Here is a 44828-nt window from a genome sequence, read left to right as displayed (position 1 = left end):
GAAGAGGCCGTCCTGGTCCATTTCGAGGTACACCACAGGGTCAGCGGCGGCGAAGTCCATGAGAACGAAGCTGCCCTTGGCCCCGGCGTGGATGCCCGCGCTGAACGGGACCACCTGAACTGTGATGCCGTCGCCGTTATCCGCCATATCGGCCAGGTGCCCTACTTGTTCACGGCAAACCTCGGGAGTGCCGCGCAGCCGCTCGATGGCGCCCGCGTCGACCACCGCCCACAGGTCCGGCCGGTCCTCACCGGTGAGGATCTCCTGTCGGCGGCGTCGTGCGTCGACTACGCGCAGGATGTCGACCGGGTCTCGGACCAGGTTTCCTGATCGTGCCAAGAGTTCCACGTACCCCGGTGTCTGAAGCAGCCCCGGGATGATCATCGGTTCGTAGGTGCTGATGGCTGTGGCGTCGGATTCCAGGACTGGGAACTCGTCTGGGAAGACATCGCTGTACTTCGTCCACCAACCCTTTTTCCCAGCTTGACGAGTAAGCGCGAACAGGGCCTCTCTGCGCTGAGTGTCGGTCACCTCGTAGACGTCGAGCAAGGCCCGCACCTCGACCACGCTGGGGCGAAGCCGGACTCCGGTCTCGATGTTCGAGACCTTGCCGACGCTCCATTCGGTTGCGGCTGCCGCGTCGTCCAGGGTCATACCCGCTGCGATGCGGTAGCGGCGAAGCTCCTCCGAGAGCCGTCGCCTGCGGACGCTTGGACGTGATGGGTCAGGCATGGGCTCTCTCCCGGGGGTGGTGTCTCTCAGGATGTTACGGCCGGTCGTCGTTTCGGGCATCCGGTTACAGACAGGATGAAATCCTCACTCCCTGTAAATCCTAAATTCTGAATCTGTTGAAACCCTGAGGATTTCATGGTTTTCTGAGCTTACTCACTTCCGTGCTGGGCTTCACCCTCAGCCCTTGAGCTCCAGGAGCCGCGCCATGTCGCGTTACCTGAACCTGTCCGAGCCGGTGCGCGTGCGTCACCGCGCCGCCGAACTGATCGAACTCCGTAGCCCCCGCAAGGCCGGTCGGGTGCGTATCTACGCCTCGTCGCCCCGAACCTCTTCCGGCGGGCACCAGCCGCGTTCCCCTCGGCCGCCGCTGATTCCGGCTCCCCGGCGGCCGCTGGAAGTCGTCCCCCTGGAGCTCCTCCACGCCGTACTCGCCGGGCTCCACCGGCTGGAGGTGGCCCTCTGATGCTCGACGCGCACACCGGAAACCTGCTCGCCACCATCGAAGACGCGTTGCGCCCGCCGGCGCACCTGACCCCCGGTCAGCTCGGGGACTGGTACTCCCACACCCTGCGCAACCGACTCCCGCTCATCGGCGACGCGCTGCGCATCGCCCACCAAGAGGGCGACACCGAGCTGGCCACGCAGCTGATCGACCAGGCCATCGCTGACCATCCCACGCCTGACCGTGCGGATATGGCCAGGCCCAAGATGCTCCTCCCGCCTTCAGCGCAACGGCGCTCGACCGATGAAGAGCTGCCCATCCCCGAACGGGTCCTGTGCGCCCTGCTCTACCGGCACTGGGACATGACCATCGAAGGCCGGCCGCCCCACGAGAAATACGTGGCCCGTCGCCCGTTGGCCTGGGCGGGGGAGGGCGATCGCTTCGAGAGCATCACCGCTCCCACCCGTACCGAACTCCTGCGTCGGCTCGCACGCCGCCACCTGGGCACCACTCGGGTCGACCCCGAGCCGCCGGACGCCGCCTGAGGACCCCATGAAAAAGCTCTGGCGGGTGCACGAACACCCCCAGAGCAGGCCGACAACCAATCCCGGATTCAACGAAAGAGAGTTGCCGACATGGCCATTGTGCCGCACGACCAAGCCCCGCGTCATAGCTTCGCCACATCCCCGGACCCCTTCCGCGAGAGGCCGGGCACACCGCCGGCGGCGGACCACCGGGTCCGCTCCGTACTGGCCGCGCCTCGGGGACAGCGGTTCTCCCGACCGGGCGCCTCCCGTCCGACCACCCCGCGCCTGGGCCCTTTCGAACCGGTGAACACCCCGCCGGAAACGCACCAGGCCCGACGGGAGCGGTTGCTGCGACAGATGCGGGGCAACCCCCGAGTCGCCTACATGCTCGAACACGGCGAGCTTCCGCACTGGATGATCGTGGCGCGTGAACGGCGGGAACAGGCCGAGAGGGAAGCCCGAGAGAACCGGGCGGCGAGGGCCGCCGACGAAGCGTTCCTCGCCGACCTCCCCGGCATGGTCCCCGCCAAGGCCCAGGGCCGGCACCGGGCCCCACGCCGGAAGCGAAACCTGTCCACCCTGGCGTTCGGCGTGGCCCTGCACTCGGGGTTGGCGGTCCTGGCGGTGGTGGGTCAGGTGGTCGCCATCGCGGGCGGGTTCCCGTTCTGACCAGCGGCGCTGGCGCCGGGACCGGGCTGCTCCGCCCGAGCCGTGCACCCTCGCCGGCCTGGCCGCCGATCACATGGAAGGCACGGAAGTCTCGGCGTGATCGGTGAAGCGGTTCCGGTAGGAGGTGGGCGTGGTCGCGTAGCGCGCGATGAAGTTCTGCCGGAAGGTGATGGGACTGGCGAACCCGCACGCGGCGGCGACCTGGGCGATGGGCCGGTCGGTCGTCTCCAAGAGTCGGCGGGCCTCGTCGAGCCGACGGCTGAGAACCCACCGAGCCGGACTCACCCCCGTCGTCTGCCGGAAACGGCGCGAGAAGTTGCGCGGACTCATGCTCGCGCGCCCGGCCAGAGCCTCCACCGTCAAGGACCGGTCCAAGTGCTCCAGCGCCCACGCCATCGTCTCGCCGACGGCCCCGTCCTCGGCGTCGTCCAGGACCGGCCGATCGATGTACTGGGCCTGGTCGCCCTCCCGGTGCGGCGCGATCACCAGGTGTCGGGCGATGGTGGCGGCGACCTCGGACCCGAGTCGGGCGCGGACGATGTGCAGACAGGCGTCCAGCGCGGAAGCGGTACCCGCCGAGGTGAGCACGTCTCCGTGGTCCAGGTACAGCGCGTTCGGACTCACCTGGACGGCGGGATGCCGTACGGCCAGCTCTTCCGCCGCCGTCCAGTGGGTCGCGGCGGTGCGTCCGTCGAGGATCCCACTGGCGACCACCGGAAAGGACCCCAGGCACAGTCCGGCGATCCCCGCTCCCCGCGCGTGCGCGGCGCGGATCAGAGCGGTCGTCTCGGGGTCGGGCTCTGGGAGGTGGATCGGCCAGGAGGGAAAGACGAGCAGGTCGGCGCGTTCGGCGACGGATCGATCGTGCAGGTCGCCCATGGTGACGCCCTCGTCGGTGCGAACGGGGCGCCCGTCCTCGCTCCACACCTGCAAGCTCCAGCCCGAGTCCGGGTAGCGGCGGGACAGCTCACCGAACACGAGCAGTGGCGCGGCGAGGTGGAACGTGGTGATCCCGTCGAAGGCGCGAACGGCGATTCGCATGTGTTGTCCTGATTTCATCGAAGATGTGCATATCTGCCACTCACGCTACCCGGTCATGCTCGGAGAGGATCGGAACCGATGGCGTCGTCCGCCTCGACCCGACCCGAACCCGAAGGAGAGCACCATGTCCGCTCCGCGCCGCGCCCTCGTCCTCGTCGACGTCCAGCAGGAGTACTTCGATGGGCCGCTGAACATCGAGTACCCGCCCCGAGAGGAGTCCCTCGCCCGGATCCTCCAGAGCCTGGACGTCGCCGAGCGGGCCCAGACGCCGGTGGTCGTCGTCCAGCACGAGTACCCCGCCGGTGCGCCGGCTTTCGTCGCCGGGACCCCCGGTTACGAACTCCAGCCCGACGTGAAGGCCCGCACCGGCAACGCGGCCAAGCACGTCACCAAGAGCCTCGCCAGCGTCTTCGCCGGCACCGATCTGACGGACTGGCTGCGCGCGAACGAGATCGACACGGTCACCCTGGTCGGCTACATGACCAACAACTGCGTCCTGGGCAGCGCGGCCGACGCCGAACGTCTCGGGTTCGCGATCGAGGTCCTCTCCGACGCGACCGGCGCCATCCACATGGCCAACGAGGCCGGTAGCGTCAACGCCCGACAGGTGCACGAGACCCTCATGGTCCTGCTGCACTCGAACTGGGCGGCGGTCGCCGACACCGGGGCGTGGGCCGAGGCCGTCTCCGGTGGGCGGGAGCTTCCCAAGAGCGACCTGGTCACCACCGCCGCCAAGGGCCGTGCCGACCACTGATCCACGCCACCACGTACGGGGGCGGGCTCGGCCCGCCCCCTTCGGTTCGGGTCAAGGCGTTTCATCGCGTATGGCGGAGGCCGCCTCGCGAAGTGAGCCGGTGACCAGCTCGTGGAGTTCGGTGGTCTCCCACGGGGTGAGGGCGAACACCGACCGACCCAGCCACGTGGGGTCCTCGACTCGTACGACGCCGACGCCCGCGGGTACCGAGGGCGCGAGCACCTCCGGCAGGAGACAGATCCCGAGCCCGGCGGAGACCAGGCCGAGACGGGCGGTCCAACTGCGGGCCCGGACTCGGACGACGGGGTCCGCGAGTGTCGGCCAGGCGCCGAAGCGCGGTTCGTCGCGAGATCCCCGCCCGACGATCCACGGCTCGTTCGCGATCTCCGCCAGGGGAACGCGGGCCGTGCCGTGGAGGCGGTGCCCGGTCGGTACGCCCACGCACAGTTCGCCGGTTTCCAACGGGGTGGTCCGCAGGCCCGCCAAGGCAGCCTGAGGCAGACCCTGTCCCATGGCGACGACCGCGACGTCGAGGCGTCCGGCGCAGACCTGTTGAACGAGGGCCGGGGACGATGCCTCGGCCAACGTGAAGGCCACCCTCGGATGGTGTTCCGTCAGACGGGCCAAGGCTCGTGGGAGCAGGGCGGCGTTCGCGGCCGGGAAGCCTCCCACCCGTACCCGCAGCTCCTGGTCGGAGGCCGGTTCGTCGATGCTCTGTTCGAGGTGTTCGAGTCGGGTGAGGGTTTCGGTGGCGAACCGTGCGACCACGGTGCCCGCGCGGGTCAGGGACACACCGCGAGGGTGGCGGACGAAGAGCGGTTTGCCCACGGCGGCCTCCGCCGCGGCCACCTGGCGTGAGACCGCCGGTTGGGAGTACCCGAGGACCCGGGCGGCCTCGCTCAGGGACTTGTGCGTGGCCACGGCGCGTACGACGCGCAGTGAGCTCATCGAGATGTCGGGCATCGCCCCAGCCTAGCCATGCGGAAAGGTTATGCCTATCGGACGAGAGTTGCATATTCGTTAGGGACTAGGCCCGTGGCGGGGAGGTGTTGGAACCATCGACGGTAGAAACACCAGGGACAGGAAGGCCCGCCATGAGTGAATTCATCTCGCCCGACGACACCAGGTACGACGACCGCTCTCGGGCGTTGATCCGCATCGGTCGCGAGGCCATCGCGGTGGCCGACGACGACAAACTCGACCGGTACTTCGCCGAGGACTTCGTCTTCCACGGTCCGGACGGCGACATGGGGTACCCGGAGCTCAAGTCGTTCTTCGCGGCGATGCGGGGCGCCTTCGAGGGGTTCGCCTGTGAGCGCAGGGAACTCGTCGCCGAAGGCGCGTTCATCGCCGCACGCACGTCGATGTCGGGCGTGTTCACCGCCCGCTTCGACGCTTCGCCGATCGGACCCATCGAGCCGACCGGGAAGCCGATGCGGCTCGAACTGATCAACTTCTTCCGCTACGACGAGGACGGACTGCTGGCCGAGGAATGGGTCCAGTACGACAACCTCGGCTTCCTGCGCCGGCTCGGTGCCGATCCCTCCTGATCAGTGCTCGCCCACGTCCACGGCCCGGCTCACCGCCGCACTGATCCCCCGTGCCCAGGGAAGGCCGTGGCCGGGCAGGACGAGGGTCGCGTCCGTGGCGACCAGGGCGTCCAGGGACGCCAGCGCCTGGTGGGTGTCCTTGGTGGCCGCGGACGCCACGATCTGGGGTCCCGAACGACCGGTGTAGGGATCGAGCGTGACCAGGGCGTCGCCGCTGATGACGGTGCCGCGATCCGGAAGGTGCAGCGAGCAGTGACCGTCGGTGTGACCGGGGGTGTGGATGGGCACCGGCCGCCCGGGTACCGGCAGGGCGGTGCCGGTCGTCATCGGCTCGACCCGTTCCACCCCTCGCACGTTCAGGGCTCCCGCCAGGCTCATCCGCGCCAACACCGGCAGGGACCGGGGATGGGTGAGGGGGTAGAGAAAGCGATTCCGCTGGGGCGTGTACCGGTACGGGTGGGCGGCCAGACGTTCGTCCCGGGTGTGGACGAACACGGGCACCCGCAACTCTCGGCGCACCCGGTCGGCGAACCCCACGTGGTCGAAGTGGCCGTGGGTGAGGACCAGGGCGCGCACGTCCTTCGGTGTGCGGCCGCACTGTTCCAGGGCCCGCAGGACCATGGGCCACATGGAGGGAAGACCCGCGTCGACGAGGGTGACCCCGTCGTCGTCCTCCACGAGGTAGACGTTGACGTGTGCGTGGGAGACGACGTGGACGCCGTCGGTGACCATACCGATCTTCACGGGTGACCTCCTCAGCTCCGGGCCTGCTCGACTACCCGGTGCCGCACGCGTACAGTCGCGCCCCCGTCGTTTTTCTCGGGGCGCGGTCACCGTGCCCGAACGGGTCAGGCCACCAGGCCCTGACGGTAGGCGTAGACGACCGCCTGCACACGATCACGAAGGTTCAACTTGGTGAGGATGCGCGACACGAAGGTCTTCACCGTCTCCTGGCTCAGGGTGAGCGCCGAGGCGACCTCCCGATTGGACAGACCCTCCGCGATCAGGCGCAGCACCTCCAGCTCGCGGGGGGTCAACGGGGTGTCCTCCTGATCCCGATCGACCGGTCGGACCCGGGCGGCGTACGTGCCCACGAGCCGCCGGGTCACCTCGGGGTCCAGCAGCGCCGCGCCGGTGGACACGGTCCGGATCCCGTGCAGCAGTTGGGCCGGCGGCGCTTCCTTGAGCAGGAACCCGCTGGCCCCCGCGCGCAACGCTTCGTACACGTACTCGTCCAGGTTGAACGTGGTCACCACGAGTACCTTGGTCGGCTCGGCCACCCCGACTCCGGCCAACAGACGCGTGGCCTCGATGCCGTCGAGCACCGGCATGCGCACGTCCATCACGACCACGTCTGGCCGCAGCCGGGCACAGAGGTCGACCGCCTCCTTGCCGTTACCGCACTCGGCGACCACCTCCATGTCCGGCTGTGCGTCGATGACGGTGGTCAACCCGGTGCGGATCAGCATTTGGTCGTCGCAGACCAGGACCCGAATGGTCTCGCTCACGAGCGGCCTCCCACGGGCACGCGAGCCTCCACGGCGAATCCACCGTCGGTGCGTTCGCCCGCGCTGAAGTCGCCGCCCAGCACCTCGACGCGTTCGCGCAGGCCGGTCAGGCCCCGCCCGGCGCCACCCGTGGACGCGATCGGCGTACCGGCCCCGTCGGTGTCGACCCGCACCGTGATCTCCTTCTGTCCGTGGCGCACCCGAACCGAGGTGGGGGTGCCGTGGGCGTACTTGAGCGCGTTGGTCAGGGCTTCCTGAACGACCCTGAAGGCCACGAAGTCGGCGCTGCCCGACGACTCCGCGGGGGTGCCCTCCTCGGTGAACTCCACCGGCTGGCCCGCACCGCGGGTGTGCTCCACGAGTTCCGAGAGCCCGCCGGTGTGCGGCGCGCGGCTCTCGTCGGTGCCGTGGTCGGGGTCGATCAGTTCGAGCAGGCGCCGCAGGTCGGAGGTGGCTCGACGGCCGGTGTCGGTGACCGAGGAGAGAGCCTGGTCGAGACGGTCGGGCGCGGCCGTCAGGTACCGGGCCGCCTCCGTCTGCACCACCATGGCCGTCACGTGGTGGGTGACCACGTCGTGGAGTTCGCGGGCGATGCGGGCCCGCTCGGCGGCCAAGGCGTCCTGGGCGAGCCGGCGGCGGCGCTCGGCCTCGGCGATCCGGGTGGAGCGCACCCACGAACCGATGCCCCAAACCAGGGCCACCGCCAGGTAGAACACCACGAACTCGCTCACCGGCTCTCCGGTGCCGATCCGGTACAGCACGACCGCCAGGGGCACGTACGCCAGGGAGAACAACAACGCGGTGAGGCGCCGCTGTCGCTCCAGGTGCACCCCCGCGCTCAGCACGGCGATGGCCAGGCCGGTGCCGGCGACCGTGTGGTAGCCGAGGAGCTGGTCGACCGCGAAGCCGACCGCGATCAGAGCCAGGCAGAGCGTGGGCCACCGTCGACGAAGGGCGAGGGGGAAGCTCTGTAGGGCGATCACCACGACGGCGATGGCGTCGAAGGGTCGGTCCGGCACCCCGCCGACCTGCGTGCCGTAGTTGAAGAACATCGGCATGAACGAGGGGACGAAGAGCAGGAGGACCAGGGGGAGGTCCCGGAGGGTGACGTCGAGCCGGCGCCACAGCTCGGGGACGCGCAGAAGAGCGCTCATTCGGCGAGTGTAGCGGCGGCCACGCGATCGGAACGACGCATGGGCACCAGGTTCCGGCGCCGACGGGCGACCCACAGGTACACCACCGTCGCGAGCACGAGGAAGACCAGCGAGTACAGGCTCGCCTCCGGCCCGAAGTCGCCGCCGGTGACGAGTAGTGGCCCCGAGGTGGTGGCGTCCAGCAGGCCCGCGGGGGTGCCGTTGCCCGAGACCTCGGTGCTGAAGATCGCCGAGGCCGCGAAGTTCCAGCCGAAGTGGATGCCGATGGGCAGCCAAAGGCTACGGGTGGCCACGTACGCGACGGCGAGCAGGCCACCGGCCCCGACCGTGATGATGGCGATGCCCAGCAGGCTCGCGTTCGGGTTGGGCAGGTGCCACAGGCCGAACAACACCGAGGACGCCACCACCGCGATCCAGGTTCCGGCGCCCCTCTCGATGAACCGGAACAGGACGCCGCGGAACAGCACCTCCTCGGTTACCGCGGCGGCGGCCATGAAACCGAACAAGCCCACCGCGCCGGTCGGCGACCCCATGCCGTCGACCGTGTAGTGGCCCAGGAAGGCGATGTTGACGATGACGCACGCGAACAGCAGGACACCGACCAGTGTGCCCCCGCCGAGGCCCGCGAAGACGCCCTCGCGGGTCAGATCCGTGGCGGGCCGCCGTTCGGTCAAGCGGACCACCCACCGGTAGACGACCAGTGTGATCAGCGCGGTCAGCAGGCCCAGCCCGAGGGTGAACCATGGGTTCCCCTCGACCAGCATGACGACCTGACCACTGACGACACCGACCACCACGACGGCCAGGAGCTGTAGGAACAGCTTCATGATCTTCCCCTTCACCGAGTCCACGGACGGATCACCGCGGCTGTGGGGAAAACGCTACGGATTCGGGCCCTGGGGGTCGTCACCACGTGGTGGACACTCGCGTGTGGCTCTCATGGGGGACAGGGGAACGCCGGGGCGTCGATACCCGCTGATTCTCGACCGAACCTAGGATTCGTGCATGCACGTGACCCGCCCCGACGACCCTGCCCCCGGCGCTCGACCGTCGAGGGTCCTCCTGGTCGAGGACGAACCCAACATCCTGGAGTTGCTCACCTCCTCACTGGAGCTGAGCGGGTTCGCCACACGCGGTGCGCCCGACGCCGAGTCGGCGCTGGTCGGTCTGGCCGACTTCGACCCCGACATCGCCGTGGTGGACGTGTCCCTGCCCGGACGCAGCGGGCTGGAGCTGGTCGAGGACCTCAGGGGGACCTGCCCCGGGCTTGCGGTGCTGTTCCTGACCGCGCGCGACACCGTCGAGGACCGTCTGGCCGGACTGCGCGCCGGCGCCGACGACTACGTCACCAAACCCTTCAGCCTGGAAGAGGTGGTGCTGCGACTGCGGGCGATCCTGCGCCGGTCGGGCGCGGCCGAGAAGACCCACGTCCTGAGCTACGCGGACCTGGAACTGGACGATGAGGCCCACGAGGTTCGACGCGGGGGCGTGCCGGTCCCGCTGTCGCCGACGGAGTACGCGCTGTTGCGCTACCTGCTCCTCAACGCCGGCCGGGTGGTCGGCAAGACACAGATCCTGGACCAGGTCTGGGGTGGTCACACCGACGACACCCGGGTGGTCGAGCTGTACATCAGCTACCTGCGGCGCAAACTCGACGACAACGACGACGCCCGCCTCATCCACACCGTGCGCGGGGTGGGCTACAGCCTGCGGTCGCCGCATCGGGGGCGGACCCGATGACGCGGGGTCGGCTTCGTCCCACCGGTCTGAAGGCGCGTCTGATCCTGACGGTGCTGTGCCTGACCACAGTCGGCCTGATCGCCTTCGGTACGGCGGCGAGCCTGTTGCTGCACCGTTCCCTGGTGGAGGAGGTCGACCACCGGCTCATGGAGCTCTCTCGGGGACCCGTTCCGGGGCCGCCACCTCCGCAGGAGACCGAGCGCACGCCGCCCCTGCCCACCGACCTGCGCCGGATCGTCCTCGACACCGACGGCGAGGTGGTGAGCAGTCTGGGACAGACCGAGAACGACCCGGGCGGCCCCGACCTGGACGACACCGGCGCCCAGACACTCCGGGGACGGGCCGGCGAACCGTTCGACCTCCCCGACAGCGCGGGGGAGGGGAGCTGGCGGGTCCTGGCCACCGAACACCGGGACGGGACGCTGGACGTGCTCGCCCAGTCGCTGGACGCGGTGGACGGAACCCTGAGCAGGCTCGTCCTCATCGAATGCGCCGTGGGGGCCGTGCTCTTGGTGGTGCTCGGGGTCGGTGCCGTGGCGATCGTCCACGGGCAGCTACGGCCACTGCGCCGGATCGAGGGCACGGCCCAGGAGATCGCTGCCGGCGACTTCCAACGGCGGGTCCCCGAGGGCGATACCTCCACCGAGACCGGACGCATGGCGGTCGCCTTGAACACCATGCTGGAGCAGCTCTCCCGGGCGTTGCACGAACGCGACCGTTCGGTCGCGACCACCAAGAGGTTCGTCGCCGACGCCTCCCACGAACTGCGCACTCCGTTGTCCTCCATCCGAGGCTTCGCGGAGCTGTACCGGCAGGGACGGGAACGGGGAGTGGTGGCGCAGGACGCGCGCACCGAACGTTGGATGTCCCGGATAGAGGGGGAGGCGATGCGGATGAGTCGCATGGTCGACGACCTGCTCACTCTGTCCCGGTTCGACGAGGAGCCCGTGCTCGACCGGTCGGACGTGGACCTGACCGAACTGGCCGACCACGTCGTGCGGGCCGCCAGGGTGCGCGACCCGGAGCGGTCGATCGACCTGTGTGCCCCGCCGGCGGTGTCCGTGCCGGGGGATCGGGCCCGGCTCACCCAGGTCGTGGAGAATCTCCTGGACAACGCGCTCACCCATACTCCCGATGGCACGCACGTCCGGGTCGAGGTGACCCGAACGAAGGAGGCGGGCGGGACCGCCGTCCTGAGCGTGAGCGACGAGGGACCGGGCATCCCGGAGGAGGAACTGCCGCACATCTTCGGCCGCTTCTACCAGGTGGGCGGGACGGGTCATCGCCACGGCTCGGGGCTGGGCCTGGCCATCAGCACCTCGTTCGTGGCCGCCCACGGTGGTCGGCTGACGGTGGAATCAGGTCAGGGGCAGGGGACCACCTTCCGTGTCGTCCTGCCCCTGAACTGAGGTAGAGCCGGGTCGCTATTCCTCCTCCGGGGGAGTCCCACCCTCCTCGGGAGCCCCGCCGCCCGGGAAGAGGCCGACGTCCTCCGAAGGTTCGGCGCTGATCGCCTCCACCTGCTCGGCGAGGGTCTCACCGGCGGCGCGGGCGCCCTCGTCCCCGGCGGCCTCGGCCCGACCGACGACCTCCGACAGGATCTGGTCGGCGGTGCCGTCCTCCACCAGGTTCTGGTAGAGATCGGCGTAGGCCCGCTCGTACAGTTCTTGGAAGTCCTCGTTCTCCATGAACCGTTCCTTGAGCGCCCCGCTTCCGCGACCCATTTCGGACATGCCCTCGGGCATCTCGCCATCCTCGAAGTCGGGGAAGCCCTCGGGCGTCTCACCGTCTTCGCCTCCGGGCATCCGCGGCATGCCCTCCGGCATCTCACCGTCCTGACCTGCGCCGGGCATCCGTGGTGCCCCACCGGGCGCCCGACCACCCTCCGGCGCCTGGTCGCCCTCGGCCGACCGGTCGTCGCCGGTGGCCTGGTCGCCTTCGGCGTTCTCGGTGCCCTCGGCGCCCTCCTGACCCGGCATCCCGCCGCCCATGCCGGAGAAGGAGAGGTTCAGGTCCCAGGACAAGACCGTGAATCGTTCCTCGTCGATGTCGTACCAGAGGTAGTAGTTGTTCCCTGGTCCGTCCATGGCGTCCCCGTTGGACATCAGGTTCTGCAGGGCGAGGTAACGGGCGAACGACTCCACGTCCACGTAGTCGTCGAGATCGCGGGCGAACTCCTCGTCGTCGGACTCCTCGACGAACTCCAGCAGGTTCATGATCGGCTCCAGGTCCTGGGAACCCTCCGCGTTGAGCTGGTCGAAGGACTCCTCGTAGTCGGTGGGGTCCCCGCCCAGGTAGTCGAAGGAGCCACTCGCGCGGCCCTTGTACAGCACACCATCGCCGAGGGTGCCGGCCCACGCGGCGTCCGGTGAGTCGAGCAGCAGCCTGGGCACGGCCTCGCCGCCGTTGACGCTGAACGACGTGAACGTGTAGTCCTGCGTGGTCTGACCGTCCGCGGCGGTCAGCTCCAACGCGAGCGCCTCGTTGAGGGCGGTGTCGGTGCCGCCCGCGGCCGGGCGCAGAGTGATCTCGGTGTGGCCCTGGTAGGCGCGGCCCGAGGAGAACTCGTCGAAGCTGATCAGCCACGGGAGATTCTCGGGCTCGTCCTCGGACAGGGTGACCATGCCGAGGCCGTCCCCTCCGCCCCCTCCGGGCCCGCCGCCTTGACCGTCGCCCTCCTGTCGCCCTTCGGTACCTTCCTCGGCCCCGGGCGGGGCGGGGAAGGCGCCCTCCTCGCCCTCCTCCCCGTTCGGCATCCCGGGCATCTCGGGCATCTCGGGCATCCCGCCGTCACCGCTCAGTGAGGACAGGGTGGAGTTGCCCTTCAACCGCAGCCCCACGTCGTTGATCGTGGTGCCGTCGATGGTGATGTCGGCGCTGACGTACTCCTTCTCGCCCTCCTCCCTGAAGGTCCGCATCATGTCGGCGTACTCGTCCTCGTCGAAGGTCACCTCGATCTCGTGGTCGCCTCCGTCGAACAGGTCCCCTTCGCCGGTGACGTCGTTGGTGATCTCGTCGTCCGAGGCGAGCTCGGAGGTGATGAAGGGGCGCACGCGGGCCTCACCGAAGACCAGGACCAAGGCCAGGAGTCCCACCACGATCACGGCCGGCAGCTTCCAGTTCTGACGCAGCCGTACCGGCAAGCGGTGGCGCAGGCGGGTCCCCCCGGTGCGGTGCGTACCGCTTCCGTCGTCGTTGTGTTCGCGCATGGTCACAGGTCCGTCTGGTCGTATCCGGTCAGCACGGTCGCCTTCTGCCCGGCGTTGATCATCCGCAGCCGCTCGATGAGCTCACCGGGCTTGACGCCCTTCTTCAGCCGGGCGGTGTAGGCCGACTCCAACAGCGCGCCACCGCGGACGGTCTCGGTGCTGATCAGCTCGTACTCGTCGGTGTGATGGATGAGCACGTCGTCGATCAGGTGCCCGTAGTCCTCACCGTCGGTGGGGACCTGCACCTTGACGACCTGACGCTGCACGTTGAGCGCGAACCAGTTGAAGCGGTTCATCAGCAGGATCACGGCGCAGATGACCACGGTCGCGATGATCGCCAAGCTGTAGAAGCGGGTACCGCAGGCCATGCCGATGCCCATCACCAGGAAGATGAACCCGACGTCGCGGGTCTCCTTGATGGCGTTACGGAAACGCACCACGGAGAGGGCGCCCACCAGGGCGAAGGCGCGGGCGATGTTGGATCCCACGATCAGCATGATCAGGGAGATGAGCATGCCCAGGATCACGAGGGTGTGGACGTAGCTCTGGCTGTAGCTGATGTTGCGGTGCGTCGTGCGGTAGGTCCAGGCCACCACGAGGCCGGCCAGGAAGGACAGGGTCAGTGCCAGTGCCACGTCCATGACGCTGAACGTGCCGGACAGGTCGGTGAAGCCGAAATCGAGGTTCATCTGGTTCGGGTCTTCCTTGAGGGTGGGTGTGCGGGTCTGTGGACGAAGGACGTCCGGTGCGGGTCGCCGGAAGGCGGTCAGCGCGCCATGGGAGTCGGGTCGTCCACGACACCGTCGAGGACGGGTCGGGTCTCGGCGACCACGTCGTCCACGGGCAGGTGGAAGAGCGAGCGAGGAGCCATCCCGTGGGCCTCGACGCTCTGGCAGTACTTGGAGATGCGCTGGATCTGGAGCCCGTGGCGGGCCGCCATGTCCGTGACCCAGTAAGGGGCGCGCTCGTTGGCCTTGACCTCCATCACAGCGAGGTCGGGGTCGATGATGTAGCGGTTCTCGGTCTCGGCGCGCAGGTCGAAGTCGCGGTCGCGTCCCCTGATCCGGTGGTCCAGGGTCACGCGCAATCCGAGGTCGGCGTCGATTCCCACGTAGGGCTCGCGTCGGTAACCGGTCATGGCGACCGGGCGCAGGTCCAGGCGGATGATGAGGTCGAGGACCTCGTCGACGAACGCCTGGTCGACCCCGGGGTGGTGCACGTGCAGACGCCGGTCGCACAGGTCACGAGCCACGTCGTAGGGGAGGATCACGCGGCGTTTCTGGGTCACCCGGTTCACCCGCTGCTTGATCTCCACCGAGACCGGTGTTTCCTCGGAAGGGTCGACCCCGACCTCGCCGTAACGGCGGATGCGCAGCTTGCGCCGGAACTTCAGCCCCTCGATCTTCTCGTGGTAGAAGCGCAGGCGGTCGGTGTCGTAGTACAGGCTCCACACGCCGTAGCCCCGCGGACCGGCGTTGCCGTCCCTGCCCATGCGCGCCGTGAGCTCGTCCCTGATGTCCGAGGCCTGTCCGGAGGGGACCAGGTACTTGAGCTCATAGCGGTTGAAGGCGTGCAGCCCGCCCGGTGCCCGGAAGCGACTTCCGGGATCGGTGCCGGGGCCCTGGGAATCGTCCTCGTTCACCCGTCGTGCTCGGAACACGTGTCCTCCGTCCCTGTCGTGGTGATGACAGGGAAGACACAACTCGAACACCCTGTGAATTCACGGAGGGTTTCCTGTGAGTTTCCTGTGCGTGGGAGGCGGAATCGCAGGTGGGGCGGGGCTTGTGATCCTTCGTTAGAACAGGGTGTGAAGAGCGGATGTGAAAGGAGACGGTGCCCACCGGGGGATGGTGGGCACCGTGGGATGGGCGAGAGCGACACCGAACGGGGTGATGTCCTCTACGTCCCCGACATGGGGTGTCGTCTAGTGGGAGATGTCGTCCGGGCCGCGGAGGGGACCGTGGTAGAACTCGTGGCTCGGCTCGTCGTCGGGCACCGCCGGGTAGGTGGGGCCGTCCTCACCGGCCGCGCGTGCGGCGGCGATGGGGATGTCGAGAGCGCTCATCGTCTGGGTGACCCGGTTGCGCAGGTCGGGGAGCATCGCGTACAGCACGTCGCCGGGGCAGGCGGTGGCGTTGAAGTCCCGGTGGCCGACGATCGCGCTCGGGTTGAGACCGTAGGCGCCGCACAGCCAGGCCAGGGTCTCCACCAGGGAGTCGGTCAGGGCCTGGGTCGGGCTCGCGCTCGTGTAGGTGCCCTCGTTCTCGATGCCGATGGCCGAGCTGTTGTAGTTGGCCACGTGGGTGCCCACGACGTGCTGACCGGCCGCGATGGCCTCGGGGGTGCGGTCACGGCCCTCCATCACGTACCCACCGCGGCTGATGGTGAGCTGCTGGCCGGCGTCGATCCAGCCGTTGGTGTCCATGTGGTGGTTCTGGATCGACTTGGACAGGTTCAGTCCGTGGTCGAGCGAGTAGTCGGTGCTGTTGGGCGTGGCGGTGTGGTGGACCACGATGTAGGTCGGCGCGTTGGCCAGCACCTGGATGGGCGAGCGAGGTGCGCGGGCGTTCCAGGCGCCGCGCCAGTAGAGCTCCGGGGCGGCCGCCTGGATGGGGTTGCTCGGTTGCGCGGAGGCGGCGGTGGCGCCCAGCGTGCCGAGGGAGCCTCCGAGGAGGGCCACGCCCGAGGTGAGGGCGGCCCCGCGCAGGAGGGAACGCCTGTTCGGACCGGACCGGGGGATGTTGGTCATGGGTGTCCTTCGCGATCGTCGTTAATTACTTACCAGTTCATAAAAGAACATGGAGAAGCTTGACGCGCAAAGGGTCGAGCCGTGAATTCCGGTGACCGGTTCTGGTCAAAGAATTCACCGGTCGCCCCCATGGCCGAATTTCGTCGGGTGTTGTAACGAGGCTCGAAGGATCCGCTGTGGGTCCGAGCCCAGCGGCCCCCGGAGAGGGGCTCCGGCCGGACGTCGGCATCCACCGAACGGTGGATGACACGGGTCCGTCGCATCGGTGCCGAACAGGGGCCACACGGGCGATCCGGGAAGAGCCCGTGCCGACCAGGCTTGTGGGCATGGCAGTCATCGAAGTCGACGAACTCTGCAAGAAGTACGACGATCACGTGGTCCTGGACCGGGTCTCCTTCTCCGTGGAGAAGGGAGAGGTGTTCGGGATCCTCGGCCCCAACGGCGCGGGCAAGACCACCGCCGTGGAGTGTGTGGAAGGCCTGCGCCGCCCCGACTCCGGAACGATCCGGGTGCTCGGATCCGACCCCATCGACCAGAGCCTGGAGCTGCGCGAACGCATCGGTGTGCAACTACAGCACACCCGACTCCCCGAGACCATCAAGGTGTGGGAGGCGCTGGATCTGTACGCCTCCTTCTACTCCCGCCCCAGGGACTGGCGGGAGCTGCTGGAGTGGTGGGGACTCGCCGAGCAGCGCGACACACGCTTCGGCAGGCTCTCCGGCGGGCAGAAGCAGCGCTTGTTCATCGCCTTGGCGTTGGTCGGGGACCCCGAGGTCGCGTTCCTGGACGAACTCACCACCGGACTCGACCCGCAGGCTCGCCGGGCCACCTGGGAGCTGGTCGAACGGGTCCGCGCCGAGGGGGTGACGGTCGTACTCGTCAGCCACTTCATGGACGAGGTGGAGGAACTGTGCGACCGGGTGGCGGTCTTCGATCGTGGCCGTGTCGTCGCCCTCGACACCCTCGCGGGGCTGATCGACCGGGTCGACCCCGAGTACCGGATGGGATTCCGGCTGATGGACGGGGGAGCTTCCCCGGCCTCGGCGCCGGAGGCCCTGCTCGGGAACCTACCGGGGGTGGGCTCGGTCTCCCGCACCGACGACCGGGTCGAACTGGTGGGACGCGGCGACTTCGCCACCGAGGTCACCGCTGCCCTGGCCCGCGAACGCCTCCTCGTCGCCGACCTGCGTATCGACGGTCGCAGCCTCGACGACGCCTTCATCGCCCTGACCGGGCACTCCTTTCGAGCCACGGAGAACGGGGACGGATCATGAAGAGCCTCACCAAGCTCACCACCGTCGAGACCAAGCTGCTGGTCCGCGAACCCGGCGCCGTGTTCAGCCTGCTCATCCCCCTGTTCATCCTGTTGGCGTTCGGCGGTTCCATCACCGAGGGGGACACGGTCCTGCTTCCGATGGCGGTCACCATGGCGATCGCCATGGTGGGCGTGTACCTGCTGCCCACCACCCTGGCCACCTACCGCGAACACGGGATCCTGCGCCGGCTCTCGGTCACCCCGGTGCGCCCGGGGAACCTGCTCACCGTGCAGATCCTGCTCCAGCTCGTCCTCACGGTGCTGGCGGTCGTACTCCTGCTGGTGGTCGGCACGGGGTTCCTGGGTGCGGTCGTCCCCTCGGGCACCGCCTTCGCCGTGGCGTTCGCCCTGGGGGTGGCGTCGACCTTCGCCATCGGCCTGCTCCTCGCGGCGCTCGCCCCGAACGGGCGGTCGGCCAACGGGTTCGGCGTGCTGCTCTTCTTCCCCATGTCCTACCTCGCCGGGCTCATGCAGCCCCCCGAGTACATGCCGGAACCGTTGGCGGTCGCCGGCCGGTTCACCCCGTTGGGCGCGATGCGGGAGAGTTTCCACTCCGCCTGGTCGAATGGGATCCTCGAACCGCTGCCCCTGATCACCATGGCGGCGTACGCGGTGGTCCTCAGCGCCCTCGCGGCCAGGTACTTCCGCTGGGAGTGAGCATGGAGAACACCTCGGAGCACGATCTCGACCTGCGGGAGCGTCGGTTGGGACGGCTCATCGCCGTCGCTCCGTTCGCCCTGTTGGCCGCCTCCACGGTGTTGGCGTTCACCACCGGCGACGTACAGTGGCCGAGCCCGCGGACACTCGCTCTGGTCGCGCTCACCGCCCTGCTGCTGTGGACGGTGAGCGGTCGTCGCCACGTGTGGGTCGACCGGACGGGTGTGGCGATCGCCTTCATCGCCGCGCTGATCGTGATGATCGCGGTCCTCGGTGTGATCAGTGTCTGGTTCGCGGGGTTCTTCGGCTTCATCGGTTACGTGTACTCCTGGTGGCTCCTCACGGGCGCCTGGCGGTACCTGGGGGTGCTCGCCACCGCTCTGGCGACCGTCGACGCGTACATCGGTGGGCCTTTGACCCTCGCTCCCGGCCCGCTTCTCCTACGCCTGTCGTTCGTGGTGACCATCGTCGTGATGGTCGTGGTGTTCAGCCACCTGGGCGAGGTCACCGAGCAGCGCAGCGCCGAACGCGAGCAGATGGTGCGGCGACTGCGCGAGACCATCCGGGAGAACGAGGGACTGCACGCTCAACTCTTGGTCCAGGCGCGCGAAGCCGGTGTGCTCGACGAACGCCGACGCATCGCCCGAGAGATCCACGACACCCTCGCCCAGGGGTTCGTCGGGATCATCACCCAGCTCCAGTCCGCCGAACGGGCGGCGGAGGCGGGGGAGTGGCGGTCCCGCGTCGACAACGCCCTGCGGCTGGCCCGCGAGAACCTGACGGAGGCGCGCAGGTCCGTGGACGCGCTCGGACCGGCGCCCCTGGAATCGGCGGCGTTGCCCGAGGCCCTGTCCGACCTCACCGCCCGCTGGTCGCGTCTGTACGGGGTGCGCGCGGACTTCACCGACACCGGTGAGGCCCGGCCCCTGCGCGACGAGGTGGAGGCCGCCCTGCTCCGCGTGGTGCAGGAGGCCCTGGCCAACGTGACCAAGCACGCCCGTGCCGAACGCGTGGGGGTGACCCTGTCGTACATGGAGGACGTGGTCGCCTTGGACGTGCGCGACGACGGTGTGGGCTTCGATCCCGAGCGGTGCCCTGCACCGCGCCTCGACGGCGCGTCCGACCGAGCGCGCGGCGGCTTCGGTCTGACGTCCATGCGGCAGCGCGTGTCCGGCCTGTCCGGGACCCTGGAGATCGAGTCCGAACCCGGTGCCGGGACGGCGATCTCCGTGGTCGTCCCGGCCGCTTCAGAGGGAGAACACTGGTGACCGACCGGCCCATCCGCCTCCTCATCACCGACGACCACCCCGTCGTCCGCGATGGCATCCGAGGCATGTTCGCCGCGGACCCGGGGTTCGACGTGGTCGGAGAGGCATCCGACGGGGCGCGGGCGGTCGAACTGGCCCGGTCGCTGGAGCCCGACGTGATCCTCATGGACCTGCGCATGCCCGACACGAGCGGTGTCGATGCCATCCGGGAACTGGTCCGACTGGGCGTTCCGTCCCGTGTGCTGGTGCTGACCACCTATGCCACCGACAGCGACGTCGGCCCGGCCATCGAGGCCGGGGCCACCGGCTACCTCCTCAAGGACGCGCTGCCCGAGGAACTGACCCGAGCCGTCCGTTCGGCCGCGCGCGGGGAGACGGTGCTCTCCCCATCGGTGGCGACCCGACTCGTGGGCCGGATGCGCTCACCTTCGGTGTCCCTGAGCGACCGTGAACTGGAGATCCTCCGGCTCATCGCCGACGGGTCCACCAACCGGGGGGCGGCGGCACGCCTGTTCATCAGCGAGGCCACCGTCAAGACGCACGTGCTCCACATCTACGCCAAGCTCGGGGTCAACGACCGCGCGGCCGCGGTGGCCGCGGGCTTCCGCCGAGGCCTGCTCGACGTATCGGACGGCTGATCTCGTCTCGGCCCCGGAGAGGGGACGGAGTGGGCGTGGCCGTGGACGGTGGCGTCCTCGGTGACGCGGACCGTCCGGTTCCGGGCGTCCAGGGAGTTCAGGGCGAACCACTCGTCGGCGTTGGTGCCGGTGGGGCGGCGGCGGGGTCGTGTACGTTCATCGACGTGTGTCGAACCGAGTGAAAAAATACACGTTGAGAATATTTGCGCGTCCTGAAAAAATCAGCAGTGTGCAAGGAGGGCCGATGGGGCTGCGGGAGCGAAAGAAGCAGGCCACGAGGCGTGCCCTCCAGGGTGCCGCGGTCAGGCTCACCCTGGAGCGCGGACTGGAGAAGGTGACGGTCGAGGAGATCGCGGCCGAGGCCGACGTCTCCGCCCGTACCTTCTTCAACTACTTCGCCACCAAAGAGGACGCCCTCATCGGTGACGCCCCCATCAGCCCGGACGAGGCGGATCGGGAGGAGTTCATCGAGGGTGGTCCCACGGGCGACTTCTCCGAGGACCTCGTCCACCTCCTCATCAACTCCCTGGCCGGCCCCGGCGGCCTCGCCGCCCACCGGGCCGAGGCGACCCAGCGCAAGGAACTCCTGGACCGGGAGCCCCAACTGCTGCCCGTCTTCCTCGGTCGCCTCCACAGCGCCGAGCAGGGGCTGGCCACCGCGGTCGCCCAGCGGACCGGGGCGCCCGAGGACGACTTCCGCTCCCAGGTGATCGCCGGCGCGGCCATGTCCGTCATCCGGCACACCGTGAAGCGGGTCCCCTACGGGGACGCCGGGGACATCGAGGCGGCGCGCGATCTGTTCCGGAAGGCGTTCGTGAACCTGGGCGAGGCCTTCGGGGCGACGGATTGATCCCGGTCTCCCCTTTTTGGAGGTTGTGGCTCAAGTCATGGAACGCGCTTGTGTCCCGTTTCGTCCCATTAATAGGGGTTTTGCCTCGGTGAGGGCCCTCCCCCTGAGGGCCCGGGGCGGAAGTCAGGGGACGCCCAGGGCTGTCCCCGATGGGAACTGTCGCAAGGAACGGGCACGCTGGAACCATGAGCGAGAACTTCGGGAGCAAGCGACTCCAACGCAGCGAATCCGACCGTTTCCTGACCGGTGTCTGTGGCGGTATCGCCACCTACACGGGGATCGACTCCACGCTGGTGCGCGTCCTCTTCGCCGTCTTCACCCTGCTCGGCTTCAGCGGTGTGTTCGTCTACATCGTGGCCTGGCTGATCATGCCGTCACAGAGCGAGCAGCGTTCACTGCTGGAGCAGATCGTCCGTAACTTCCAAGGAAAGGAGAGCCGGAACTGATGATGTGGACCTTGAGGGCACACCCGGACTGGCACCGGAGGGACCCCCGGTGCCCGCGCGAGGAGCACGAGACCGAGGAGGTCCGTGACCACGCCTCGGACCACGGTTCGGGGGAACAGTGACCGACACGGCCGGAGACGACGGAGACGGGCGCGCCTCCTAGGGAGAGCGTTCCGACTCCGTCGCCTCCATGCGGGCGATCGTCCGACCGGCCATCCGGGACCACCGGGCCGCCAGGAACGCGGCGCTCAGCACACCGAGCACACCCGCCCAGGCGATGACCGGACCGGTACCGAAGGACTCCACGAAGTAGCTGGCGATCAGGATGCCGATCCCCTGGGCCACCTGAAGTCCGGAGGCGGCGAGCCCGAACGCTTGTGCACGCCCCTCCTGTGGCACGCACAGCACGAACGCGGCGTTGGCAACGAACTGGTAGGAACCCGCCGCTCCGCACGCGATCAGGGCGACCACCATCAGCCACAGTGGCGCCTCGAAGAACCACAGCAGGAGCGGCACCGACGTCAGTACGGCGAGCGGGCCGAGCAGCCGCATCCGCGTCGGTGGTGGCACCAGACGGGTGAGGATCAGACCACCGAACAGGGCGCCGATCGACGCGCCGGCCATGATGAACCCGGTCGCCGTCGCGCCGGCACCCGCCTCGTCGGCCATGGGTGTGGCCAGACCGTAGGGGATTCCGTACAGCCCGGCGAGCCAGGCGAGCAGGACGAGCGTGCGCAGCTTGGCGTCGGTGAAGACCAGCTTCGCACCGTCCCGGAACATCGACAGCAGGCCGGGGCGCTTGGGCGCCTCCGTGTCATCGGCGCCCCCTTCCGGTTCGGGCAGGGGACGGGCCCGGACGCCGAACAGCACGATGAGCGCGGACAGCGCGAACAACAGGCCGGTGCCCATCACGGTGATGTTGGGACCGATGAACGACACGATCACGCCGCCCGCGATGAGGCCGAGGAGCATGCCGAGCTGGGCGGTCAGCTGGATGATCGTGGTACTGGCGACGTAGCGTTCGCCCTGGATGATCTGGGTGAGCAGCGCGGCGCGTGCGGCGGCGAAGGGGATCCCCGGTAGCACTACGAGGAACATCAGTGCCCAGACCGCCCAGACCGGCATCCCCGGCACGCCGATGAGGACGATGACCGCGGCCCTGAGGACGTCACAGGCGATCATCACCCGGCGACGAGGCAGGATGTCGGCGAGTCCGGACAGGAGCGGGCCGCCGATCAGCGGTGGCAGGAAGTTCAGGGCGAGGGTGATCCCCGCGGCGAACGCGGACTCGGTCACGTGGTAGACCAGCAGCGAGGTCGCGATGTTCAGCAGGTTGGTACCGACCACGGACAGGGCGTGGGCGAGCCACATGGAGCGGAACTCACCGATGGCCATGACGTCGCGGTAACTGCGCCGCCACTCGTTCTTCCGGGCCTCCTGAGCCGCCGAGGACCCGTGGTCCTCGTTGTCGGGGGCATCGTCGATGCTCGGATTGCCCACGGGGCACTCCCTACTGTTACAGGGTTGAAATCACGCTGTGTCGTGTCCCAATGACCAACGGTTCCGGATGGTGGGCGACCTGGCAAGTCGTTCGGGGAAATTCGTATCTGATTCGTTGCTCCGGGTAATGCCCCCGAATGGGATTCGGCGATGTGCCGGCGAGTCTACGCGCGGATTGTCTTCCCAGGTCGCTCCTTGTGAAGTGGAGTGGGGAAGGGTGTGCTGGAACGCCGGGTCGAAGGCGAGTGGAGTTTTCCAGGGGGCCTTTCCGTCGACGGTCCGTGGTCCCCCTGGAACGGCGTTCCGACGTCGCGCCGACCGCTCATCCCCAACCGAGCTCGGTCAGACGCGAGTCGTCGATGCCGAAGTGGTGCGCGATCTCGTGGACCACGGTCACCAGTACCTCGTGGACCACCTCGTCCGGTGTCTCGACGATCGCGCAGATGTTGCGTCGGTAGATGAAGATCTGATCCGGTAGCACCCCGAAGTAGGAATCGCCCCGCTCGGTGAGCGGGATCCCCTCGTACAACCCGAGCAGTCCCTCCGGAGACTCGTCCTCGACCGTGATGACCACGTTGTCCATCAGTCGGGAGAGCTCGGGCGGGATCTGGTCCAGGGCGTCGGCCACCAGTTCCTCGAAGTCCCTGCGCGTCAGTTCGACCACACCCGTCATTGTGGTGCCTTCGGGCGGTCGTGAGGAAGAGACATAACACTCTGGTCGGGATGAAGCATTGGGAACGGTCCGCGACGACGGCATGATGGGGGTGTGTTGTCACAGATCCGCGCATTCGACTTCCGTGGTGCCCTCGACCGCTCCCGTGCGAGCCTCGGACGTTCACGCGCCGCCCTCGCGCGATGGCGCACCGGGCGTCTGTGGCGCTGGGGCTGTGTCGTGGTGGCGGGTCTCCTCGGCGGCTGGCTCGGTCTGGCTCTGGGCGGACAGGTGGTCACCCCCATCGGTCCCGCGGACGTCACTTTCTCGCTGAGCCCCCAGTGGCACGGGGAGACGGTGGTCGACGTCGCTCCCCTCGGGCAGTTGGCCTTCGACACCCACACCGCCCCGTTGCGGATCGAAGCGGCCATCACCGAGATCCGCAGCTCCGCGGCCCAGGAGATGTTCACCGACCCGGAGGCCATCGACCGGATGGCCGCGGGCATCGGAGCCGACCTCACCAGCGGCGTGACCGCCCTGGTGTTGCGCTCGCTCCTCGCGGCGACCCTCGGCGCGGCCTTGATGGGGCTGCTGCTGTTCCGTAACGCCTGGCGAGCCCTGGCGAGCGCCGCGACCTCCGTCGTCGTCCTGGCGGGGATCGGTGGTGTGGCGGCTTTGACGTTCAACCCCAGCGCCATCGTCCAACCGCGCTTCACCGGCCTCATCGGGGAGGCCCCGGCGGTGGTCGGCAGCGTCGACGACGTCGTAGGACGGTTCACCGAGTACCAGGAGCAGCTCGCCGGACTCGTCGGCAACGTGGCGATGATCTACCAGGCCACCTCGTCTCTGCCGACCTATGAGGAGGACGAGTCGGTCATCCGGGTACTGCACGTGTCCGACATCCAGCTGAACCCGGCTTCGTGGAGCATCATCGGCACCCTGCGGGAGCAGTACGGGGCGGACGTGATCGTGGACTCCGGCGACCTCACCGAACGCGGCAGCGCGGCGGAGGACGTCTTCGCCGATGAGATCGGCAAGCTCGACGTGCCCTACGTGTGGGTGCGCGGTCAGCACGACTCGGTGGGTACCCAGCGGGCGGTGGAGGCCCAGCCCAACGCGGTGGTCCTGGACGGGGACACCGAGGAGGTCGGCGGGCTCACCTTCTTCGGCGCCGGCGACCCCAGGTTCGTTCCGGACGCCACCCGGCTCAACCCCGACGAGGCCGACGTGAGGGAGCTCGGGGAGAAACAGGCGGCCTCGGTCGAGGGCGGCGACACCGACGTCGACGTCGCGGTCCTGCACACCCAGACCCAAGCGCGGCCGTTCGACGGGGTGGTGCCCCTCGCACTGGCGGGTAACGAGCACACGCGGTCCACCGAGCTCACCCAGGAGGGCACCAGGTTCCTCGTTCAGGGTTCGACGGGCGGCGCCGGCTTGAGCGGGCTCGATCACGGCACGGACCGGCCCACGCCCTACCAGGCGTCAGTGTTGTACTTCGACGCCGAGACCGGCCGCCTCCAGGCGCGCGACGACATCGACCTCGGCGGTGTCGGTCTCACGTCCGCGCAGGTCGAGCGGCACATCGAGGAGGACCCCGACCGGGTCGTCGGCGAGGAGGAGGAAACCGAAGAGGAGGAGGCCACGCCCTGACCCGGAAGCCCCCGGTCGGCGGGGGTGTCGATCGGTCCGGACATTCACTTTGGCGTTGGTGGAATTCTCCCCTATGCTTGGGACGTCTACACGGGCCCCCATCGTCTAGCGGCCCAGGACGCCGCCCTTTCAAGGCGGTAGCGCGGGTTCGAATCCCGTTGGGGGTACGAAGCGGTCAGACCACTGCCGGGCATCTGGCAGAATGGGAACCGCAGCGAAGCACCGGGCCCGATCAGCTCGGTGTGACAACTGAACAAGGTCCTGTGGAGCAGTTAGGAGTGCTCGCCACCCTGTCAAGGTGGAGGCCGCGGGTTCAAATCCCGTCAGGACCGCAAGCGTCGCCGATCGGCGCCGCGGCTAGGTAGCTCAGTTGGTACGAGCGTCCGCCTGAAAAGCGGAAGGTCGGCGGTTCGACCCCGCCCCTAGCCACACATCAGGACCAGCATCAAGGCCCGGAGGCCCTTTGGCTCCGGGCTTTTTGGCGTCGAGCGAGGAATCGCTCGCTTCCCGGGCGTCCTAGGTCGCGAACGTAAGCGTTCTAGTACGCTTGCCGTGTTCGCCATCAAGGAGCCGGCCGTGTCCCCTCAGGTTCAACGCACCGATCCGCCCTACCTACAGGTCGCCGAGCACATCAGGGCCGAGATCGAGTCCGGTGCCCTTCCCGACGGGGAGAAGATCGACTCGGTGCGCACCATCAGTGCCAAGTGGAAGATCTCGCTCGCCACCGCGACCAAGGTCGTCGGGGTGCTCAAGGCCGAAGGCCTGGTTCGGGGCGAACCCGGCCGGGGGACCATCGTCACCCGTGACCAGGCGGCGGCCAGCGCCCGGGACCGGGTGGTGCACAGCCTCCAGGGCAGGATCTACGCGGATCACGAGCGGGCCGAGGTCCACGCGGCCGAGTTGGTGCCGGCCCCTGAGGCGATCGCGGACGCCCTGGGCGTTCCTGTGGGGACCGACGTCATCCGGCGTCGGAGGGTCGCCTTCCGAGACGACGTGCCCTCTTCGGTCAGTACGTCCTGGTTCAAGGGCGAGCTGGCGGCCAAGGCTCCACTGCTGCTGGAGGTGGAACGGCTGCCCCAGGGAACCCCCAAGTACGTGGAGGAGACCGCGGGACTCGCCCCCGCCGCCGGCAAGGACCAACTTCGCGCCGACATCGCCTCGCAAGAGGACTCCGCGGCCTTGAACATCCCGCTGGGTTCCCCGGTGCTGCGCAAACAGAACTGGGTGCTCGACGCCGAGGGCGACGTGATCGAGTTCGGCCGGTCCGTCTCCGTCGCCCGCCGCTGGACCACCTACGACTACGAGATCTCCAGGTAGGAGCGACATGGAACTGCTGCACTCGGGCAAGGTACGCGACGTCTACGCCGACGGTGACGACCTCATCCTGGTGGCCTCGGACCGCGTGAGCGTCTACGACGTCGTGCTGCCCACCCCGGTCCCCGACAAGGGCAAGATCCTCACCCGGCTGTCGCTGTGGTGGTTCGAGCAGCTCGCCGACGTGGTGCCCAACCACGTCGTCTCCGCCACCGACGTGCCCGAGGAATGGGCCGGCCGCGCGGTGCGCTGCCAGAAGCTCACCATGCTGCCGGTGGAGTGGATCGCCCGCGGCTACCTCGCCGGTCTGGGACTGAAGGAGTACGAGAAGCAGGGCACGGTCTCGGGGATCAAGCTTCCTGAAGGCCTGGTGGAGGCGTCCGAACTCCCCGAACCGATCTTCACCCCCACCACCAAGGCGACCGAGGGGCACGACGAGTTCATCACCTTCGCGGACGTGGTCGAGGAGATCGGTCAGGAGACCGCTGACCGCCTGCGTGCGGTGACCCTGGACGTGTACAAGCGCGGTGCGGAGATCGCCGCCGAGCGCGGCGTCATCATCGCCGACACCAAGCTGGAGTTCGGCCGTGCGGCGGACGGCACCCTCGTGCTCGCCGACGAGGTGTTGACCTCCGACTCCTCGCGGTTCTGGCCCGCCGACGACTGGCGGCCGGGCAGGCCCCAGCACGCGTTCGACAAGCAGTTCGTGCGGGACTGGTCGAGCACGGTGACCGACTGGGACCGCACACCGCCCGGCCCCGAGATCCCCGATGAGGTCGTGGCGGCGACCCGGGCCCGGTACATCGAGGTCTACGAGCGGATCACCGGCGAGCGCTGGGAAGCGTGATCTCGGAAGGCCACGTCCGAGAACCGAACGGGTCGAAGTGGGATCTCCTGATCGAAGACCCTTGACCCCGGGAGGTCCCATGGCGAAACGGGAAGGCCCCGACGAACTCCGGAAGCGGCTGGATCGGTTGGAACGACTGACGTGGCGGCTCGACGCGGACGAACGCAGACTCCGTCTGGGCACGGCCGCCATGGTGGTCGGTGCCGTGGCGTTGTTCATGTCGTTCGCGCTGCCGTGGTTGCGCGGACCACGGAGGGACGGGTCCGGGTTCGACGTTTCACCGACCCTGGGCTCTGAGGACTTCCCCTTGCGGCTGGAACCCAGGGGCCTGATGACCGGATGGGAGATGTTCGGGGCCGCCATCACCGACACCAGGGCGATCCTCGCCGTCTTCGTCGCGGTCGTGCTGATCCTGGCGCTGACCCTGTACGCACTGATATCGGACGACCGACGCTTCCACCTCGCCGTGCAGGTCTGCGCGTTCCCCACACCGTTCCTGCTGCCGATGGTCTGGCCGACCGACCCCGAGAGCTCCGTCGTCGTGGGGCCTGGCGCGATCGTGGCCTTTTTGGCCTGTCTGATGGTCGGAACGGGCGCGACCCTGGCAAAACCGGACGACTAGTGCCGTGTCGGGGTGAACCTTGGCTGATGCGTACCTAACCTCTGTGGTCAGTACGACTAGGGCGTTTTCCGTGGATGCTTTCGGTTGATTCGGCGCTTGCGCCGATCGACGCGAGCGGCCTCCATGCAACCTCTCGCAAGACGAGGAGCGAAGGTATGCCCGGGTTCGGCTGTCCGAGCGAAGTCGGCGCAGCGAGAGGCGGCCTGGTGGTCGCGAGCCCGGAATGATCCGCGGAACACGTCCTAGCTCCAGGTGACTCCGTGCCAGCTGACGTGGTGGTCGGTGTGGTCGGAGTCCTTCGTGCACCAGTAGGTGGTGCCCTCGCGCAGCAGGAACCGATCGCACGCGATGCCCACGGCGCGGTCCTCGGCGAGGCGGCGCAGGACGGTTTGGTCGTCGTCGAACCCGTCGACGTGGGCCAGACCGTCCAGCAGTAGCTCCTGCCGGGACAGGTAGGGCGACTCCGGGAGGGGAAGGCGGATGACCATGGCGGTGGCGTTGTCGCCGCTCTCCGCTTCGCGGGCGGCGTCCACCAACACCTGGGCCAGGACGTCCGGGGTGTGCGCGTGGTCGGTGACCAGTTCGGCCAGCAGGAGTTCGTCGACGTGGTCGTGGACCCCGTCGGTGGTGAACAGCACCAGTTCCGCCGGGGGAGCGGTCGCGGTGCCGATGTCGGCGAGGGCAGCGGTGGCGACCGAGGTGGTGAGCGCGTTGTCGCCGGCCCGCGCCAGGTCCTCCGCCACGTACCGGTCCCGCAACCGCTGCCCGAAGGTGTGGTCGTGGGTGTGCCGGCGCAACCCGTCGCCGGGTGACCAGGTCCAGAGCCGGCAGTCGCCGACCCAGGCGACGTCGATGGGGTCGTCGGGGGCGTCCTGGCGCGCGTGCACCATCACGCAGTCGGCTCCCGGGTGGGCGAGGGAGATCGCGCCTGTGGCGGCGAGAACGGCGTCCAAGGCCTCGCCGCCGGCCTCTATGGCGGTGACGGCGGCGAGTACGGCGGCCTCACGGGTGCGAGGGTGTTCGCCGAAGCCGTCGGCCAGGGACGCGCGCCAGCCGCCGGAGGCGTCGGCTACCTGGTGCGCGTACGCGTCCTGTTGGTGTTCCCGAGGCCCCTGGTCGGAGTCGGCGGCGATGACGGGTGTGTGCATTCGCGCTCCTCTCCCGGTGGTGGGGTCCGGGGAGATGCTCCTCAGGGGTGGTTTGGTTCGCGGTCACCGGACACGAGATCGTGGACGGACCACTTCCGACGAGTCGAGGAGACCCTTCCGTGAGGTCCAACGATCAGGAACAGCCGAGCGAGACCGAGCGCCTGCGCGTTCGGGTCAACCGCTTGGAGATGCGTTTGCAGAGGCTGAACGGCGACGCTCCGTCGGACCGGACGACGGCCGCCGCGTTCCTCGGTGGCACCGTCGCCCTGTTCCTGTCGCCGGCCCTGCCCTGGATCCGTGAAGGTGGGGGTTTTCGCGTCTTCGATGATGCTGTGGACGCGCTGGAGCCGACCGGCTACTCGACGGGCTGGGACGTGTTGTGGGGAGCGCTCGCCGAGGGGCATGGGCTCTTCTTCCTGAGCCTGGCCCTCCTCCTGATCCAGGTCGGCTTCGCGGTGGGCTGTCACTTCGGGCAGAGCGGCTTTCGGCTCGTGACGTTGATGGTGCTGTGCGGTCTGGTCCCGTTCCTGTCCTTCGTGGCCTGGTTCTGGGCGGGGGTCCCGGACGAGGACGTGGCGCCGGGGTCCGGAGTGTTCGTCATGCTGGTGGCCAGTGCCGTGCTCGGCTGGGCGGCCTATCGTTCCTGGCATGAGGACCACGTGGTCTCGCGGTCCTCGCGCCACTCGTGAGGCGTGCTTTGTCGGGTAGTGTCCGTTGGCGTGAACCACGCGACCGCCGCTGACGGAACCCGCATTCGGTACGACGTCCACGGATCGGGTGAGCCGCTGCTGCTCATCCACGGACAATCCCTCGACCACACCATGTGGGAGGGGGTGTACGCCGATCTGGCCGAGCGTCACCGGGTGATCCTGATGGACATGCGCGGCAGTGGCGGCAGCGACGTTCCCCTCGACCGCCCCTACAGCATGGAACTGCTGGCCCACGATGCCTTGGCCGTCCTGGACGCCGAGAGCGTTGAACGCGCCCACGTGTACGGTTTCTCCATGGGCGGAAAGATCGCCCAGACGCTCGCCTCGATCGCGCCCGACCGGGTCGGTGCGCTGGTCCTGGGCGCCACCGCGCCGGGCGGGAGCAACGAGGTCGAGCGCCCGCACCACGCGTCGATCGCCCTGCGCAAAGCCAACACCGAGGAGGGACGCGGCCTCATCGCGCACCTGTTCTACTCACCCTCGTGGGCCGACGCGAACCCCGAGACGGTGTCCCGGATCGTGCCGCGTAACCCGCTGCGTGCCCAGCGCCGCCACTACGAGGCGAGCATGAAGCACGACGGCTGGGACCTGTTGCCGCGCATCCAGGCGCCCACCCTGGTCGTGCACGGTGAGGACGACGAGCTCACCCCCGTGGCCAACGCCGAACTGCTCGCCCAACGCATCCCGAACGCCCGACTGCTGGTCCTGCCCGGCGCCCGTCACGGTTACCTGCACGAGGCGGTCCCCAAGGCGACCGATGCCGTCCGCGACTTCCTCGCCCAACACCCGCTCTCCGGGCTCAACGGAGATACCGGACAAGGGAGCTCCTGAGGGCTCAGGCGGGCGGGGGGAAGTCGGACCGCAACCGGTCCAGCATGCGACGGTCCTTCTTGGTGGGCCGACCGGCGCCGCGATCGCGCCGGATCACCGGCCCTCGGGCCTCCGGCGGTGGGGCCGGAGTGCGGTCCTCATAGCAGCGGACCGCGACGGACGCCCCGACCCTCTTGACGATGACGTGTGTCACGTCCACGATCCGGGTGGTGCCGTGCAGGCGCACCCGCACCTGGTCGCCCGCCTTGACCGTCGTGGCCGGTTTGGCCGGTCGGTCGTTGACGCGAACATGCCCGCCACGGCAGGCCTGCGCCGAATCGGAGCGGGTTTTGGTGAGGCGTACCGCCCACAGCCAACGGTCCACCCGCGTGGAGTCGGGGCCGGTGGGAAGGGGGGCGGACTGCTCGCTCACGCAAGGTCCTCTCGTCGGTCGCGGGTACTTTCGAACCACTTTAGGGCGACGGCGGTACGAAGTACTCCGGAGTCGCGCTAGAGTTGTGAACGCAACGAGGTCCTGTGGAGCAGTTAGGAGTGCTCGCCACCCTGTCAAGGTGGAGGCCGCGGGTTCAAATCCCGTCAGGACCGCATCATCGAAGGCCCGGTGTCCCTCAGACACCGGGCCTTCGGCGTTGTGGGGACGTTGTCGTCTGGACGGGGGACGTTTGTGAGTTACCGGTACGCCACTGAGCGTACGGACCACTCCGCGCTGGCGAGTGGACAGGTTCTGCGGTCTGCGCCGGGTTTCCCCGGCTTCCCCGTCCGATTGGCCAGCGAACTCCTTCAACGTGCGATGGTGCACCTCGGCCACGAGCGGGCCCGCCTGTGGGACCCCTGCTGCGGTAGCGGCTACCTGGTCACGGTCCTGGGTCTGCTCCACCGCGACCTGTTGGTCCACGTACGGGCCTCGGACGTGGACCCCGACGCCGTCGCCATCGCCGCCCGCAACCTCGAACTCCTCACCGCCGAAGGGCTGGCCGAACGTGAGCGCGAGCTACGCCGCTCGGCCCTCGACTTCGGTCGTGTCGCCTACGTGGAACGCGCCGAGGCAGCCCGCGACCTCGCCGCGGGGCTGGCCGTCACCGGGGGCGACCTCCCGCACGAGTCGGCCGTGGCCGACGTGTTCGCCCTCGCCGAGCCGGTGGACGCCGACCTCGTGGTCACCGACGTCCCCTACGGCGAGATGACCCGATGGGAGGGTGACATCCCGCAGGACCCGGTCCACGGGCTGCTCTCCTCGATGGGGCGGGTACTGCCGGAGCGCTCCGTGGTCGTGCTGACCGCGCGCACGCGCCGGGTGCAGCTGCCCGAGGGCGTGCGCGCGCTGGAACGGGTCAAGGTCGGCAACCGTTCGGCGGTCCTGGTCCGCGCCCGCGACCTCACCGGGATCTGATCCCGCCCGCCATCGCCCACAGCCTGTGGACGGCCGATGTCGCGGTGCCCCCTCTTTCCGGCTGCCGTGATTGTCGTTCGAAGCGGTGTGGGAAGTATGACTTTCCCGCCGCAACAGGCATATTTGCTAACGGAATGCAGCCGAGGTCGGAAGTGCTTCCCTGGTCTCTTGTCCCCACTGTGGTAACGGGCCGGCAAATGGGGTGTTTTCCTTATGGCGACGCGGAGTAAAAATGGCGGGGACCGCGATGTGTGCGTCGAATACGGAATCGTTTCTGGGAAAACCCCGGCCACCGACCATTCCTCAGCGGGTTCGGAGCCCCCGACGGACTCTTCCCACCCCGGAAGGACGACGGTACCGACAACGGGCGGGGCTGGAGCCCCGGGCCCGCGTAAGGGGTCGACCATGAGCACCACCACCGACGATACGAACAACGACGACGGAGTACGATCCGGATGGCTGGGCGCCGGACGCGAGGCGCGCCGGACCCACGCCCGTGCGGTGACCCACCAGTCCGCCTCGGTCCTGCTCGGCTATCCGGACGAGGGCTTCTTCGAACGGCTCCCGCTGGTGGCGCGCGCCGTCGCCGAGCTGCCCAAGGGGCCGGCCCGGACCGAACTGCTGGAGTTCTGCGAACACGCCGCCAGCACGCCGGAGTTCGAACTGTGCGCGCACTACGTGGACGTGTTCGACCCGCGCTGTCGCCGGGCCCTGCACATGACCCACTACACCGACGGGGACACCCGGCGTCGCGGTCACGCCCTGGCGGAGATCGAACGGGCGTACGCGGAGTGCGGCTGGCGGGCGCACGCCCGTGAGCTGCCCGACCACCTGGCCGTGATGCTGGAGTTCACGGCCAGGGGCGACGCCGACATCGGATTGGAACTGCTGGTGGACCATCGGACCGGACTCGACCTGCTCTCCGAGGCGTTGCGCGAGCACGGGACGCCCTACGCGCGGGTGGTGGAGGCGGTCCGGCACACGCTCCCCGCGCCCCTCCGTGCCGAGGTGGGGCCGCTCGGGAAGGACGTGGGCATGGAACCCCACGGGACGCGGCCACGCGTCCCGCTCCCGAGGACGGGCGCGAGCGGGAAGGAACCATGAGCGGTCCGGACCCGTCGCCGTGGAGCGTTCCGTGCCCGCCCGCGCCACGAAGTACCGGTGGGTCCTGGGCCGGGTCGGGACATCGACGCGCCGGCCTGTTCCGGTGGGTCGGCTTCCGCCTCACGGCCGAAGCCGGGGGCCTGCGCCGCTGAGAACCGAGCACCGGCCCCCGTCTCGCCGGTCACCGACCCGTTCGGCGACCCGATGTGTGGGCGTGTGGTGGGTATGGGAACGTGTTCTCCTGTGGGACCCATCACGCGCACGACGGGTGCGCGACGAATGCGCGAACTTGGGGTAGTGGCAATGGAACTGACCGTCGTCGACGTGCCGGAGCGCTCGCGGTACGAGGTGAGCGCGGACGGCGAGGTGGTCGGGTTCTCCGCCTACCACCTGATCGCCGAAGGGGTGCTGGCCCTGCCGCACGTGGAGGTGGAGTCCGCGTTCGAGGGGCGGGGCGTGGCCAGCACGCTGATGCGGGAGTCCCTGGACCACATCCGTGGACGTCACCTGAAGGTCGTGCCGATCTGCCCGTTCGCGCAGAACTTCTTCGAGCGCAACCCGGACTACGCGGACCTGGTGCACGAAGGCTGAACCCGGGGTTCCCGAGGTCGGTAACGGAACGGTCACCATCGTGCGTCAGTGCGCGTGGTTGCGGTGTTCTGTCCCATTGTGCGGGCATGGGGTTTCGGTTGTCTGTTCTTTGGAGCAAAGGAGCCCCACCCTCGTGATACTCGCAGACGCAGCGCCCGCCCTGGGCGCTCGGCTCACCGAGATGGTCGGCGTTTTCAACGACGACTTCCTCTGGGCGTGGATCCTCATCCCGCTCCTGATCGTGGTGAGCCTCTACATCACCATCCGGTCCGGCCTCGTGCAGTTCCGTATGTTCCCGGAGATGTTCCGGGTACTGAAGAGCAAGCCCGAGGTCGCACCGGACGGGAAGAAGGCGGTCTCCTCACTCCAGGCCTTCTTCATCTCCGCCGCCGCCCGGATCGGTACGGGCAACATCATCGGCGTCTCCATCGCCATCTCCCTGGGCGGCCCTGGCGCCGTCTTCTGGATGTGGGTGATGGCCGTCGTGGTGTGCGGCGCCAGTTTCGTGGAGTCCACGCTCGCGCAGCTGTACAAGGTCCGTCACCCCGCGGGGTACCGAGGTGGCCCCGCCTACTACATCGAACGCGGACTCGGACAGCGTTGGCTGGCCATCGTGTTCGCGGTCATCCTCATCATCACCTTCCCGATGGTGTTCAACGCGGTGCAGAGCAACACCATCACCAACACGGTCGCCAACTCGGCCGGGGAACTGGGCGTGGCGACCGGTCCGGTCCTCTCCGCCGTCATCGGTGTGCTGCTGGTGTTCCTCACCGGCCTGGTGATCTTCGGTGGCGTCCGCCGTATCGCGAACACCGCACAGGCCCTCATCCCGGTCTTCGCCGCCATCTACATCGTCATCGGTCTGATCATCATGGTGATGAACTGGCGGCTGGTGCCGGGCATGTTCATGTCGATCATCGAGAACGCCTTCGGTCTGGGCGAGTTCGCGGCGGCGGCGCTGGGTGTGGTCATCATCCAGGGCGTGCGGCGAGGAATGTTCTCCAACGAGGCCGGTCTGGGTTCGGCGCCCAACGCCGCAGCCAGCGCCTCGGTCACCCACCCGGTCAAGCAGGGCCTGGTACAGACCCTCGGCGTCTACGTGGACACCCTGGTGGTCTGCTCGGTGACCGCCTTCATCGTCCTGCTGGGTTACCAGGGCACCTTCGACGGTGTGCTGCAGGGTGACATGACCCAGATGGCCCTGATGTCGATGCTGGGCCCGTGGGCGCTGCACCTGATGACGCTCATCATCTTCCTGGTGGCGTTCACCTCGGTGCTCGGCAACTACTACTACGGCGAGTCCAACATCGAGTACCTCAGCGAGAACAGGACCGTCCTGTTCGTGTACAAGGTGGTCTTCCTGGTCGCCACCTTCCTGGGCTGCCTGGGCTCGATCGACCTGATCTGGACCTTGGCGGACACGACCATGGGTCTGATGGCGCTGGTCAACCTGATCGCGATCACCCCGCTGACGGTGATCGCCTGCCGCCTGCTCAAGGACTACAACGAGCAGCGTCGCCAGGGGATCGACCCGGTCTTCACCCGGGACCGGCTGCCGGACGTGCGCGGCGTGCAGTGCTGGGCGCCGGAAGAGGGCGCGGGACGTGGTGAGAAGGAGTCCGTCGACTCCTGAGGTCCTTCGGCCCCTGAAACGCCGGCACGAAGTCCCGTGGGGCGCATCCGAGATGTCTTGGATGCGCCCCACGGCGTTCTGGTTGCCATTCGATTCTGTTGAAAATGCGCACAAACCCCTAACCGTAGGCGTTATCGGGCATCCGTGTCCTTTCGGTCACAGCGGATCACCGCTAGTGTGCTTCATCACATGTGGCGGTCAGAGTTGTGTCTCGCGAGGGAGTCCGATGTCCATCGTCTCAATCGAGCCCGCCACCGCCGAGCGGTGGAACGACCTGGAGAACCTGTTCGGTCCGACGGGAGCCTACGGGCACTGCTGGTGCACGTTCTTTCGGAGGCGGGCCAAGGACCACACGGCGAGCGTCTCCTGTGAGCGATCCCTGCGTGGTCGCGACAACAAGGAAGAGCTGCGGCGGCTCACCTTGGACGGGCGGGTGCCCGGGCTGCTGGCCTACGACGAGGACGGCCCCTGCGGCTGGGTGTCCGTGGCCCCACGGGAGGACTTCATCCGACTGTCCCGCTCCCGGACCCTGCGCCCCGCCGACCCGGAGGAGCCGGGGGTGTGGTCCCTGGTCTGCTTCTGGATGCCGCCGCGCCGCCGTAGACGGGGGCAGGGCAGTCGTCTTCTGGGCGGGGCCATCGAGTACGCGCGCGCCAACGGCGCCCGAGTGCTGGAGGCCTATCCGGTCGACACGGCGGGCGGCCGCGCCCCCAGTGCCGAGGTCTACACCGGCACCGTGGAGATGTTCCGTCGGGCCGGGTTCACCCTGGCCCAGCACCACCTGAGCGAGCGGGTGGTGGCCCGCCTGGAACTGAAGACCGAGTAGCTCCGGCGGCGCGCCTCGGGGAACCGGGGGAGGGTATGCGCCGAGCGAGTACGACGGGCCCCTCGGGTGTCGGATGATGTGTCGTCCGGGCACCCGGGGGGCCCGTCCTCTTCGACGTGGGGTTTTGCCTTTTCTTGGTACCCCCCTGGGGTAGCCTGGCGACCGCGTGCCGGCGGGGACGTCACGGACGTTTGACACTCACATACCCCAGGGGGGTATGTTGGTCTCAGTGGGAGCGACCCACAGGAAAACGGGGGTTACCCGTTCGGGTCCGGAGGGCCTGGGTTTGCTTCAACACAGTGCAAGACGAGTCAGGCCGCGAGCGAGGAACGAGCGGCAGGCGTAGACGACGATGCTGTGTTGCTTGAAACCCGATCCCTCTGCAAAGGCCCCCGAACACGGGCCGAAGCGCTAGCGGAGGTCCCAAAGAACACGAGGAGGCACCGATGGCAGGCACCGCCGTCTACACCGTCGAGGGAATGAGCTGCGGACACTGCGTCGACTCGGTCACCGAGGAGGTCGGCGCCGTCGCCGGCGTCACCGGTGTCGAGGTCGACCTGGAGAGTAAGAAGGTGACCGTCACGGGAGAAGGGACGATCGACGACGCCGCCGTGCGCGCCGCGATCGACGAGGCCGGCTATGAGGTGGCGGGCTGACATGGGCGTGACCACGAAACTCGGTCTCTACGCCGTGGGCCTCGTGGTCGTGTTCGCGGCGGCCTTCGGGGCCGGCTCCATCACCGGCCCCGTGCTGCCAGAGGGCGACGGCTCCCCGAGCGAGAGCGTGGAACAGGCGCCCGACGACGGACGTGACCACGTCGACGGCGACGAGGAACACCAGAGATGACCTGGAGCGGAAAATGAACAAGGGTGGAACGACGTCCACCGGATCCGCGCCGGTCGAACTGGCCATCGGTGGGATGACCTGTGCGGCCTGCGCCAACCGAGTGGAGAAGCGGCTCAACAAGATGGAGGGCGTCACCGCCACCGTCAACTTCGCCACCGAGAAGGCCCGGGTGACCTTCGAGGGTGAGCCGACCCCGCTGGACGACCTGGTCGCCCAGGTCGAGAAGGCCGGCTACACCGCCACGGCGCCCGACCCGGAACCGGAACAGGGCGTGGCCGAACCGGAGGACCCCGCGCGTGCCCTGCGCGATCGCGCGCTGGTCTCCATGCTGCTGTCCGTCCCGGTCATCCTCATGGCGATGATCCCCGCGCTCCAGTTCACGTACTGGCAGTGGGCCTCCCTCACCCTGGCCGCCCCGGTGGTGGTGTGGGGCGCCCTGCCCTTCCACGTGGCCGCCTGGAAGAACCTCAGGCTGGGCACCGCGACCATGGACACCCTGGTCTCCCTGGGTGTGGCCGCCGCCTTCCTGTGGTCCCTGTACGCCCTCTTCCTCGGTACCGCCGGGGTCCCGGGAATGACACACACCTTCGAGTTCACCATCGCCCGTACCGATGGTGCGGCCAACGTCTATCTGGAGGTCGCGGCGGGCGTCACCTCCTTCATCCTCCTCGGGAAGTACTTCGAGGCGCGCTCCAAACGGCGCGCCGGAGCCGCCCTACGCGCCCTGATGGAACTGGGCGCCAAGGAGGTCACCGTGCTGCGCGGGCAGGGCGCCGCGGCACGTGAGGAACTCGTCCCGGTCGACCGGCTCGCCGTCGGTGACCGCTTCGTGGTCCGTCCCGGCGAGAAGATCGCCACCGACGGCGAGGTGGAAGAGGGCACCTCGGCCATCGACATGAGCATGCTCACCGGTGAGTCCGTGCCGGTGGAGGTCTCGCCAGGGTCCGCCGTCGTGGGCGCCACCGTCAACGCCGGTGGCCGACTGGTCGTGCGCGCCTCCCGGGTCGGGTCCCGAACCAGGCTCGCGCAGATGGCGCGCCTGGTCGAGGACGCTCAGAACGGCAAGGCCGAGGTTCAGCGCCTGGCCGACCGGGTTTCCGGGGTGTTCGTTCCGGTGGCCATCATGATCGCGGTCGCCACCCTGGGCTTCTGGCTCGGTACCGGGGGTTCCGTGGGTGCCGCCTTCACCGCCGCCGTCGCCGTGCTCATCATCGCCTGCCCGTGCGCGCTGGGCCTGGCCACTCCGATGGCCCTCATGGTGGGCACCGGTCGCGGCGCCCAGCTGGGCATCCTCATCAAGGGTCCCGAGGTGCTGGAGAGCACCCGACGGGTCGACACCGTGGTACTGGACAAAACCGGTACCGTCACCACAGGGAAGATGGCCCTGACCGACGTCACCGTCGGAGACGGCGAGGACGAGGACGAGGTGCTGAGGCTGGCCGGGTCCCTGGAATCGGCCTCCGAACACCCCATCGCCAGGGCCATCGCCACCGGCGCCACCGTGCGCGTGGGAGACCTGCCCACCCCCGAGGACTTCGTCAACATCGAGGGCCGGGGCGTCCAGGGGATCGTGGACGGCCACGCCGTCCTGGTGGGCAGGGCCGCGCTGTTGGCCGAGTGGTCCCAGGAACTGCCCGACGAGCTGGGACAGGCCTTCAAGGAGGCCGAGTCGCGGGGGCGCACCGCCGTCGCCGTGGGTTGGGACGGCCGGGCGCGAGGGGTCCTGGCCGTGGCCGACACGGTCAAGCCCACCAGCGCCGAGGCGGTCCGACGCTTCCGTGACCTGGGTCTGAACCCGATCCTCCTCACCGGTGACAACGCGGCCGTGGCCCGCACCGTCGCCGCCGAGGTCGGCATCCAGGAGGTCGTCTCCGAGGTGATGCCCGAGGACAAGGTCGCGCAGGTCCGCCGGCTCCAGTCGGAGGGACGCGTCGTGGCGATGGTCGGTGACGGGATCAACGACGCCGCCGCCCTCGCCCAGGCCGACCTGGGACTGTCCATGGGCACCGGCACGGATGTGGCGATCGAGGCCAGTGACCTGACCCTGGTCCGGGGCGACCTTCGGGTCGCCGCCGACGCGGTCCGGTTGTCCCGCCGCACCCTCGGGACCATCAAGGGCAATCTGTTCTGGGCGTTCGCCTACAACACCGCCGCGCTGCCGCTGGCCGCCGCGGGTCTGCTCAACCCGATGCTCGCGGGCGCGGCGATGGCTCTGTCCAGCGTGTTCGTGGTGAGCAACAGCGGAAGACTGCGCCGCTTCCGTCCGCTGAGCGACGACACGCTCGACCCGGTCGAGAGCCGGCCGCGAAACGGCTGACGACGTGGGGTGCGCCCGAGAGGGGCGCACCCACGCCCTCGTCACCCGGGAGGAGAGCCGCCGGGGTAGACCGACCTTCTCCCACGGAAGGAACTACTTCCCGGGTGCGACTCTGACCCGCGTGGAGGTCGACGAGGTCCCACCGCGCCTGTTCGAGCGGTCCCCCGATCTCGACCTCGGGGGTGGACGAAGTGGAACCGACGGCGTCACCGTCCATCATCGACGCCGGAGCCGTGACTCTGCCGGTGTGATCGGGGGCCTACCTCCGACCAGAGCACAGCGTGGAAGAACACGCCCGAAGACGCCCTCCCCGTCGAGATCGATCCACGCGGATCCCGGCGGGGTCTTCGCACGTCAAGGGTGATTTGGTCGGATCTGTCGCCTGATGGGGACACTGTTCGCGCCTTCGAGGAAGCACACGAACGGGCCCTGCGGCTCCTACACTCGTCTTGGTCCCCCACATCTGCGTCCCACCCCCGCTCACGCTCCTGCCCGTCCGCACGGGCCCTCCCGAGGAATGCGAAACATGAACAGTTCGGAAGCCGACCCCGGCCGTGTCCTGGTGAACCGCTACCGTCTGGACGAGGTCATCGGCGAGGGCGGAATGGGACGCGTCTGGCGTGGAACGGACACCCTGCTGGACCGCCCGGTCGCGGTCAAGGAGCTGACCACCCCGCCCGGCCTCCCCGTGCACGAGGTGGAGGTCCTGCGCACCCGTATGCTCCGCGAGGCGCGCAGCGCCGCCCAACTCAGCCACCCGACCATCATCACGGTGTTCGACGTGGCCGAGGAGGACGGCCGCCCATGGATCGTCATGGAACTCGTGGACGGACCGTCCCTGGGCGACGTCATCCGGGACCGGGGGCCGATCTCGATCGAGCGGGCCGCGAGCATCGGCGAGCAGATGGCCGCCGGCCTGGCCGAGGCGCACGGCCACGGCATCGTGCACCGCGACATCAAGCCGGGCAACGTACTCATCGCGGGCAACGACCGGGCCGTCCTGACCGACTTCGGCATCGCGCATTTGGACGGCTCCACCCACCTGACCAGTACGGGTCTGCTCATCGGTTCGCCGAGCTACCTCGCACCGGAGATCGCGCACGGTCGCTCCGCCACCCCCGCCTCGGACATGTGGGCCCTGGGCATCACCCTCTACCAGGCGGTGGAGGGCGCCCTGCCCTTCGACCGACCCACACCGATGGCCACCCTGACGGCCATCGTCACCCAGGACCTCCCGGAGACCCCCAACGCGGGGGCGTTGCGGCCGGTCCTGGAGGCCTTGTGCGAGAAACGCCCCGAGGACCGTCCGTCGGTCACCGAGGTCCGCTCCCTACTGCTCGGCATCCGTGACGGAGAGAGGACCTCCCCCACGCTCGCCGCCACCACCCTGGTCGCGTCCCCGACGGCGGACGACGCTTTCTCCGACCCCGTCGCCGAGGAGGAGCCGGAGTGGAACCCGGTGACGAGCTCGGGCATGGTCGACCGGACGGTCAACGCCGCCGACTCCGCCCCCGAGAAGGAACCCGCGGCCCCGACCGCGTCGGGTGCGGTGACGAACAGGCCCCGTGGCGACGGGAAGAAGCGCTCCCGCCTCGGAGTGCTGGTGGCCGCGGCGCTCGTGTTCGTCGTGCTGGTCGGAGCGGTGATCACCACCGTCTACGTCAGCGCGAGCCGCCCCGGCGACGTCGCCGCGACCACCGGGGGATCGGAGGAAGAGGAGGACCCCGGTTCCGACCAGACCGACGAGGCCGGCGCCGGAGGCACCGACGGGGAGAGCGAACCGGAGGAGGCGCCCTCCGAGGAGGAGGCGCAGGCCTCGGAGGAAGAGGAGACAGAGGACGAGGACGACTGGGACTTCCTCACCCGCCACGAGGACCCCAGCGGGTTCGCAGTCGACGTCCCGGAGGACTGGGACATCGATCGCGACGGGCACATGGTCTACTTCCGCAACCCCGACGGCGGATACCTGCTGGTCGACCAGACCGACAACCCCAACCCGGACGCCGGTGACGACTGGCGCGACTTCGAGCCGACCGGCAGTGGGAACTTCTCCGGTTACTCCCTCATCGGGATCGAGGACCTGGACGCCGATTGGACCGACGACTACGTCAGCGCCGCCGACTGGGAGTTCACCTTCCAGGGCCGGGGCGGGGAGATGCACGCCATCAACCGGGGCTTCCACACCAAGGAGAAGGGCTACGCGCTGTTCCTGGTGAGCCCGGAGGACCCGGCGGTCAACCACGCGCTCCTGGACCGCATGTCCGAGACCTTCGAGCCCGCCGGCTGAACCCGAGCCTCAGTCCCGATCTCGGGCTCCGTCGGAGTCCAGCAACTCCGCGTCGTGCACCAACAACGCGATCTGTACCCGGTTGTTGAGCTCCAACTTGGTGAGGACGCTCGACACGTGGGTCTTGACCGTCGGCACGCTCAGGAACAGGCGCGCGGCGATGTCGGCGTTGGAACGCCCCTCTCCGACCGCGACCGCCACGTCGGTCTCGCGGGCGTTCAGCACGGCCAGGCGACGTCGGGCCCGCTCCGCCCGCTCACTGTGGTCGCCGTGCGCCACCCGGTGCATGAGCCGTCGCGTGACGGCGGGGGAGAGCACCGGAAAACCACGGGCCACCCGACGGACCGACTCCACGATCTCCTCCGGTGGAGTGTCCTTGAGCAGGAACCCGGCAGCGCCCGCGCGCAGAGCCCGCAGCACGTGTTCGTCGGCGTCGAAGGTGGTGAGCACCAGCACCTCCGGCGCGTCCGGCATGGCCCGGAGCCGTTCGGTGGCGGTGAGTCCGTCCACGGTGGGCATCCGGATGTCCATGAGCACCACGTCGGGAGAGTGCTCGCGGACCAGCTCCTCCACCTGACCGCCGTCCTCGGCCTCGGCCAGCACCCGCACGTCGGGGGCCCCGCCCATCATCATCACCAGGCCGACCCGCACCAGGGCGTCGTCGTCGACGATCACCACGCCGATCCGTCGCTGTTCGTCCCGTTCGCTCATGCCGTCCACGGTAGCCAGGCGGTGAGGTTCCAGCCCCCGTTCTCGGTGGTTCCGTACTCCAGACGCCCCAACGCCAACGAGACCCGTTCGGACAGACCGATCAGCCCCTGGCCGGAGCCCGCCACGGTGGACGCTCCGTCCTCGGACGCCGGAGCGGGGGGTCCATTGGTCACCGACACGCTCAGGCCCTCTTCCCGTGCCCCGGAGACCCGCACGGAGGTATCTGCCCCCGGAGCGTGCTTGCGGGCGTTGGTGAGCGCTTCCTGGACGATCCGATAGGCCGTGCGCCCGGTGTGCTCCGGTACCTGGCCGGTGTGCTGGTCGACGAACTCCACCACGACCCCGGCGTCGCGGGCCTCCTCCACCAGTTGCGCCAGGTCCGCCAGAGTGGGCTGGGGCAGTTCGCCCACCGGTGCGCGCAGCACCCCGATCACCTCGCGCAGGTCCTGGAGGGCCTGGTGGGCGCTCTCCCGGATGACCTTGGCCGAACGGGCGACCTCCTCGGCGGGTGCGTCCGGCCGGTACTCCAGGGCGCCGGCGTGCACGCTCAACAGGGACAGCCGGTGTCCGAGCACGTCGTGGATCTCGCGGGCGATGGACTCACGGACCCGGTGCTGGGCGTGCTCGGCACGAAGCTCCGCCTCCGCCTCGGCGTGCACGGCTCGCTCCCGCAGAGATTCGAAGAGTTGACGTCGGTGTTGCACGGAGATCCCCCACCCGGCGACGGCCCCCTGGAAGACCGCGCTGAGCAGGAACATCACCAGGAACGGGGCGTGGGGATCGGGGTGCAGGGACACGTTGACGAAGGAGGCCACGAAGCTCAGGCCCAACACGCACAGGCCCTCCTTGGGTGGCCGATGCACGCACAGGGAGAACAGGGCCGCGAGCATGGCCCCGCCCATCAGGGGGAAGACGGCCGACAACACCACGAGGACCACCGCGAGCCGGATCGGCCACCGGCGTCGCCACCACAGGGCCGCGCAGGAGGCCAGGGCGATGAGTTGGTCGGCGACCCGGAACGGCTCAGGAACCGAAGGCGGTGACGGGTCTTCGGGGAAGGTGATCGCGCCGAGCAGCCCGAACCCCAGAGCGATCAGGAACATCAGGGAGTCGACGATCCAGTCGCGCGCACTGCGCCGGTGCCGCTGCGGGGACGGGGCCGTGTCGTTCATCGACTCCGGAGTCTACGAGCGCGCGAGCGCGGATCGGGCTCCGCCGAGCGGACTCGGTACCGAAGACCGGTCGAGCGATACTTTGGTCGAACGCCTCGGGCCACGGCGAAGACCTTGGTCCATCGGGCCCATGCCTGTGCCCGATCCCCCGGCGGGGACTTCGCGCCTAGATTCGGACCATGCGCAAGTCACTGCAGGGCGTCGGCTTCCTGCTCACCGTCATGGGGATCAGCGGGGTGATCGATCACCTCTGGGCCCAACCGGTCCTGGGTGTCGTACTCAACGCGTTCAATCGGTTCGTCGTGCAACAGGTTCCCGGGCTCCAAGAGAACGCGATCCTGGCGAACCTGGGGCTGTCCGCGGTCGGGATCCTGCTCATCGTGGTGACCGAAGCGCTCTCCCGACCTCGAAGCGCCACCTGAATCCCCTCGCTCACGTCGTTTCACGCCCGTTCCACGCGCGCGACTAGGTAGCGTCAACAGGCGGAGCACCCGCGCGTGAAGCTGGGAGAACACCCGATGAGTACTTTGGTCACCGGAGCCACCGGACAGGTGGGCCGACGTGTCCTGACCGAGCTTCGAAGTCGCGGCCTGCCCGCCGTGGGAGCCTCCAGGGACGGGGAGGTCCGTTTGGACTGGACGGACACCGGTAGCTGGAAGGCGGCGCTGGAGGACGTGGAGAGACTCTTCGTGTCCGTGCCCATGGCCAGTGGGTTGAGCGAGCGAGCGGAGGCCTTCCTGCAACAGGCGTCCGATTCGGGGGTGGGCACCGCGGTCCTGGTCACCGCCATGGGTGCAGAGGACGGTCCACCCGACTCCGAGCAGCGTCGCCTGGAGTCCAAGGTTCGCGAACTGTTCGGCCACTGGACCATCGTGCGCCCCAACTGGCTGGACCAGGACTTCACCGAGGGGGTGTTCGCCCGTCTGGCGCGCGCTCGCAACGGCCGACTGGAACTTCCGGTGCCCAAGCGCGCCGCCGTCAGCTTCGTGGACGCCCAGGACGTCGCCCACACCATCGTGGCCGCTCTCACCGACGAGGCGCACCACGAACGTGAGTACACCCTCACCGGCCCCGTCCCGGTCACCTTCCGCGAGGTGGTCAAGTGGACGAAAGGGACCGAGAGCCCGGTGTGGCGGTACAAGAAGGTCGACGAGGCCGGCTTCTACTTCCGGGCGACGAACATGGGCTGGTCGGAACGCTACGTGGACACCCTCAACGATCGCTTCCGCGCCATCGCCAACGGTCGGGCCGCCAAGGTCACCGAGGACGTGCGCCGCGCTCTGGGCCGCGACCCCGTCCCCATGGCCAAGTTCGTCCGCGAGTCCGTCATCTAGGGGAGTGATTCCAGGGAGCGGAAGTGGCTGGGGGGCTGGTGGTTGGTGGGGCGCCTCGGGCCGGGAGCTTTGGGGGTTGTTGGGCGGGTTGGGG

48 protein-coding genes and 4 tRNA genes are annotated in these 44828 nt (G+C 68.8%); 35 read left to right on the top strand and 17 right to left on the bottom strand.

The annotated features are described in order from the left end of the window. On the bottom strand, positions 1–732 hold a 732-nt coding region (locus NLI01S_RS19725), incomplete at its 3' end, for a helix-turn-helix domain-containing protein (protein WP_084392731.1). A gap of 184 nt (positions 733–916) precedes the next feature. Here NLI01S_RS19725 and NLI01S_RS19720 point away from each other — a divergent pair. From NLI01S_RS19720 to NLI01S_RS26475, 3 genes are all read left to right on the top strand, one after another. Then, positions 917–1195, top strand: coding sequence for a hypothetical protein (locus NLI01S_RS19720; protein ID WP_223809309.1), 279 nt, complete (start codon positions 917–919; stop codon positions 1193–1195). Then, on the top strand, positions 1195–1719 hold the full coding sequence (locus NLI01S_RS19715; protein WP_067606759.1) for a hypothetical protein: 525 nt from the start codon (positions 1195–1197) through the stop codon (positions 1717–1719). The genes NLI01S_RS19720 and NLI01S_RS19715 overlap by 1 nt, the downstream gene beginning before the upstream one ends. A gap of 90 nt (positions 1720–1809) precedes the next feature. Beyond that, the gene (locus NLI01S_RS26475; RefSeq protein ID WP_223809308.1) at positions 1810–2370 is read left to right on the top strand and encodes a hypothetical protein; all 561 of its coding nucleotides are present in this window, start codon (positions 1810–1812) and stop codon (positions 2368–2370) included. Between the two features lie 69 nt (positions 2371–2439). Here NLI01S_RS26475 and NLI01S_RS19705 read toward each other — a convergent pair whose 3' ends face one another. Next, on the bottom strand, positions 2440–3411 hold the full coding sequence (locus tag NLI01S_RS19705) for a GlxA family transcriptional regulator (protein WP_067606758.1): 972 nt from the start codon (positions 3409–3411) through the stop codon (positions 2440–2442). Positions 3412–3535: 124 nt separating this feature from the next. On the opposite strand from NLI01S_RS19705, the gene NLI01S_RS19700 reads away from it, so the two are divergent. Next, positions 3536–4165 carry an isochorismatase family protein gene (locus NLI01S_RS19700; RefSeq protein ID WP_067606756.1) on the top strand — a complete coding sequence of 210 codons (630 nt, stop codon included), beginning with the start codon at positions 3536–3538 and terminating at the stop codon, positions 4163–4165. A 51-nt stretch (positions 4166–4216) separates the two neighbouring features. Here NLI01S_RS19700 and NLI01S_RS19695 read toward each other — a convergent pair whose 3' ends face one another. Then, positions 4217–5128, bottom strand: coding sequence for a LysR family transcriptional regulator (locus NLI01S_RS19695; RefSeq protein ID WP_067606753.1), 912 nt, complete (start codon positions 5126–5128; stop codon positions 4217–4219). 131 nt (positions 5129–5259) lie between these two features. Between NLI01S_RS19695 and NLI01S_RS19690 the strand changes: the two genes are divergently transcribed. Continuing rightward, complete coding sequence (locus NLI01S_RS19690; protein WP_067606752.1) at positions 5260–5715, top strand: ester cyclase; 456 nt, start codon at positions 5260–5262, stop codon at positions 5713–5715. On the opposite strand, the gene NLI01S_RS19685 is transcribed toward NLI01S_RS19690, so the two are convergent. The 4 genes from NLI01S_RS19685 to NLI01S_RS19670 all read right to left on the bottom strand — a co-directional run bounded on the left by NLI01S_RS19685 (position 5716) and on the right by NLI01S_RS19670 (position 9204). Beyond that, entirely contained in the window at positions 5716–6459 is a 744-nt protein-coding gene (locus NLI01S_RS19685) for an MBL fold metallo-hydrolase (protein ID WP_223809307.1), read from the bottom strand. It lies immediately after the preceding gene. A gap of 104 nt (positions 6460–6563) precedes the next feature. After that, entirely contained in the window at positions 6564–7223 is a 660-nt protein-coding gene (locus tag NLI01S_RS19680) for a response regulator (protein ID WP_067606750.1), read from the bottom strand. Then, entirely contained in the window at positions 7220–8377 is a 1158-nt protein-coding gene (locus NLI01S_RS19675) for a sensor histidine kinase (protein WP_067606748.1), read from the bottom strand. Before NLI01S_RS19675 ends, NLI01S_RS19680 begins: the two co-directional genes overlap by 4 nt. Next, the gene (locus tag NLI01S_RS19670; RefSeq protein ID WP_067606768.1) at positions 8374–9204 is read right to left on the bottom strand and encodes a CPBP family intramembrane glutamic endopeptidase; all 831 of its coding nucleotides are present in this window, start codon (positions 9202–9204) and stop codon (positions 8374–8376) included. Before NLI01S_RS19670 ends, NLI01S_RS19675 begins: the two co-directional genes overlap by 4 nt. A 178-nt stretch (positions 9205–9382) precedes the next feature. On the opposite strand from NLI01S_RS19670, the gene NLI01S_RS19665 reads away from it, so the two are divergent. Together NLI01S_RS19665 and NLI01S_RS19660 are read left to right on the top strand one after the other, a co-directional pair. Beyond that, positions 9383–10117 carry a response regulator transcription factor gene (locus NLI01S_RS19665; RefSeq protein WP_067606746.1) on the top strand — a complete coding sequence of 245 codons (735 nt, stop codon included), beginning with the start codon at positions 9383–9385 and terminating at the stop codon, positions 10115–10117. Continuing rightward, the gene (locus NLI01S_RS19660; protein WP_067606745.1) at positions 10114–11526 is read left to right on the top strand and encodes a sensor histidine kinase; all 1413 of its coding nucleotides are present in this window, start codon (positions 10114–10116) and stop codon (positions 11524–11526) included. Before NLI01S_RS19665 ends, NLI01S_RS19660 begins: the two co-directional genes overlap by 4 nt. Before the next feature lie 15 nt (positions 11527–11541). Here NLI01S_RS19660 and NLI01S_RS19655 read toward each other — a convergent pair whose 3' ends face one another. From NLI01S_RS19655 to NLI01S_RS19640, 4 genes are all read right to left on the bottom strand, one after another. Beyond that, positions 11542–13326: a CotH kinase family protein gene (locus NLI01S_RS19655; RefSeq protein ID WP_067606743.1), complete on the bottom strand. Its 1785-nt coding sequence runs from the start codon at positions 13324–13326 to the stop codon at positions 11542–11544. A 2-nt stretch (positions 13327–13328) separates the two neighbouring features. After that, on the bottom strand, positions 13329–14015 hold the full coding sequence (locus tag NLI01S_RS19650; protein WP_067606741.1) for a DUF4956 domain-containing protein: 687 nt from the start codon (positions 14013–14015) through the stop codon (positions 13329–13331). A 77-nt stretch (positions 14016–14092) separates the two neighbouring features. Further along, entirely contained in the window at positions 14093–14986 is an 894-nt protein-coding gene (locus tag NLI01S_RS19645; protein ID WP_067606740.1) for a polyphosphate polymerase domain-containing protein, read from the bottom strand. 264 nt (positions 14987–15250) lie between these two features. Next, a complete protein-coding gene (locus NLI01S_RS19640) occupies positions 15251–16075 on the bottom strand; it encodes a peptidoglycan recognition protein family protein (protein WP_067606739.1) in 825 nt (274 codons plus the stop codon). A gap of 326 nt (positions 16076–16401) precedes the next feature. On the opposite strand from NLI01S_RS19640, the gene NLI01S_RS19635 reads away from it, so the two are divergent. From NLI01S_RS19635 to NLI01S_RS26620, 7 genes are all read left to right on the top strand, one after another. After that, positions 16402–17349, top strand: a complete 948-nt coding sequence (locus NLI01S_RS19635; protein ID WP_067606738.1) for an ABC transporter ATP-binding protein — start codon at positions 16402–16404, stop codon at positions 17347–17349. Next, on the top strand, positions 17346–18047 hold the full coding sequence (locus NLI01S_RS19630; RefSeq protein ID WP_067606737.1) for an ABC transporter permease: 702 nt from the start codon (positions 17346–17348) through the stop codon (positions 18045–18047). The genes NLI01S_RS19635 and NLI01S_RS19630 overlap by 4 nt, the downstream gene beginning before the upstream one ends. Before the next feature lie 2 nt (positions 18048–18049). Further along, positions 18050–19315, top strand: coding sequence for a sensor histidine kinase (locus NLI01S_RS19625; RefSeq protein ID WP_067606735.1), 1266 nt, complete (start codon positions 18050–18052; stop codon positions 19313–19315). Further along, the gene (locus NLI01S_RS19620) at positions 19312–19953 is read left to right on the top strand and encodes a response regulator (RefSeq protein WP_067606733.1); all 642 of its coding nucleotides are present in this window, start codon (positions 19312–19314) and stop codon (positions 19951–19953) included. The genes NLI01S_RS19625 and NLI01S_RS19620 overlap by 4 nt, the downstream gene beginning before the upstream one ends. 244 nt (positions 19954–20197) lie before the next feature. Beyond that, the gene (locus NLI01S_RS19615; RefSeq protein WP_067606731.1) at positions 20198–20803 is read left to right on the top strand and encodes a TetR/AcrR family transcriptional regulator; all 606 of its coding nucleotides are present in this window, start codon (positions 20198–20200) and stop codon (positions 20801–20803) included. Positions 20804–20988: 185 nt separating this feature from the next. Further along, complete coding sequence (locus tag NLI01S_RS19610) at positions 20989–21249, top strand: PspC domain-containing protein (RefSeq protein ID WP_067606729.1); 261 nt, start codon at positions 20989–20991, stop codon at positions 21247–21249. Beyond that, positions 21249–21371 (top strand): hypothetical protein, encoded by a 123-nt coding sequence (locus NLI01S_RS26620; protein WP_263363335.1) that lies wholly within the window; start codon positions 21249–21251, stop codon positions 21369–21371. The genes NLI01S_RS19610 and NLI01S_RS26620 overlap by 1 nt, the downstream gene beginning before the upstream one ends. Before the next feature lie 37 nt (positions 21372–21408). Here NLI01S_RS26620 and NLI01S_RS19605 read toward each other — a convergent pair whose 3' ends face one another. Both NLI01S_RS19605 and NLI01S_RS19600 read right to left on the bottom strand, forming a co-directional pair. Further along, positions 21409–22749 carry an MFS transporter gene (locus NLI01S_RS19605; protein WP_067606728.1) on the bottom strand — a complete coding sequence of 447 codons (1341 nt, stop codon included), beginning with the start codon at positions 22747–22749 and terminating at the stop codon, positions 21409–21411. A gap of 322 nt (positions 22750–23071) precedes the next feature. Further along, positions 23072–23422: a metallopeptidase family protein gene (locus tag NLI01S_RS19600; RefSeq protein ID WP_067606727.1), complete on the bottom strand. Its 351-nt coding sequence runs from the start codon at positions 23420–23422 to the stop codon at positions 23072–23074. Between the two features lie 93 nt (positions 23423–23515). On the opposite strand from NLI01S_RS19600, the gene NLI01S_RS19595 reads away from it, so the two are divergent. The 7 genes from NLI01S_RS19595 (at position 23516) to NLI01S_RS19565 (ending at position 27834) form a co-directional block, all read left to right on the top strand. Next, a complete protein-coding gene (locus tag NLI01S_RS19595) occupies positions 23516–25051 on the top strand; it encodes a metallophosphoesterase family protein (RefSeq protein WP_157091080.1) in 1536 nt (511 codons plus the stop codon). Between the two features lie 94 nt (positions 25052–25145). Then, positions 25146–25218 (top strand) — tRNA-Glu (locus NLI01S_RS19590). A 90-nt stretch (positions 25219–25308) separates the two neighbouring features. Further along, positions 25309–25383 (top strand) — tRNA-Asp (locus NLI01S_RS19585). 23 nt (positions 25384–25406) lie between these two features. Continuing rightward, positions 25407–25480 (top strand) — tRNA-Phe (locus NLI01S_RS19580). Positions 25481–25627: 147 nt separating this feature from the next. Then, on the top strand, positions 25628–26368 hold the full coding sequence (locus tag NLI01S_RS19575) for a GntR family transcriptional regulator (protein WP_067606766.1): 741 nt from the start codon (positions 25628–25630) through the stop codon (positions 26366–26368). A 7-nt stretch (positions 26369–26375) separates the two neighbouring features. Then, positions 26376–27212 (top strand): phosphoribosylaminoimidazolesuccinocarboxamide synthase, encoded by an 837-nt coding sequence (locus NLI01S_RS19570; RefSeq protein WP_067606726.1) that lies wholly within the window; start codon positions 26376–26378, stop codon positions 27210–27212. A gap of 79 nt (positions 27213–27291) precedes the next feature. Continuing rightward, positions 27292–27834 carry a hypothetical protein gene (locus tag NLI01S_RS19565; protein WP_067606725.1) on the top strand — a complete coding sequence of 181 codons (543 nt, stop codon included), beginning with the start codon at positions 27292–27294 and terminating at the stop codon, positions 27832–27834. Positions 27835–28076: 242 nt separating this feature from the next. On the opposite strand, the gene NLI01S_RS19560 is transcribed toward NLI01S_RS19565, so the two are convergent. After that, positions 28077–28982, bottom strand: coding sequence for a PP2C family protein-serine/threonine phosphatase (locus NLI01S_RS19560; RefSeq protein WP_067606722.1), 906 nt, complete (start codon positions 28980–28982; stop codon positions 28077–28079). 119 nt (positions 28983–29101) lie between these two features. On the opposite strand from NLI01S_RS19560, the gene NLI01S_RS19555 reads away from it, so the two are divergent. Both NLI01S_RS19555 and NLI01S_RS19550 read left to right on the top strand, forming a co-directional pair. Then, on the top strand, positions 29102–29671 hold the full coding sequence (locus NLI01S_RS19555) for a hypothetical protein (RefSeq protein ID WP_157091079.1): 570 nt from the start codon (positions 29102–29104) through the stop codon (positions 29669–29671). Between the two features lie 30 nt (positions 29672–29701). Continuing rightward, positions 29702–30523: an alpha/beta fold hydrolase gene (locus NLI01S_RS19550; RefSeq protein ID WP_067606718.1), complete on the top strand. Its 822-nt coding sequence runs from the start codon at positions 29702–29704 to the stop codon at positions 30521–30523. A gap of 4 nt (positions 30524–30527) precedes the next feature. On the opposite strand, the gene NLI01S_RS19545 is transcribed toward NLI01S_RS19550, so the two are convergent. Continuing rightward, complete coding sequence (locus NLI01S_RS19545; RefSeq protein ID WP_067606717.1) at positions 30528–30935, bottom strand: RNA-binding S4 domain-containing protein; 408 nt, start codon at positions 30933–30935, stop codon at positions 30528–30530. 98 nt (positions 30936–31033) lie between these two features. Here NLI01S_RS19545 and NLI01S_RS19540 point away from each other — a divergent pair. The 10 genes from NLI01S_RS19540 to NLI01S_RS19495 all read left to right on the top strand — a co-directional run bounded on the left by NLI01S_RS19540 (position 31034) and on the right by NLI01S_RS19495 (position 41517). Then, positions 31034–31108 (top strand) — tRNA-Asp (locus NLI01S_RS19540). Positions 31109–31187: 79 nt separating this feature from the next. Then, entirely contained in the window at positions 31188–31913 is a 726-nt protein-coding gene (locus NLI01S_RS19535) for an rRNA methyltransferase (RefSeq protein WP_067606716.1), read from the top strand. 405 nt (positions 31914–32318) lie between these two features. Further along, on the top strand, positions 32319–33017 hold the full coding sequence (gene narJ / locus NLI01S_RS19530; protein WP_067606707.1) for a nitrate reductase molybdenum cofactor assembly chaperone: 699 nt from the start codon (positions 32319–32321) through the stop codon (positions 33015–33017). 303 nt (positions 33018–33320) lie between these two features. Further along, entirely contained in the window at positions 33321–33608 is a 288-nt protein-coding gene (locus tag NLI01S_RS19525) for a GNAT family N-acetyltransferase (RefSeq protein ID WP_067606705.1), read from the top strand. Between the two features lie 133 nt (positions 33609–33741). After that, positions 33742–35241, top strand: a complete 1500-nt coding sequence (locus tag NLI01S_RS19520) for an alanine/glycine:cation symporter family protein (protein ID WP_067606703.1) — start codon at positions 33742–33744, stop codon at positions 35239–35241. 226 nt (positions 35242–35467) lie between these two features. Further along, positions 35468–36067, top strand: a complete 600-nt coding sequence (locus NLI01S_RS19515) for a GNAT family N-acetyltransferase (protein WP_067606702.1) — start codon at positions 35468–35470, stop codon at positions 36065–36067. 446 nt (positions 36068–36513) lie between these two features. Then, positions 36514–36723 carry a heavy-metal-associated domain-containing protein gene (locus NLI01S_RS19510; RefSeq protein WP_067606701.1) on the top strand — a complete coding sequence of 70 codons (210 nt, stop codon included), beginning with the start codon at positions 36514–36516 and terminating at the stop codon, positions 36721–36723. 1 nt (position 36724) lies between these two features. Beyond that, positions 36725–36913, top strand: coding sequence for a hypothetical protein (locus tag NLI01S_RS19505; RefSeq protein WP_067606700.1), 189 nt, complete (start codon positions 36725–36727; stop codon positions 36911–36913). A 13-nt stretch (positions 36914–36926) separates the two neighbouring features. After that, positions 36927–39230 (top strand): heavy metal translocating P-type ATPase, encoded by a 2304-nt coding sequence (locus tag NLI01S_RS19500; protein ID WP_067606699.1) that lies wholly within the window; start codon positions 36927–36929, stop codon positions 39228–39230. A gap of 526 nt (positions 39231–39756) precedes the next feature. Beyond that, a complete protein-coding gene (locus NLI01S_RS19495; RefSeq protein ID WP_067606697.1) occupies positions 39757–41517 on the top strand; it encodes a serine/threonine-protein kinase in 1761 nt (586 codons plus the stop codon). 9 nt (positions 41518–41526) lie between these two features. On the opposite strand, the gene NLI01S_RS19490 is transcribed toward NLI01S_RS19495, so the two are convergent. Beyond that, positions 41527–42228, bottom strand: a complete 702-nt coding sequence (locus tag NLI01S_RS19490) for a response regulator transcription factor (protein ID WP_190318532.1) — start codon at positions 42226–42228, stop codon at positions 41527–41529. Next, on the bottom strand, positions 42225–43400 hold the full coding sequence (locus NLI01S_RS19485; RefSeq protein WP_067606689.1) for a sensor histidine kinase: 1176 nt from the start codon (positions 43398–43400) through the stop codon (positions 42225–42227). Before NLI01S_RS19485 ends, NLI01S_RS19490 begins: the two co-directional genes overlap by 4 nt. Before the next feature lie 179 nt (positions 43401–43579). On the opposite strand from NLI01S_RS19485, the gene NLI01S_RS19480 reads away from it, so the two are divergent. Together NLI01S_RS19480 and NLI01S_RS19475 are read left to right on the top strand one after the other, a co-directional pair. Further along, a complete protein-coding gene (locus NLI01S_RS19480; RefSeq protein WP_067606687.1) occupies positions 43580–43822 on the top strand; it encodes a hypothetical protein in 243 nt (80 codons plus the stop codon). A 96-nt stretch (positions 43823–43918) separates the two neighbouring features. Next, entirely contained in the window at positions 43919–44734 is an 816-nt protein-coding gene (locus tag NLI01S_RS19475; RefSeq protein WP_067606763.1) for an SDR family oxidoreductase, read from the top strand. The last annotated feature ends 94 nt before the right edge of the window (positions 44735–44828 follow it).

Source organism: Nocardiopsis listeri NBRC 13360 (assembly GCF_001570765.1).
Lineage (GTDB): Bacteria > Actinomycetota > Actinomycetes > Streptosporangiales > Streptosporangiaceae > Nocardiopsis > Nocardiopsis listeri.
This window is presented reverse-complemented; position numbering and strand designations above follow the sequence as displayed.

What these genes read in the sequence shown, in the direction of transcription:
- NLI01S_RS19475 (WP_067606763.1), top strand. Translation starts at nt 43,919, where the DNA reads ATGAGTACTTTGGTCACCGGAGCCACCGGACAGGTGGGCCGACGTGTC.
- NLI01S_RS19665 (WP_067606746.1), top strand. Translation starts at nt 9,383, where the DNA reads ATGCACGTGACCCGCCCCGACGACCCTGCCCCCGGCGCTCGACCGTCG.
- NLI01S_RS19615 (WP_067606731.1), top strand. Translation starts at nt 20,198, where the DNA reads ATGGGGCTGCGGGAGCGAAAGAAGCAGGCCACGAGGCGTGCCCTCCAG.
- NLI01S_RS19480 (WP_067606687.1), top strand. Translation starts at nt 43,580, where the DNA reads ATGCGCAAGTCACTGCAGGGCGTCGGCTTCCTGCTCACCGTCATGGGG.
- NLI01S_RS19510 (WP_067606701.1), top strand. Translation starts at nt 36,514, where the DNA reads ATGGCAGGCACCGCCGTCTACACCGTCGAGGGAATGAGCTGCGGACAC.
- NLI01S_RS19570 (WP_067606726.1), top strand. Translation starts at nt 26,376, where the DNA reads ATGGAACTGCTGCACTCGGGCAAGGTACGCGACGTCTACGCCGACGGT.
- NLI01S_RS19690 (WP_067606752.1), top strand. Translation starts at nt 5,260, where the DNA reads ATGAGTGAATTCATCTCGCCCGACGACACCAGGTACGACGACCGCTCT.
- NLI01S_RS19525 (WP_067606705.1), top strand. Translation starts at nt 33,321, where the DNA reads ATGGAACTGACCGTCGTCGACGTGCCGGAGCGCTCGCGGTACGAGGTG.
- NLI01S_RS26475 (WP_223809308.1), top strand. Translation starts at nt 1,810, where the DNA reads ATGGCCATTGTGCCGCACGACCAAGCCCCGCGTCATAGCTTCGCCACA.
- NLI01S_RS19655 (WP_067606743.1), bottom strand. Translation starts at nt 13,326, where the DNA reads ATGCGCGAACACAACGACGACGGAAGCGGTACGCACCGCACCGGGGGG.
- NLI01S_RS19660 (WP_067606745.1), top strand. Translation starts at nt 10,114, where the DNA reads ATGACGCGGGGTCGGCTTCGTCCCACCGGTCTGAAGGCGCGTCTGATC.
- NLI01S_RS19565 (WP_067606725.1), top strand. Translation starts at nt 27,292, where the DNA reads ATGGCGAAACGGGAAGGCCCCGACGAACTCCGGAAGCGGCTGGATCGG.
- NLI01S_RS19695 (WP_067606753.1), bottom strand. Translation starts at nt 5,128, where the DNA reads ATGCCCGACATCTCGATGAGCTCACTGCGCGTCGTACGCGCCGTGGCC.
- NLI01S_RS26620 (WP_263363335.1), top strand. Translation starts at nt 21,249, where the DNA reads ATGATGTGGACCTTGAGGGCACACCCGGACTGGCACCGGAGGGACCCC.
- NLI01S_RS19625 (WP_067606735.1), top strand. Translation starts at nt 18,050, where the DNA reads ATGGAGAACACCTCGGAGCACGATCTCGACCTGCGGGAGCGTCGGTTG.
- NLI01S_RS19630 (WP_067606737.1), top strand. Translation starts at nt 17,346, where the DNA reads ATGAAGAGCCTCACCAAGCTCACCACCGTCGAGACCAAGCTGCTGGTC.
- NLI01S_RS19715 (WP_067606759.1), top strand. Translation starts at nt 1,195, where the DNA reads ATGCTCGACGCGCACACCGGAAACCTGCTCGCCACCATCGAAGACGCG.
- NLI01S_RS19515 (WP_067606702.1), top strand. Translation starts at nt 35,468, where the DNA reads ATGTCCATCGTCTCAATCGAGCCCGCCACCGCCGAGCGGTGGAACGAC.
- NLI01S_RS19490 (WP_190318532.1), bottom strand. Translation starts at nt 42,228, where the DNA reads ATGAGCGAACGGGACGAACAGCGACGGATCGGCGTGGTGATCGTCGAC.
- NLI01S_RS19560 (WP_067606722.1), bottom strand. Translation starts at nt 28,982, where the DNA reads ATGCACACACCCGTCATCGCCGCCGACTCCGACCAGGGGCCTCGGGAA.
- NLI01S_RS19640 (WP_067606739.1), bottom strand. Translation starts at nt 16,075, where the DNA reads ATGACCAACATCCCCCGGTCCGGTCCGAACAGGCGTTCCCTCCTGCGC.
- NLI01S_RS19705 (WP_067606758.1), bottom strand. Translation starts at nt 3,411, where the DNA reads ATGCGAATCGCCGTTCGCGCCTTCGACGGGATCACCACGTTCCACCTC.
- NLI01S_RS19610 (WP_067606729.1), top strand. Translation starts at nt 20,989, where the DNA reads ATGAGCGAGAACTTCGGGAGCAAGCGACTCCAACGCAGCGAATCCGAC.
- NLI01S_RS19635 (WP_067606738.1), top strand. Translation starts at nt 16,402, where the DNA reads ATGGCAGTCATCGAAGTCGACGAACTCTGCAAGAAGTACGACGATCAC.
- NLI01S_RS19700 (WP_067606756.1), top strand. Translation starts at nt 3,536, where the DNA reads ATGTCCGCTCCGCGCCGCGCCCTCGTCCTCGTCGACGTCCAGCAGGAG.
- NLI01S_RS19650 (WP_067606741.1), bottom strand. Translation starts at nt 14,015, where the DNA reads ATGAACCTCGATTTCGGCTTCACCGACCTGTCCGGCACGTTCAGCGTC.
- NLI01S_RS19485 (WP_067606689.1), bottom strand. Translation starts at nt 43,400, where the DNA reads ATGAACGACACGGCCCCGTCCCCGCAGCGGCACCGGCGCAGTGCGCGC.
- NLI01S_RS19505 (WP_067606700.1), top strand. Translation starts at nt 36,725, where the DNA reads ATGGGCGTGACCACGAAACTCGGTCTCTACGCCGTGGGCCTCGTGGTC.
- NLI01S_RS19675 (WP_067606748.1), bottom strand. Translation starts at nt 8,377, where the DNA reads ATGAGCGCTCTTCTGCGCGTCCCCGAGCTGTGGCGCCGGCTCGACGTC.
- NLI01S_RS19495 (WP_067606697.1), top strand. Translation starts at nt 39,757, where the DNA reads ATGAACAGTTCGGAAGCCGACCCCGGCCGTGTCCTGGTGAACCGCTAC.
- NLI01S_RS19600 (WP_067606727.1), bottom strand. Translation starts at nt 23,422, where the DNA reads ATGACGGGTGTGGTCGAACTGACGCGCAGGGACTTCGAGGAACTGGTG.
- NLI01S_RS19670 (WP_067606768.1), bottom strand. Translation starts at nt 9,204, where the DNA reads ATGAAGCTGTTCCTACAGCTCCTGGCCGTCGTGGTGGTCGGTGTCGTC.
- narJ (WP_067606707.1), top strand. Translation starts at nt 32,319, where the DNA reads ATGAGCACCACCACCGACGATACGAACAACGACGACGGAGTACGATCC.
- NLI01S_RS19500 (WP_067606699.1), top strand. Translation starts at nt 36,927, where the DNA reads ATGAACAAGGGTGGAACGACGTCCACCGGATCCGCGCCGGTCGAACTG.